The organism is Streptomyces bobili (genome assembly GCF_002154575.1).
In the GTDB taxonomy this organism is placed as follows: domain Bacteria; phylum Actinomycetota; class Actinomycetes; order Streptomycetales; family Streptomycetaceae; genus Streptomyces; species Streptomyces bobili.
In genome coordinates this window covers 1-57,671 of record NZ_MUBA01000067.1, presented here as the reverse complement: position 1 = coordinate 57,671, position 57,671 = coordinate 1, and the positions used below count along the sequence as shown (strand labels likewise).

Here is a 57,671-nt window from a genome sequence, read left to right as displayed (position 1 = left end):
CGGCGGCCCGTCGCCCGGCTGCCACCGCGTGCACAGGAACCGCCCACTTCGGCTACGGAAAAGCGCCGGACCCGTCCGGGACGGGGGCAAGGCGGGCCGATCCGTGGCATTGTCGACGACAAGTTCCCGTTGCCCCGTATTCACCTGCTCTTGTATCCGATCAAGACAACTCGGGACGTCCGGCACCCGTATGCCCGTCCGCGCATGCCCCGGAGGCCGTCGGCAGGCATGATCCGTAAAAGGGTGGAAAGTCGAAATACCGTACGCCACCGAGGAGGAGGAACCCGTGACCCGCATCGACAGCGTGCGCGCCGCGACCGGTTCGGCGAAGGACAGCGTGCTGCACGCCGCGGAAGTGGTGGCGCCCTACGCCGACACGGCCAAGGAGAGGGCCGCGCTCTACGCGCACGAGGCCCGCGTACGGCTAGCGCCCAAGGTGTCCCAAGCCGCCGAACAGGCCCGCGTCCAGTACGACGCCCGAGTGGCGCCCCGCCTTGAGCAGGCGATGGCGCATGTCCCGCCGAAGGTCGACCAGGCCGCCCATGAGGCTGCCTGCCGCACGCGCCTGGCCGCCCGGCAGGCCGCCGACTACTCCCGGCCGAAGCTCGAACAGGCGATGGCCGCGGCCGGGCCCGTGAAGGGGGAGGCCGCCGCCCGCAGCGTCGCCGCGATGGCCGCCCTGCGCGGCCAGGTGACCCCGAAGGACATCCAGAAGCTGGTGCGCAAGCACCGCCGCCGAGCCAAGGCCGGCAAGATCGCCAAGGTGCTGGCGATGGTCGGTCTGGTGGGCGGAAGCGCCTTCGCCGCCTGGAAGTGGTGGGACAAGCAGGCCAACCCGGACTGGCTGGTCGAGCCGCCCGCCGCCACCGAGGTACCCGCCGCGGGCGGTCTGACCTCCGTGGACGGCACCGGCGAGACCTCGGCGCTCGACCCCGAGGTGCAGGCGAAGGAGGACGAGGAGACCTCGAACCGCGAGGACCGCGGCTGAGCTTCTCCGCTTTCTCCGCCTTCTCCACACCTGCACGCCTGCACGGCTGTTTCACGTGAAACAGCCGTGCAGCCCGACAGCCGGCCAGCCCCCCAGCCCCACAGCTCGAGAAAAGAGCCCCTCCGTCCGGTGGTCACCGGACGGAGGGGCTCTTTCGATGTGGAGCCTAGGGGAGTCGAACCCCTGACATCTGCCATGCAAAGACAGCGCTCTACCAACTGAGCTAAGGCCCCTCGCGGGAAGCGGCCGACCGGAGGAAACGATCCCGGTGGGCGCCGAGGACCACAGTACCGGGTCACCCCCGGTATCTCGCAAAAAGATTGGGGTCCCCGCGGATGACCACTCTCCGTAAGATGCTCCGCGTGGTTCGCTACAGCGAACCGCGGTTTCTTGGGGAAGCGATGGGGAGACGCACATGGACGCCGCACAGCAGGAAGCCACCGCGAGAGCGCGGGAACTGCAGCGGAACTGGTACGGGGAGCCGCTGGGGGCGCTCTTCCGTAAGCTCATAGACGATCTTGGTCTCAACCAGGCTCGTCTCGCGGGGGTACTGGGACTGTCGGCACCGATGCTGTCCCAGCTGATGAGCGGGCAGCGGGCGAAGATCGGCAACCCCGCGGTCGTGCAGCGGGTGCAGCTGTTGCAGGAGCTGGCGGCCCAGGTCGCGGACGGCAGCGTCAGCGCCGCCGAGGCGACCGACCGTATGGACGAGATCAAGCGGTCGCAAGGGGGATCGGTGCTCAACACCACGCAGACGACCAGCGGGTCGGGTGCGCCCACGGTCAAGCGGGTCGTCCGTGAGATCCAGTCGCTGCTGCGCTCGGTGGCCGCCGCCGGCGACATCATCGACGCTGCCGACACCCTCGCCCCGACCCACCCGGAACTGGCAGAGTTCCTCAAGGTCTACGGCGCCGGCCGCACCTCGGACGCCGTGGCGCACTACCAGTCCCACCAGAACTGAGCCCCCGGCCCGGTGACCGAAGGGGGTTCGGCGACCGGGCCGACGGCACAGTGCGGTACCGCGAGGGGCGCCGGGGTGGCGCACTTCGCCGCGGGATGACGCGAGCCGGTTCGTGACGGGCCACGGGGGTCGTATCACTCATCACCGGGTAGCGAGGGGACAGCAGGGGGATTCGCGAGGGGGAGGAGCGACGCACCGCCATGGGTGAGGTCTTCGCCGCACGCTACGAACTGGCCGACCCGATCGGGCGCGGAGGGGTCGGCGCCGTCTGGCGTGCCTGGGACCATCGCCGTCGCCGCTATGTGGCCGCGAAGGTACTTCAGCAGAGCGACGCCCACGCGCTGCTCCGCTTCGTGCGCGAGCAGGCACTGCGGATCGACCATCCTCATGTCCTCGCCCCCGCCAGCTGGGCCGCCGACGACGACAAGGTCCTCTTCACCATGGACCTGGTCGCCGGGGGCTCCCTGGTCCACCTCGTGGGCGACTACGGGCCCCTCCCTCCCCTGTTCGTCTGCACCCTCGTCGACCAACTGCTGGCCGGGCTCTCCGCGGTCCACGCGGAAGGCGTCGTCCACCGTGACATCAAGCCGGCCAACATCCTGCTGGAGGCCACCGGCACGGCCAGGCCGCGGCTGCGGCTGTCCGACTTCGGCATCGCGATGCGGCTGGGTGAACCGCGCCTGACCGAGACCAACCTCGTGGTGGGAACGCCCGGTTACCTCGCCCCCGAGCAGATGATGGGCGCCGAGCCCGACTTCCCCGCCGACCTCTTCGCCGTGGGTCTGGTCGCCCTGTATCTCCTGGAGGGTGCCAAGCCGGACGCCAAAGCACTTCTCCAGTACTTCGCGGAGCATGGAACTCCGGGTGCTCCCAAGGGAGTTCCCGAGCCGCTGTGGCAGGTCGTGGCCATGCTCCTGCAGCCGGACCCACAGGCTCGCTTCCGCACGGCCACGGGTGCGCGCAAGGCCCTGGCCGCGGCCGTCGAGCTGCTCCCCGAACCGGGCCCGGACGACGAACAGATCGAGATATTCGACCAACTCGGGCCGCTGCCGGAGGGGTTCGGTCCGCAGGGACCCTCGAAGCCGGCGCCGGGAGTGGCCGGGACGCCGGCATCCTTCGGCCGGACGTCCCTGCGGCAGGACACCAGCGGGTCGACACCCGCCCGGCCGGACCGGGATCCCCTTCCGGCGTGGCCGGGCACGGCCTCCGTGACGTCCGGGACTCCGGCCCCGCCGCCGGGACCGCCCCAGGTGCAGCCTTCCGCGGCAGCTCCCGTGCAGCCTGTCGGGCCGGGGGCGGGTACGGGGGCCGTACCGAGCGGCACGGGCGTCGAAGCCGTACCGGCGTCCTCCGATCCGCGGCACGTCACGCATTCCTCGGCGCGCGGCCCACGTCAGCCCGTGGAGGCCTCGTCCGCCGGTCCCGGCCGTTCCATGTCGGACGCCGGCAGTTTCCCTCTGGCGCCCCCTCTGTACCCGGGTACGGCCCCGCGGCCGGCCCTCGTACCCCCGGGCGACGCCACCTTCGTGCTGCCGCCCCGGCCTGCGGCGGTCGAGCGGCACGGCGAGACCTCCACCGCTTCGTACACCGCTCAGGACGCGCAGGCTCCCCCTCTCTCGGCGGAGCCGGAACGCGTCCGGCGCGGGGGTCACCGCCGGGCCCGGTCGGCCCGGCGTCCCGGACCACCCGCCAAGGTCGCGCTGCCGCTCCTGCTGCTCGCTCTGGCCTGCTATGCCATCGGGTTCTGGGCGCTGGCCCGGATCTGAGCGGAGGCGCGGCGCCGGGCCGTCACCGTCCACACGCCGAGCACCAGCAGCAGGGCGCTGCCGGTGCCGAGGCCGCCCACGGCGATCGCCGTCATCGCGTCGTCGCCACCACCAGCGGCGTCGTCCGCATCGCCCGGCGAGGTGCTCCGCCCGCCCCGCGCGCCGGTGTCGAACATGCCGTCCGGCACCGATCCGCCCTGGTACGCCGGTCCGGCCTGCGCGGTCCCGTCGATCCGGACGCGCAGCTTCACGCCGTAGGGACCGTCGCCGAAGCGTTCCGCGACGTGCGCCGAGAGGTACACGGCGAGGTAGTGGAAGCCCGCGAACCGCAGGCTCTGCGTGGGGTTGGTGGGGGCGTACCGGTTGACGTGGCGGACGGGTGGCAGGGGCGGCAGGGAGGTCGACTTCTGGGTGCCGCCGTAGCCGATGCTCGTATCGGCGATCTCGGCACGCACCGGGTTGTACGCCGTCAGGTCCAGCGCGGGCACCACGAATCCGGAGTCGGTGCCCGCGCTGTCCAGGTCGACGGTGGCGTACAGCTGCTGTCCCCAGTCGACGGGCACCTTGTAGAACAGGGTCTGGCCGGGGACGATCTCGTCCCGCCAGACGCCCTGCCGTACGGCGGTCGCGTCGGAGAAGCCCGCGCCGCCCGGACGGTTCACGGGTTCCTCTACGAGGGGCGCGGGCGTGGCGGAGTTCCACACCTCGGGCACGCTCGTCGCACCGGTGCCGGTTGACGGTGGCTCGGACACGGGGGTGAGTTCCAGCTCCCAGGGTTGTCCGTCCTCGGTGCCGGTCTCGGTGCGCTCGACCACGAGGAAGTAGGTGCCGGCTTCCTGGCACAGCCCCTTGCCGGCCAGGATCTCCCGCGCCCCCCAGGCCGTGACCGGGTGCGCTTCCCTGGACGCGCCCACGGTCACGGTGTCGTAGGAGCAGCTGCCGCTGTCGGCGTTCTGCACGGACACCGTGATGCCGTCGCCGCTGGCGAGCGTGGTGCCCGCGCGCGGGACGGCGGTGACGGAGACGTACGAGGTCTCCGCGGCGTCGAGCTCCAGCCTGTAGTACGCCTTCTCGCGGCCCGTGAGAGCACTGCGGTACGTGGTGCCCGGCTCCAGGCGTACGGCGTCGGTCGTGCCCTTGGCGGCGGTGATGGCGCGGGCGTTCCGGTCGAAGGCGTAGGGCGGCGCCTCCGCAGTACCGGCGGCCTCGGCCACGGTGCCCGGCAGCCCGGCCGAGGCCACGCAGAACGCCGCCGCCACCGCGGTGATCCGCCCGGCCGCCGTCCGCACCACGGTTTCGCGAAGCGCGGTCGCCCACCCCCTGCGCCGGCCCATCACACGCCCCCTCGCCCTCGCGCACGGGCCCTGTCCGGACCCGGCCGTGGGCCATCCTGCCCTGCCGGCCCACAGGGCACCCGCGCATCCCGCACGAACGTCCGAAACGGATGCCTTCGATCCGTGGCGACTGCCTCTAGCCGGGTCGGGGATTCCCCGCAACACAAAACCCCGACCGCGCTGAGCGGCCGGGGTCTGATCAGTTTTCGGTATCGGTACTCAAGAACCCGTGGGCACGGAGTCGGTCGCCTCCGTCCACAGATCCTGCTCGGCGCGATCCGCCTGGATCTGGCGGTACACGAGGAGCCCGCCGATGGCGGCCAGTGCGACCAGGAGAAGCTTCTTCACCGCGCGACCTCGTCTTTCCTTGACGTAGGGGACTTCTGGCGCCCGACTATACACACCGGCCGATACCGATCGGTGACCTGCGTCGGCCCCTCAACTCCCGCCCTCGACAGCCCAGTAGACCGGCCGTCGGCAGAGGATCAGACCCTCGGATCGGAGGGTGATCACATCCGCACGGACGGTGACTTCGCCCGCCTTCGGGGGGCTATCGGCCCACTTGCGCCCATCCGGGTGGTGTTCATCGGAACAACGCCACGCCACGAGCGTTGGTCCACCACTTCGCGTCCCTCATACACATCATGAGGAAAGTACGCAAATCGCCCAACCCGAAAGTGAGGGGCCATGACCGACAACCGGGTCATGAAGCTGTGGACCGTCATCGTCACCGCCTTCCTCGCGCTGTGCACGGCGCTCGGACTCGTCACCACCACCGCCACGGCGGCGGTAGCGCAGAGCGAGCCGATGCGCAACAGCAGCGAGACCGGCAGCGCCGTACCGGCGAACGTGGCGGCCTCCTCACCCTGGGCCTGGATCCTCGCCCGATCCCTGCCCCCCACGATGAAGCAGCGCATCCATGCCGAGGCCCACGGCAAGTCCCCCAGCTGTCGCCACCGCCCGCTCCCCGAGACGGAAGCGGACGACCACCTCACGGCCTCCTGCGACGACCTCGAGACCGGCCCCGCCGCCGAGCCCGCCGTACCCCTGCAGCGCTGACACCCCGGCACACCGTGCCGCACCCCACCACGATCACGACGTAACGGCGAACTTGCGTACAGCCGCACGATGCAGGCCCGGCAGCTCCCCTGGAGCAACCGGGCCTTCGCCATGTCCGCCCCCGAACCGGCCCACCCGGCCACCGAACACACCGCCGCACGCCGGCCGGTCCGCCGGCCACCGAACACACCGCAAGCTGGCCGGTCCGCCGGCTCTCCGGCCCTCCGGCCGACGCGCCCAGCCATCCCCGGGTGCTCCCCGCAGCGCCCGGCCCGACCTCCCGGCCGCCACACCCTCACCGCGGCAGGCCCCACAGCCGCCGCACCCTCACCGCGGCAGGCCCCACAGCCGCCGCACCCAGAACATCGGGACTCTGGGGCCGCCCCGCTCCCGATCCCGCGCAACTCCCCGCGCTCACACGCCGAAGGCCCCCAACCTGATGGTTGGGGGCCTTCGTACTGGTGGGGCTAACAGGATTTGAACCTGTGGCCTCATCCTTATCAGGGATGCGCTCTAACCAACTGAGCTATAGCCCCGCCGCGCTCTGCGGTGTATGTCCCGCGCGCTGACCCCTGAAGATTAGCGCACGACGTGGGCAGTCCCAAAATCGGTTGTCGCCGGAGGTTCGGCGAAGGTTTGGAACGACGCCGACGGCTAAGTCACTCGTCTTCGGCGAGGGTCAGCTCGACGCCGCCCACGAAGCCCGCGGAGAGGTTGTAGATGAACGCGCCGAGCGTCGCGAGAGCCGTCGCGAGGACGACGTCGATGACCGCGATGACCGTCGTGAACAGCAGCACGTTGGGCAGGGAGAGGAAGGACTGGAGGTCGAAGCCGTTCGACTCGTTGGAACCGGTCGCTTCCGAGATCGTGCCGCCGACCGTCGAGAAGACGCCCATCGCGTCCATGACCATCCACAGGACGGCCGACGCGATGATCGTGCAGATCCCCAGCGCGATGGAGAGCAGGAAGCTGACCTTCATCACCGACCACGGGTCGGCCTTCGCCACCCGCAGCCGCGCCTTGCGCACCCGGGGTGTGGTCCGGGCGCCGGTGCGCGGTCGGCGGACCGCGCCGGCCGGGGCGGGAGTCGAGTAGGCCTGCGGCGGGTGGTAGGGCCCGGCGGGCTGCTGTCCCTGGCGTTCACCGGGCAGCGGGGAGGCCGGCTGGGCCTCGGGACCGGCCTTGCCCGTGCCGGCCGCGTACTGCTGGGTCTGCGGACCTCGGGTGTCCGTCACAGTTCCCCCCTGGGATCCATGCGTGTCGGGCGAGTGCGAGTCTTTCGCGGGTGACTTGATCGCCTGGAGGTTGGTCGTGTGCGGATCCGTCGCGCGCGCGTCGGCCGTCCGGGCGTCGGTTCCCCGCCCGTCGGTGGTCCGCGCCTCGGTCGTACGCGCGTCCTTGGTCACCGCGGCGGAGCCACGGCCGCCGTCCGTTTCCGTACCGGTGGAGGTACCGGCCGAAGGGTCGGCAGAGGTGCCGGCCGATGTTCCGACCGAACCGGCGCCCGTGGCTCCGCTCACGATGACTCACTCCTCGTGCTACTCGGTCGAGGGCGCCTCACCCTCGTCCGTGCCGCTGGTCGCGGCGTCCTCGACGGTCTCTTCGACGGCTACGTCGCCGTCGATCTCCACCGCCTCGCGCCCCGCCTCGGCGTTACGTGCGATGCCGACCACGGCATCGCGCTTGCCCAGGTTGATCAGTTGGACGCCCATGGTGTCACGGCCCGTCTCCCTGACCTCGTTGACTCGCGTACGAATCACACCGCCGGACAGCGAGATGGCGAGGATCTCGTCCGTCTCCTCGACGATCAGCGCGCCGACCAGCGAACCGCGGTCCTCCACGATCTTGGCAGCCTTGATTCCCAGGCCACCGCGACCCTGGACGCGGTACTCGTCGACGTTGGTCCGCTTCGCGTACCCACCGTCTGTGGCAGTGAACACGAACGTACCGGGTCGAACAACATTCATCGAGAGCAGCTCGTCGCTCGAACGGAAACTCATACCCTTGACGCCCGAGGTGGCACGGCCCATCGGGCGCAGAGTGTCGTCCGACGCGGTGAACCTGATCGATTGGGCCTTCTTGCTGATCAGCAGTAGATCATCATCGGCCGAGACGAGTTCGGCTCCGATCAGTTCATCGTCGGATCCGTCCTCCCGCTCCCGCAGGTTGATCGCGATGACACCGCCGGAACGCGGCGAATCGTAATCCTTCAGAGGCGTCTTCTTGACCAGACCGCCCTTGGTGGCCAGGACCAGGTACGGCGCCGCCTCGTAGTCGCGGATCGCGAGGATCTCGGCGATCGACTCGTCCGGCAGGAAGGCCAGCAGGTTCGCCACGTGCTGTCCACGCGCGTCGCGCCCCGCGTCGGGCAGCTCGTAGGCCTTCGCGCGGTAGACGCGGCCCTTGTTGGTGAAGAACAGCAGCCAGTGGTGCGTGGTGGAGACGAAGAAGTGGTCGACGATGTCGTCCTCCTTCAGCTTCGCGCCCCGTACGCCCTTGCCACCGCGCTTCTGCGCCCGGTAGTCGTCGGCCTTGGTCCGCTTGACGTAGCCACCGCGCGTGACGGTGACGACGATGTCCTCCTCGGCGATGAGGTCCTCGATGGACATGTCACCGTCGTAGGGGATCAGCTGGGTCTTGCGGTCGTCGCCGTACTTCTCGACGATCGCGGCCAGCTCGGCGCTGACGATGCCGCGCTGCCGGACCGGCGAGGCGAGGATCGCGTTGTACTCGGTGATCTTCGCCTGGAGCTCGTCGTGCTCCTGGACGATCTTCTGACGCTCCAGGGCGGCCAGCCGGCGCAGCTGCATCTCGAGGATGGCATTCGCCTGGATCTCGTCGATCTCCAGGAGCTCCATCAGGCCCGTGCGCGCGATGTCGACGGTGTCGCTGCGCCGGATCAGCGCGATGACGTCGTCGATGGCGTCCAGGGCCTTCAGCAGGCCGCGCAGGATGTGCGCCCGCTCCTCGGCCTTGCGCAGCCGGAACTTCGTACGGCGGACGATGACCTCGATCTGGTGCGTCACCCAGTGGCGGATGAACGCGTCCAGGGACAGCGTGCGCGGCACACCGTCGACCAGCGCCAGCATGTTGGCGCCGAAGTTCGTCTGGAGGTCGGTGTGCTTGTACAGGTTGTTCAGGACGACCTTGGCGACCGCGTCGCGCTTGAGGACGATCACCAGGCGCTGGCCCGTGCGCGACGAGGTCTCGTCACGGACGTCCGCGATGCCGCCGATCTTGCCGTCCTTCACCAGGTCGGCGATCTTCTGCGCGAGGTTGTCCGGGTTGACCTGGTAGGGCAGCTCCGTGACCACCAGGCACTGGCGGTTCTGGATCTCCTCGACCTCGACGACCGCGCGCATGGTGATGGAGCCACGGCCCGTGCGGTAAGCCTCCTCGATGCCCTTGCGGCCGACGACGAGGGCGCCGGTCGGGAAGTCGGGGCCCTTGATGCGCTCGATCAGCGCGTCCAGGAGCTCCTCGTGCGAGGCCTCCGGGTTCTCCAGGTACCACTGGGCACCGGACGCCACCTCGCGCAGGTTGTGCGCGGGGATGTTGGTCGCCATGCCGACCGCGATACCGGCCGAACCGTTGATCAGCAGGTTCGGGAAGCGGGCCGGCAGGACGGTCGGCTCCTGGGAGCGGCCGTCGTAGTTGTCCGTGAAGTCGACGGTCTCCTCGTCGATGTCGCGGACCATCTCCATCGACAGCGGCGCCATCTTGCACTCGGTGTAGCGCATGGCCGCCGCCGGGTCGTTGCCCGGCGAGCCGAAGTTGCCGTTGGAGTCCACGAGCGGCATGCGCATCGACCACGACTGCGCGAGGCGGACCAGCGCGTCGTAGATCGAGGAGTCGCCGTGCGGGTGGTAGTTGCCCATGACGTCGCCGACGACGCGGGCGCACTTGTAGAAGCCTCGCTCGGGGCGGTAGCCGCCGTCGTACATGGCGTACAGGACACGGCGGTGGACGGGCTTGAGGCCGTCGCGGACGTCCGGCAGCGCACGCGAGACGATGACGGACATCGCGTAGTCGAGGTACGAGCGCTGCATTTCCGTCTCGAGCCCGACGGGCTCGATGCGCATGGCGATTTCGCCGCCCTCTTCAGGGCTGACGGGAGTGTTCTCGTCGGTCATTGCTGGTGTTGATCCTTCCTGGTCCGGTCAGCTGAGACCGACTCAGATGTCGAGGAAGCGGACGTCCTTGGCGTTGCGCTGGATGAAGGCGCGGCGCGCCTCGACGTCCTCGCCCATGAGGACCGAGAACAGGTCGTCGGCCTGTGCGGCGTCATCGAGGGTGACCTGGCCGAGGACGCGGTGTTCCTGGTCCATCGTGGTGATGCGCAGCTCCTCGGCGTTCATCTCGCCGAGGCCCTTGAAGCGCTGGATCGAGTCCTCGCGGACCCGCTTGCCGCGCTGGCGGCCCATCTCGAGCAGCGCGTCGCGCTCGCGGTCGGAGTACGCGTACTCAATGTCGTCCCGGCCCCACTTGATCTTGTAGAGCGGGGGACGGGAGAGGTACACGTGCCCGGCTTCGACCAGCGGCCGCATGAAGCGGAACAGGAAGGTCAGCAGCAGAGTGCTGATGTGCTGGCCGTCGACGTCGGCGTCCGCCATCAGGATGATCTTGTGATAGCGGAGCTTCTCGATGTCGAAGTCCTCGTGAACGCCCGTGCCGAACGCGGAGATCAGGGCCTGGATCTCCTGGTTCTGCAGGATCTTGTCGATCCTGGCCTTCTCGACGTTGAGGATCTTGCCGCGGATCGGGAGGATCGCCTGGTACTGCGGGTTGCGGCCGGACTTGGCCGAGCCGCCGGCGGAGTCACCCTCGACGATGAAGATCTCGCACTTGGTGGGGTCGTTCGACTGGCAGTCGGAGAGCTTGCCCGGCAGGGACGCCGACTCCAGCAGGCCCTTGCGGCGCGTGAGGTCGCGGGCCTTGCGGGCCGCCACGCGCGCGGTGGCCGCCTGGATGCCCTTGCGGACGATGTCCGCCGCCTCGACCGGGTTGCGGTCCAGCCAGTCGTTGAGGTGCTCGTAGACCGCCTTCTGGACGAAGGTCTTGGCCTCCGTGTTGCCGAGCTTGGTCTTGGTCTGGCCCTCGAACTGGGGCTCGCTCAGCTTCACCGAGATGATCGCGGTCAGACCCTCGCGGATGTCGTCACCCGTGAGGTTGTCGTCCTTCTCGCGCAGCAGCCGCTTGTCGCGCGCGTACTTGTTGACCAGGTTGGTCAGCGCCGCGCGGAAGCCCTCCTCGTGCGTACCGCCCTCGTGCGTGTGGATGATGTTGGCGAACGAGTAGACACCCTCGCTGTAGCCGCTGTTCCACTGCATCGCGACCTCGAGGGACAGGCTCTTGTCCTTGTCCTCCGCCTCGAGGTCGATCACCGTCGGGTGCACCGCTTCGCCCTTGCGGGAGTTGAGGTACTTCACGAAGTCGACGATGCCGCCCTCGTAGTGGTACGTGACGGTCTTGACCTCGTCCTTGTCGTCCGCACCCGCCTCGTCCGCGCCGGCGGTGGCCTTCGCCGACTCGCGCTCGTCGGTGAGTTTGATCGTCAAACCCTTGTTGAGGAACGCCATCTCCTGGAAGCGCCGCGACAGCGTCTCGAAGGAGTACTCGAGGGTCTCGAAGATGTCGCCGTCGGCCCAGAAGGTGACCGACGTGCCGGTCTCCTCGATCGCCTCGTGCTTGGAGAGCGGCGCCGTGGGGACGCCCATCTTGTACTCCTGGGTCCACCGGTGACCGTCGGTGCGGACCTCCACGGAGACCTTGCTCGACAGGGCGTTCACCACGGAGACGCCCACGCCGTGCAGACCGCCGGAGACCGCGTAGCCGCCGCCGCCGAACTTGCCGCCCGCGTGCAGCACGGTCAGGACGACCTCCAGGGCCGGCTTGCCCTCCGAGGGAACGATGCCGACCGGGATGCCACGGCCGTTGTCGATCACTCGGACGCCGCCGTCGGCCAGGATCGTCACGTCGATCGTGTCCGCGTGGCCGGCCAGCGCCTCGTCGACGGAGTTGTCCACGACCTCGTACACGAGGTGGTGCAGGCCGCGCTCGCCGGTCGAACCGATGTACATACCGGGTCGCTTGCGGACCGCGTCCAAGCCCTCGAGGACGGTGATGGCACTGGCGTCGTAGGAGGCCGTGACCTCGCTGCCGAGGGTCATGGCCGCGCGGACGACGCCGGCGTCGGTGGACGGGATGTTCTCGTTGGGGTTGCCGGAATCGGCCACGAAGCGCCCTTTCTGGCACAGCACGAGCCGGGCTCGTCGGCGGGTTGCCGGAGCGGCTGCGGCATGTTGCGTTGGTAAGCCTTGATCAGCGTTGCTCAGCGTTTCCCGGGCGGTCCCCACGTTTGGGGCGGGATTCGCTTCCAGTCTACCGGTAGCGCCGACAGTGATGGGGGTTTGCCGGTACCTGAGTCCGCATGTGCCGCCCTCAACTGGTCTCCGCCGGGTCCCCATATACGGAACGGGCTTCCAAGAGGCTCACGGAGGCACTCAGCGCTTCCAGGTGTCAACCCTTGGCTACTGGCGAGTCAACTCCGCGCACACCACCCCGTCCGGACCCGCGCGGACTCTTCCGGACGGGCTCCGCACGCCTGCGGACGGCAAGCCCCGCACCGGGCCACACGGTCCCCGAAAGACGACGGCCGGGACGGTACGACAGCACCGTCCCGGCCGCAGCACGTGACGCATGTCACCCGTAGGTGTCTCCGGGCCCCTTGCTGCCCGGGGCCCGCAGAGGGCCGTAGCGACGGACCGGACCCGCCGGGCCCTGCACCCTGATGTGCTGCACCCTGCCGTGGCCGAGGTCCTCGTTGAGGCGGGCGACCAGCGTCGGGGCGAGCAGCCGCAGGTTCGTCGCCCAGGCCGTGGAGTCGCAGCGCACGAACAGCACCCGCTCGTCCTCGTCGTACCGCTCCGGTTCGCAGTGCTTGGCGATGTCCTCACCGACGATCTGCGGCCAGCGCCCCATCACCCCGCCCACCGCGGCCGGCGCCTCCCAGCCCCGCTCGGTGAGGAGCCGGTTGATCGCCGAGCCGAGCGCCATGGGGTCGCGGCCGTCCGCGCGCGCCCCGGAGCGCAGACCGCCCCCGCGCCGCGCCTGCTTCTTCTGCTGCGCCGCATCCCCCCGCGCGCGTGCCTGCTCGCGCGCCGCCCGCAGCGCCACGCGCGCGAGATCGACACCGGAGGGCTCGGGCATTCTCTTCGGCTCCGGAGCCGCCTTGGCATCGGGCGACGTCTTCGCATCGGGCGACTTCTTCGGCTCCTGCGCCGTCATACGCGCTCCACCGACCCCTCCGCCACGGAGTACCGCGCGCCCGCGAGCACATGCGGTACGTCGTCGTCGACGGCGGCCGTGACCAGCACCTGCTCACCGGGCGCGACCAGCTCGGCCAGCCGCTCACGCCGCCGGGTGTCCAGCTCGGCGAAGACGTCGTCGAGCACCAGGACCGGCTCGTTGCCCTCGGCCCGCAGCAGGTCGTAGGAGGCCAGCCGCAGCGCGAGCGCGTAGGACCAGGACTCGCCGTGGGAGGCGTATCCCTTGGCGGGCAGCTGACCGAGTTTGAGCAGCACATCGTCCCGGTGCGGACCCGCGAGCGTGACGCCCCGTTCGATCTCCTGCTTGCGGACGTCCACGAGCGCGCCCATCAACTGCTCGTAGAGGTCCTCGCGCGTGTGCGCCTCGCCCGGCGCCGACGCTTTGTACTCCAGCGCGACCGGGCCGCCACCCGGGGCCAGCTGTTCGTACGCCTTGTCGGCGAGCGGCTGGATCGCGGCGATCAGGTCGAGACGCTGGGCGAGCAGCTCGGCGCCCACGCGCGCGAGGTGCTGGTCCCACACGTCGAGCGTGGACAGGTCCATGGTCCGGCCACCGTGCCGGCGCGCCAGCGCGGCGGACTTCAGCAGGGTGTTGCGCTGCCTGAGCACCCGCTCGTAGTCGGAGCGCACGCCCGCCATCCGCGGGGAGCGCGCGGTGATCAGCTCGTCGAGGAACCGGCGGCGCTCACCGGGATCGCCCTTCACCAGGGCGAGGTCCTCGGGCGCGAACAGCACGGTCCGGACGATCCCCAGCACATCACGCGGCTTGACCTGCGAGGACCGGTTGATACGGGCCCGGTTGGCCTTGCCGGGGTTCAGCTCCAGCTCGACCAGCTGCTGCCGCTCGCCCTGGCGGACCTGCGCCCGGATGACGGCGCGCTCGGCGCCCATGCGCACCAGGGGAGCGTCGGAGGCGACCCGGTGACTGCCGAGGGTGGCGAGATAGCCGACGGCCTCGACGAGGTTCGTCTTGCCCTGCCCGTTGGGGCCCACGAACGCGGTGACGCCCGGGTCGAGCGGGACTTCGACCCGGGCGTACGAGCGGAAGTCGGCCAGCGACAGATGCGTGACGTGCATGGTCGTTTCGCCGACCTCCCCCGGCGTTGTGGACCGCCGAAACAAACGATCCTGTGAGGGGCCGCGGAAACGGCCCGCTGGACTACTTCTTCTCGACCGCGTGGCCGCCGAACTGGTTGCGCAGCGCGGCGATCATCTTCATCTGCGGTGAGTCCTCCTGACGGGAGGCGAACCGCGCGAACAGGGACGCCGTGATCGCCGGGAGCGGCACGGCGTTGTCGATGGCCGCCTCGACGGTCCAGCGGCCCTCGCCGGAGTCCTGCGCGTAGCCGCGCAGCTTGTCGAGGTGCTCGTCGTCGTCGAGAGCGTTGACCGCGAGGTCGAGGAGCCAGGACCGGATGACGGTCCCTTCCTGCCAGGAGCGGAACACCTCGCGGACGTCGGTGACCGAGTCCACCTTCTCCAGCAGCTCCCAGCCCTCGGCGTAGGCCTGCATCATGGCGTACTCGATGCCGTTGTGGACCATCTTCGCGAAGTGGCCGGCGCCGACCTTGCCCGCGTGCACCGCACCGAAGTCACCCTCGGGCTTGAGCGCGTCGAAGACCGGCTGCACCTTGGCGACGTTCTCCGCGTCACCGCCGTACATCAGCGCATAGCCGTTCTCCAGGCCCCAGACGCCGCCGGAGACGCCGCAGTCGACGAAGCCGATGCCCTTGGCCGCCAGCTCCTCGGCGTGCCTCTCGTCGTCCGTCCAGCGGGAGTTGCCGCCGTCCACGACGACATCGCCCGGCTCCAGCAGCTCGCCCAGCTCGTCGACGGTCGTCTGGGTGGCGGCACCGGCCGGGACCATCACCCAGACGACGCGCGGGCCCTTGAGCTTGCCCACAAGCTCGGAGAGGCTGTGCACATCGGCGAGGTCCGGGTTGCGGTCGTATCCGATGACGGTGTGGCCTGCGCGGCGGATCCGCTCACGCATGTTGCCGCCCATCTTGCCGAGGCCGACGAGACCGAGCTCCATCAGTTGTTCCTTAGGTCGCTGTGTGGCGTGTGGGGCACCTTCGTACCCATGTCCGAGCCTAAACCCGGACCGTCACGCACACCTGTGGGCATACGCGCTCAAACGTACGGCCCCATTCGCGCGCTCACCTGCGGCTTCTACGGCTTCACCCACAGGCCGGGAACCGTTCCTCCACGGCCTGTGGACAAGGCGGGCGGGTCAGCCGCTGAGGCGGACCGGCATGATCAGGTACTTGTAGGCCTCGTCCGCCTCGGCGTCCAGCGCCGGCCTGCCGCTGAGCAGCGCGGGCTTGGTGGACGTCGTGAAGGACAGCTGGGCCACCGGGGAGTCGATGGCGCTGAGGCCGTCCAGCAGGAAGGTCGGGTTGAAGGCGATCGAGACGTCGTCGCCCTCCAACTGGGCGTCGACCCTCTCCACAGCCTGTGCGTCGTCGCTGGAGCCGGCCTCCAGGATCAGCACGCCCTGCTCGAAGCTGAGCCGCACCGGGGTGTTGCGCTCGGCGACCAGCGCCACGCGCTTGACGGCCTCCACGAAGGGGGCCGTCTCGATCACCGCGATGGAGTTGAACTCCGTCGGGAACAGCGAGCGGTACTTCGGGAGGTCGCCCTCCAGGAGGCGCGTCGTCGTACGGCGGCCGGCGCCCTCGAAGCCGATGAGGCCCTCACCCGCGCCCGAGCCGGACAGCGCGATGGTGACGCTGTCGCCGCTCGTGAGCGCCTTGGCGGTGTCCAGGAGCGTCTTGGCGGGCACCAGGGCGACCGCGGAGGCCTCCGGGTTCTCCGGCTTCCACAGGAACTCGCGGACCGCGAAGCGGTAGCGGTCGGTGGAGGCCAAGGTGACGGTGTCGCCCTCGATCTCGATGCGCACACCGGTGAGGACGGGCAGGGTGTCGTCACGGCCGGCCGCGATGGCGACCTGGGCGGCGGCGGCGGCGAAGACCTCGCCGGGGACCGTGCCCGTCGCGTTCGGCATCTGGGGCAGCGACGGGTACTCCTCCACAGGCAGTGTGTGCAGGGTGAACCGCGAGGAGCCGCAGACCACCGTGGCCCGTACACCGTCTGTGGAAATCTCCACCGGCCGGTTCGGCAGGGCGCGGCAGATGTCTGCGAGCAGCCGGCCGGAGACGAGGACCGTGCCCTCCTCCTCGACCTCGGTCTCCACCGACACGCGTGCGGAGACCTCGTAGTCGAAGCTGGAGAGGCTGAGGGCTCCGTTCTCGGCCTTCAGCAGGAGGCCGGCGAGGACAGGCGCCGGCGGCCGGGCCGGGAGGCTGCGCGCCGCCCAGGCCACTGCCTCCGCGAGTACGTCGCGTTCCACCCGGATCTTCACTCTTGCCGCCTCCTGCTGTTGCCGGCGCTTCTCGCCCTGCCTGGCTTTCGTCGTCTGTCTCGGTGTCGTCGGTCCCGGTGAGGGGAAGGACCACCGGGGTCCAGTCTGACGCACAGCACTGACAGTAGGTGCCCCTCGGGTCAAGTCGTGACGAGGAGCAGCCGGGCCCCGGACAGCGAGTTGTGCACAGCCCCTCCTTCGAACCGGACTTCTCGCTCTCTCTAGTTGGGAGTAGTAGTAGGGGCTGTGGATACCGTGGATAACCCCGTTTCCGCAGGTCAGACCCGATATTTTATCCACTGGCCCTGGGGACGGAGGCGGTGGACAACTCGGGTCTTCTGTGGAGAACAGAAAGTTCTGCACACTCCATGCACAGGGAGGGGCGACTTCTCCCCAGGACCGTCCCCAGGTTTGGCGGTCTTTCCCACAGGCCCCCTCGGCACCTTCGTGTGACGCCTTTCACTCGACCCGGTGAGGAGGCGCCTCACGTTGCCGAACAGTGGACAGCCATGTGGAGAAGCCGGTGATCGCTGGGGACAACCGGCCGCAGCCTGTGGGTTACCGGTGGACAACTTCGTGCACAGCCTGTGGACGGTGAATTCATCCACAGGCTGTGGAAAACTTTTGTCCACGAATCCACAGCCAGGTGACCTGCCCCGATTCTCTTTCACCCACGCCGCCTGTGGACAGGATCTGGACAACTTCGCAGTCCCCAGGTTGTGGACGGAAGAAAGTCACCGAATCTGTGGAGAGTGGCCGTAACCCGGCGACTATTCGAACAGCGGATGACCGGGCGCCGACGCCTGGCACGACGAAGGGCGCCCCGGGAACAGCTCCCGGAACGCCCTCGACGGGTCCGTGCGGCCCTGTCAGCCCGCCTTGATGCGGTTCGTCAGCTCGGTCACCTGGTTGTAGATGGAGCGCCGCTCCGCCATCAGATTGCGGATCTTGCGGTCCGCGTGCATCACCGTGGTGTGGTCACGGCCGCCGAACAGGGCGCCGATCTTCGGCAGCGAGAGATCCGTCAGCTCACGGCACAGGTACATCGCGATCTGCCGGGCCGTCACCAGTGCGCGGCCACGGGAGGTGCCGCACAGATCCTCGACCGTGAGCCCGAAGTAGTCGGCCGTCGCGCCCATGATGGCCGTCGACGTGATCTCGGGCGCCGAGTCGTCGCCGCCGGGCATCAGGTCCTTCAGGACGATCTCGGTCAGCCCGAGGTCCACCGGCTGCCGGTTGAGCGACGCGAACGCCGTCACCCGGATCAGCGCGCCCTCCAGCTCGCGGATGTTGCGCGAGATCCGGGACGCGATGAACTCCAGCACCTCCGGCGGGGCGTTGAGCTGCTCCTGCACCGCCTTCTTGCGCAGGATCGCGATCCGGGTCTCCAGTTCGGGCGGCTGGACGTCCGTGATCAGGCCCCACTCGAAACGGTTCCGCAGCCGGTCCTCCAGCGTCACCAGCTGCTTGGGCGGCCGGTCGCTGGACAGCACGATCTGCTTGTTGGCGTTGTGGAGCGTGTTGAAGGTGTGGAAGAACTCCTCCTGCGTCGACTCCTTGTCCGCCAGGAACTGGATGTCGTCGACGAGCAGGATGTCCATCTCGCGGTACCGCTTGCGGAAGCTGTCGCCCTTGCCGTCGCGGATGGAGTTGATGAACTCGTTGGTGAACTCCTCCGAGCTGACGTACCGCACCCGCGTGCCCGGATAGAGGCTGCGCGCGTAGTGCCCGATGGCGTGCAGCAGGTGCGTCTTGCCGAGACCTGACTCCCCATAGATGAAGAGCGGGTTGTACGCCTTCGCGGGCGCCTCGGCGACGGCGACCGCGGCGGCGTGCGCGAAGCGGTTCGAGGCGCCGATGACGAACGTGTCGAAGAGGTACTTCGGGTTGAGCCGGGCCGTCGGTTCGCCGGGGCCGCTCGCCGGCGCGGACTTCGCGCCCAGCGGACCGGGCGCGCCGGTCTGACCGTGACCGCCCGGTCCGCGGTGCGGATGCCCGCCGCCCGAGGAATCGGGCATCTCACGCCGGGCGGGGTCGCGCTGGTCGTACTCGGGGCGCGACTGCTGGTACTCCGAGCGCTGCTGGTCGTAGGGCGAGCGGTCGTAGGGCGGCCGGTCCATGGCCTGCGGCCGGTAGTCCTGCGAGGGCGGGCCGTACGAGTCCTGGTCCTGGGACCCGTACGCGTCCTGGGACGGCGGGCCGTAGGAGTCCTGCCCGGACCCGCCGTACGCGTCCTGTGACGGCGACGCGTACGGGTCGCGTTCGGGGAAACCGAGGCGCTGCTGCTGCCAGCCGTAGTCGTCCTGCCCCTGCCGGGGCCACGCGCCGGGCTCGGGCCGCTGGTACTCCGACGGGTAGGTGGGCCGCGCGGTCGGCAGCTGGTCCTGGCGGGGGCCCTGGTCGCCGCCCCCCTGGGACTGATCGGCGCGGTGCCGGCCGTAGCCCTGGTACGGGTTGTCGCGCGGGCCGTCGTACTGGCCGGACGGACGTTCGGATTCGTCGTAGCGCGACGATCCCGACGACGCCGGAGGTTCGCCCACGGAGTCGTCGACGGTGATCGCGATGCGGATGGGCCGGCCGCACTCGCGGCTCAGTGTCTCGCTGACGATCGGGGCGAGGCGGCCTTCCAGCACACCCTTCGCGAACTCGTTGGGCACGGCGAGCAGGGCGGTGTCCGCGACCAGGGCGAGCGGCTGGCAGCGCCTGATCCAGTGCTCGTCCTTCACCTCGACACCCTGGCCGCGGCCCTCACCGAGGAGCTGCTCCAGTACTCGTGGCCACACTGCGGCAAGATCGGCAGGTACGTCAGCCACAGGGCACGCTCTCTCGTGGGTCCCACGTTCGTGTGACGGTGGGACGGTGGGGGATTCGCATCGGGTGCGGGCAGGGACAAAGGAACGAATCGGAGTTCAGCCACGGTAGTCAGGCCGACGGGTACGGTTCAAGTTGTTGTCCCCAGCCTGTGGACAGTGTCTCCCACGGCCGCCGGTTTGACCGGATGGCGTAGCCGCGCGTACCGTGACCAGGTCGAGTTGTCGATGGCTGCTGCCGCCTGCCTCCGATGGGCACAGATCGCGTCAGGTGATCGGGAAGCGGTGCACTCGGGCGTTGACCGCGAGCTACCTCGTGGGCGCACGGTGACAGCCAGGACGGCACCCCGCCACCACCGATTGATTTCTGGAGCCCCCGAGTGAGCAAGCGCACCTTCCAGCCGAACAACCGTCGTCGTGCCAAGACCCACGGCTTCCGCCTGCGGATGCGCACCCGTGCCGGTCGCGCGATTCTCGCGAACCGCCGCGGCAAGGGTCGCGCCAACCTGTCCGCCTGAGCCTGATCAGGTCATGACGTCGTGCTGCCTACCGAGCATCGGCTGAGGCGGCGCGAGGACTTTGCGACCGCGGTACGACGGGGTCGTCGGGCAGGCCGCCCGACTCTCGTCGTCCACCTTAAAAGCGGTGCCACGGACCCGCACGCGCCTGGGGAGAGCGCTCCCCCGACACGTGCGGGTTTCGTCGTCAGCAAGGCCGTGGGCGGAGCGGTCGTGCGCAACAAGGTGAAGCGCAGACTGCGTCATCTGATGCGCGACCGAGTCGCTCTCCTTCCCCCCGGTAGCCTGGTAGTCGTACGGGCGCTGCCCGGTGCGGGTGACGCCGACCACGCACAGCTGGCCCAAGACCTCGATGCCGCCCTTCAACGGCTACTAGGAGGGGGCGCGCGATGAAGTACCCGCTGCTGGCCTTGATCAAGCTCTACCAGTGGACGATCAGTCCACTGCTCGGGCCGGTGTGCAAGTACTACCCGTCGTGCTCCCACTACGGCTTCACCGCCATCGACCGGCACGGTGCGGTCAAGGGAACGGCACTCACCGCCTGGCGCATCCTGCGGTGCAATCCCTGGTCGCTCGGCGGCGTGGACCATGTCCCGCCGCGCAAGCGTCCGCGATGGCACGAGATGCTGCGCAACACATGGCGCGCACGCAAGGGCGGGCCCTCCGCCGCCGAAACGGCCACCGAAGAGAAGCCTTCTTCAAGCCCGGCCGCAGAGACACCGTCCCATGCCCAAGGAGCATGATTAGTGGACACGATTGCCAGCCTCTTCAGTTTCATCACCACACCCGTCTCCTGGGTCATCGTCCAGTTCCACAAGGTGTACGGCGCCATCTTCGGCGCCGACACCGGGTGGGCCTGGGGCTTGTCCATCGTGTCCCTGGTGATCCTGATCCGGATCTGCCTGATCCCGCTCTTCGTGAAGCAGATCAAGGCGACGCGGGCGATGCAGACACTGCAGCCCGAGATGAAGAAGATCCAGGAGCGCTACAAGAACGACAAGCAGCGCCAGTCCGAAGAGATGATGAAGATGTACAAGGAGGCGGGTACCAACCCGCTCTCCTCGTGCCTTCCCATCCTGGCGCAGTCCCCGTTCTTCTTCGCTCTGTACCACGTGCTCAACAGCATCGCCAACGGTGACACCATTGGGGTGATCAACGAGAGCCTGCTGCAGAGCGCGCAGAAGGCGCACATCTTCGGCGCCCCGCTGGCCGCGAAGTTCACCGACAGCGCCTCGGACGTCGCCGCGCTCGACGCCTCGCTGTCCAGCGTCCGCATCGTCACGGCGATCATGATCGTCCTGATGTCGGCCTCGCAGTTCTTCACGCAGCGCCAGCTGATGACGAAGAACGTCGACACCTCGGTGAAGACGCCGTTCATGCAGCAGCAGAAGATGCTGCTGTACGTCTTCCCGGTCATGTTCGCGGTCTTCGGTATCAACTTCCCGGTCGGTGTCCTCGTCTACTGGCTGACCACCAACGTGTGGACCATGGGCCAGCAGATGTACGTGATCCGCAACAACCCGACCCCGGGTTCGAAGGCCCAGGCGGCCTACCTGGAGCGCCTGCACAAGCACGTCACGAACCAGGGCAAGATCCGTGGCCGTGGCCAGAAGGCCATCGTCAAGGCGATCGTGGCCAAGGGCCGGGACCGCAACGACTATGAGCGCAAGTTCATCAACGGTCTGAGCAAGGCGGGTCTGGCGGCCCAGCCCGACGGCACCGTGGTGAAGGGCGAGACCCAGACCGTCACCCTGACCGAGGACGGCGAGGCCACGACGGTCACGGCCCGGCGGCAGCAGCCCAAGCGCCAGAGCAAGTCCCAGCGCCAGTCCGGGACGGCCAAGGCGACCGACGAGCCCACCTCGCTGATCAAGTCCGACGAGCCGCAGGATGCCAAGCCCGCCGGCGCCGCCAAGCCGAAGGCCGGCTCCGGCGGTGGCCGTAGCAAGGCTCAGTCCGGGCAGCGCAAGGGCGGCCCGCAGCGCCCCAAGTCCCCGTCCAAGAAGTAAGAAGGAGCCCATCCCGTGACGGAAGGCACCACCTCCGCCGCCGCCGAGGGTGCAGACACCCTGACCCGCCTGGAGCAGGAGGGCGAGATCGCGGCGGACTACCTCGAGGGTCTGCTGGACATCGCCGATCTCGACGGCGACATCGACATGGATGTCGAGGCCGACCGCGCTTCGGTGTCGATCATCAGCGACGTGGCAGGCCGTGACCTGTACAAGCTCGTCGGCCGGGACGGCGAGGTGCTGGAGGCGTTGCAGGAGCTGACGCGTCTTGCCGTGCACCGGGAAACCGGCGACCGTAGCCGACTGATGCTGGACATCGCGGGCTACCGGGCCAAGAAGCGCACCGAACTCTCCGAGCTGGGCGCCAAGGCCGCGGCCGACGCGAGGAACAGCGGCGAGCCGGTCAAGCTGGACCCGATGACGCCCTTCGAGCGCAAGGTCGTCCACGACGCGGTCAAGGCGGCCGGTCTGCGCAGCGAGTCCGAGGGTGAAGAGCCGCAGCGCTTCGTCGTCGTGCTGCCCAACTGATTCAGCGCGTACGTTTTCCCGGCCCCGTCTGTCGCGCAGGCGGGGCCGGTCTTGTCAGACCTGGTAGTTCTGGTGGCCGGCGCTGAAGGCGTCGATGCGGTACGGAAGGACGGTCCCCGTGACGGAGGCAGCGGAACTCCCCCCTGCGCCCGAGCAAGCACGCGAGGTATTCGGTGATCGCTTCGCGGATGCGGTCCGGTACGCCGAGCTGCTGGCTGAGGCGGGTGTGCAGCGTGGGCTCATCGGCCCAAGGGAAGTGCCCCGACTGTGGGAGAGGCACATCCTGAACTGCGCGGTGCTCTCCGAAGCCGTGCCCGAGGATGTGACGGTGTGCGACGTCGGTTCCGGCGCCGGCCTGCCGGGCATCCCCCTGGCCCTCGTGCGGGAGGATCTGAAGATCACCCTCCTGGAGCCCCTTCTGCGGCGCACGAATTTCCTGACCGAGGTCGTCGAGCTTCTCGGCCTCGACCATGTGACCGTCGTGCGCGGGCGGGCGGAAGAGGTCATGGGCAAGCTTCCGCCGGTCCATGTCGTGACCGCGCGGGCGGTGGCTCCACTGGACCGCCTGGCCGCCTGGGGAATCCCCCTGCTCCGCCCCTACGGGGAGATGCTTGCGCTGAAGGGCGACACTGCCGAGGAGGAGCTGAAGAGCGCGGCCACCGCGCTGAGCAAGCTCGGTGCGGTGAGCACGTCGATCCTCCACGTCGGCGAGGGACTGGTGGATCCGCTTTCCACGGTGGTGCGGGTCGAGGTCGGGGAGAGTCCGGGTGGTGTGAGGTTCGCTGCGAAGCGTGCCAAGGCGGCACGGACGGGGCGCACACGCCGTCGCCGCTGATCCGGCCCGAAAGAAAGCCGTACTCCACACAAGCTGCCCAATCTGCGCATGACGGAGTGTCGCGGCAGTTCGGCCGCAGGCGCTGTGCATCGTGTTTCACGTGAAACGTCGCTCATTGCTGCACGGCATCATCAGCCGCGGTCGCGCCGCGGCCGAACCCCGTGACCGGAAGCCTCTCGGCTCACTCGTCAAGGGGTCGGAGTTGTCCACAGAGGTGGATTTCTCCACAGAAGACCAGGCCTCCCTGGTTCGCGACCCCGGAGGCATGGGAGGCTCTGTTCATTGCGAGCCTGAAGTCGAGGAGAGTGAATCCTTGCGGTCCGACGCCAACATCGCGGGACCGATGACCGATCCGGTCCCCGGTCCCCGTACCGAGTCGATGGGGGACGATGTTTCACGTGAAACACCGCCTCCGATGGACGACACTCCGATCGGTCGTGCTGCCCAACTGGCGGTAGAGGCTCTCGGCCGCGCCGGCGAGGGCCTGCCACGGCCTGAGCAGACGCGCATCATGGTGGTCGCCAATCAGAAGGGCGGCGTCGGCAAGACGACGACGACCGTCAACCTTGCCGCATCGCTGGCCCTGCATGGTGCCCGCGTCCTGGTGATCGACCTCGACCCGCAGGGCAATGCGTCCACTGCCCTCGGGATCGACCATCATGCCGAGGTTCCGTCGATCTACGACGTGTTGGTCGAGAGCCGCCCGCTGGCGGAAGTGGTCCAGCCCGTCCCTGATGTCGAAGGCCTCTTCTGCGCTCCTGCCACCATCGATCTCGCCGGTGCGGAGATCGAGCTGGTGTCGCTGGTGGCTCGTGAGAGCCGACTCGAGCGAGCCATCCAGGCGTACGAGCAGCCGCTGGACTATGTCCTGATCGACTGCCCGCCCTCGCTCGGCCTGCTGACGGTCAACGCGATGGTGGCGGGCCAGGAGGTCCTCATCCCGATCCAGTGCGAGTACTACGCACTGGAGGGATTGGGCCAGCTGCTGCGTAACGTCGAGCTGGTGCGGGGTCACCTCAACCCCACCCTCCACGTCTCGACGATCTTGCTCACCATGTACGACGGCCGGACGCGTCTCGCGTCGCAGGTCGCCGATGAGGTGCGCACCCACTTCGGCGACGAGGTGCTGCGGACGAGCATTCCCCGCTCCGTCCGCATCTCCGAAGCGCCGAGCTACGGGCAGACGGTACTGACCTACGATCCCGGATCGAGCGGTGCACTGTCCTACCTTGAAGCAGCCCGAGAGATTGCGCTGAGGGGTGTCGGTGTCAGCTATGACGGCACCCATGCCCACATCGGCGCTCAGAACAACCCGACCATGGAGGGGATCCAGTGAGTGATCGACGGAGGGGGCTGGGCCGTGGTCTTGGCGCACTGATCCCTGCTGCCCCGACCGAGAGGACACCGGCGCAGACTGCCGTGGGCGGCGTGACCACGACGTCCTCTGCCGGTGTTCCGGTCCTGACGACCGACCGCGGGGTGGCCGCGGCGAAGGTGGCCACGCTGCCACCTGTTTCACGTGAAACAGACGAGCCCTTGGCGAACGGTGCCGCGGACGTTCCCGCACCGCCCATGGGTGTCCACTTCGCGGAACTTCCACTCGACTCGATCACGCCGAACCCGCGGCAGCCGCGTGAGGTGTTCGACGAGGACGCGCTCCAGGAGCTGATCACCTCCATCAAGGAGGTCGGCCTCCTCCAGCCGGTCGTCGTACGGCAGACCGGTCCAGGGCGCTACGAGCTGATCATGGGTGAACGGCGCTGGCGTGCCTGCCGTGAGGCGGGTCTGGAGGCCATCCCGGCGATCGTCCGGGCCACGGACGACGAGAAGCTCCTTCTGGACGCGCTGCTGGAGAACCTCCACCGGGCTCAGCTGAACCCGCTCGAGGAGGCTGCCGCCTACGACCAGTTGCTGAAGGACTTCAACTGCACCCACGACCAGTTGGCGGACCGGATCGGGCGCTCGCGTCCCCAGGTCTCCAACACGCTGCGGCTGCTGAGGCTCTCCCCGGCTGTCCAGCGTCGGGTGGCGGCCGGTGTCCTCTCGGCGGGTCATGCCCGGGCCCTGCTCTCCGTCGACGACTCGGAGGAGCAGGACCGGCTCGCCCACCGCATCGTGGCGGAGGGGCTGTCGGTGCGGGCGGTCGAGGAGATCGTGACCCTCATGGGGTCGCGCCCGCAGGCCCCTCAGCGTGCCAAGGGGCCTCGCGCCGGAGGTCGGGTGTCGCCGGCCCTGTCGGACCTCGCCAGCCGCCTCTCGGACCGTTTCGAGACGCGGGTGAAGGTCGACCTGGGGCAGAAGAAGGGCAAGATCACCGTCGAGTTCGCCTCGATGGAGGACCTTGAGCGGATCCTCGACAGCTTGGCACCCGGTGAAGGGCCCGTCCTCCAGAAGGGCTTGGTGGAGGGGGAGTCCGAGGAAACGGACGACTGAGCGTCCCATGGCCGGGTCATGTCGCCCCGCCAACTGCCAAGAGCGAGTCGCCTCCGGTCCGTCCGGAATCCGGCTCGCTCTTTGCTTTCGGGGCGGTGTCGAGGGAATCGCGTCGTGGATACGATGCGGTGAGCTATGGCGCGACCACCTGATGACACCTTTGAGTGGGAGGCGGGGGCCATGCGAACGATGAGCCGGACCGGACTGGTGGGCGCGGCCCTGGGGCTCGGCGCGGTCGGCGGATTCGTCGGCAGCCTCCTCAAGGAACGCAGCGCTCTGACTGCCGCTCGCGATGCCGCGGGCGAAGGAAGCGAGGATCAGCCTTCATGGGGCGTCGGCTCGTACCGCTCACGCTGGACAACCTTCAGGACCTTCCCCAGCGTTGCCGCTCGTGTGTCTTCTGGGAGCTGGACCCCGTCAGCGGTGAGGCAGCGGTAAGGGCCGGCACGGCGGCGGTGGAGAAAGAGGCCTGGATCTCCGCGGTCCTGCTCGACTGGGGGTCCTGCGGCCGGGTCGTCTACGTCGATGACGTCGCGGTGGGTTATGTGCTCTACGCTCCGCCGGCGTACGTTCCCCGTTCGACGGCGTTTCCGACGAGCCCTGTCTCTCCGGACGCGGTGCAGTTGATGACCGGGTTCATCATGCCGGGCTATCAGGGCCAGGGGCTCGGGCGGGTGATGGTCCAGACGGTCGCCAAGGATCTCCTGCGACGGGACTTCAAAGCGATCGAGGCGTTCGGTGACGCACGCTGGAAGGACCCAGCGTGCCTTCTGCCGGCCGACCATCTGCTGGCGGTGGGCTTCAAGACGGTAAGGCCGCACCCTTCTCATCCGCGGCTGCGGCTGGAGCTTCGCACCACCCTCTCCTGGAAGGAAGACGTGGAGATGGCGCTCGACCGACTGTTGGGAGCTGTACAGAAGGAGCCGGCGTTGCGGCCCCTGTGATCGGCTCCGTGAAACACGAATGGCCGACCCGTCCGGGTCAGCCATTCATGTTTCACGTGAAACACGCGCCGCTCGCGCGACGCTCAGAACGTCACTCGCCGATGAAGTCCTCAAGGTCGCGCACGAGCGCGGCCTTCGCCTTGGCGCCGACGATGGTCTTGGCGACCTCGCCGTTCTGGTAGACGTTCAGGGTCGGGATGGACATCACGCCGTACTTGGCGGCGGTACCCGGGTTCTCGTCGATGTTGAGCTTGACGATCTCGATCTTGTCGCCGTACTCGGCCGCGATCGCCTCGAGGGACGGAGCGATCTGGCGGCACGGGCCGCACCATGCAGCCCAGAAGTCCACCAGGACGGGCTTGTCGCTCTTGAGGACGTCCTGCTCGAAGGAGTCGTCGGTTACGTGCTTGAGGTCGGCCACGGCGGGCTCCTTTAACTGATGTGTGCGGTGGGGCGGGAGGGGGTCAGACGGCGGTCTTCTCGGGCTCTGCCTGCTCCTCGTCCGCGAGGGCGGCGAGGTAGCGCTCTGCGTCGAGGGCGGCGGAACAGCCGGTGCCGGCCGCGGTGATCGCCTGACGGTAGGTGTGGTCGACGACATCGCCGGCGGCAAAGACACCGGTCACGTTCGTCCGGGTGGACGGGGCGACGACCTTCAGGTAGCCCTCCTCGTCCAGGTCGAGCTGTCCCTTGAAGAGTTCGGTGCGCGGGTCGTGGCCGATCGCGATGAACAGACCTGTCACCGCCAGGTCGGAGAGCTCGCCGGTCTTGAGGTTGCGCAGCTTCAGGCCGGCCAGCTTCGGGTCACCCTGGATCTCGGCGACCTCGCTGTCCCAGACGAACGAGATCTTCGGGTCGGCGAAGGCACGCTCCTGCATCGCCTTGGAGGCACGCAGGGTGTCCCGGCGGTGGACGATCGTCACGGACTTGGCGAAGCGCGACAGGAAGGTGGCCTCCTCCATCGCGGTGTCGCCGCCACCGATCACGGCGATGTCCTGGTCCTTGAAGAAGAAGCCGTCACACGTGGCACACCACGAGACGCCGCGGCCGGAAAGGGCGTCCTCGTTGGGCAGGCCGAGCTTGCGGTGCTGAGAGCCGGTGGTGACGATCACGGCCTTGGCCCGGTGGACCGTGCCCGCCGTGTCGGTCACCGTCTTGATCTCACCGGTGAGGTCGACGGAGACGACGTCGTCGGGGATCAGTTCGGCGCCGAAGCGCTCGGCCTGGGCGCGCATGTTGTCCATGAGCTCGGGGCCCATGATGCCGTCCTGAAAGCCGGGGAAGTTCTCGACCTCGGTGGTGTTCATCAGGGCGCCGCCCGCGGTGACGGCCCCTTCGAACACCAGCGGCTTCAGTGATGCACGCGCGGTGTAGAGCGCCGCCGTGTAGCCGGCGGGCCCGGAGCCGATGATGATCACGTTTCGGACGTCGCTCACGGCTTCATTCCTCGTCTCTGGTCTATGTCGATCGACCGGGGGAGCCTCTGGAAACTCTCACCCCACCCAACGGATCCTAAGGGGCGTGCATTCCCGCTGTGTCCGGGCACACCAAGGGGCCGACGCCGTACGGGATACGACGCATGACGGGGACACAGGCCTAAGGGTCAGGGGCGGGTGTAGGAGTCCTTCAGAAGGATCTTCGCAGTGCCGGAGGACGGCTTGCTGACACAGGTCGCGTCCATCAGGTACGCCGTGACCAGGGTGCTGTCCGAGCTGTCAGGGAGGACGACCAGGAGAGCGTCCCTCCCCTGGTATGTGCCCTTCTCGACGGCGAGGGCAGCGTCCTTGCGATCCATGCCCTTCTGGACGCAACCGGGCACCGTGGGCTGCTGGAAGACCCTGGGAGTCTTGGTCTCGGGCTCTCCCTGCATTCCCAGAGTGTGGGGGGTGGAGTGGGGGGAGGCGGCGAGGAGATCGGTGACCTGTTGTTCCAGACGGTTCTCGGAGAAGCTGTCCGCGACGGTAGCCCGCTGACCGGGAGCCGCAGTGCCTGGTCCCTCGTCGCCGTTCAGCGACGACACCAGGACCGATCCGAGTCCCAGCGCGGCGGCGAAGACGGTCCCCAGTACGACGATCTTGCGGCGCCCGCTCCGTCGGCGATCCTTGCGGCCCGGTCCGGTGCTGGTGGTTCGGGCGCGTCCTGCGGGCGGAGGTGGTGAGGCCGGTGTTTCACGTGAAACATACGTACCGTTGTCCGGCCCGAGTGTGGAGGGCTCCCGAGCCGTGGCGTCGATCAAGGCTTCCACGGCGAGTGCGGCATCGATGCGGTGGGCGACATCGTCAGGCATGCGCGTCGGTCCAGGCAGCCTCCCCAGGAGGCCACGGATCTCCTCCAGCGATGCGTGGACGTCCGCACAGAGCAGGCAGTCGTCCAGATGCCGATGGACTTCCGCACTGTGGTCGGGCGGGAGCAGGCCCTCGATGAGGTCGGAGATCTCCGTGACGTCCGGGTGCCCGGCCGTGTCCGTCGTCGATGTCACGTTCGCCCACCTCCGCCCTTCACAGCAGCTGAATCGCCGGTCCCGGCGCCGTCCGGGCCTCCGTCCCGAGGACCCGTTGCCGGTGGGACGGATGTCCCCTCCGCCCGGTTCCGTCCTCGCCCCGTTTCCCTCACCTTGCCGGAGTCGGCCGGCCGCAGATGGGTGAGGAGTGGCAGGAGTCTCGCTCTGCCCCGGGCGCAGCGACTCTTCACCGTCCCTATCGGGACGTCGAGTACACGGGCGGCCTCGGCGACGGGATAGCCCTGCATGTCCACCAGGATGAGCGCCGCACGCTGGTCGGGCGGCAGCGTGCCGAGGGCTTCGAGGAGCTGGCGGTGCAGGTCGTTGCGCTCGGCGGGTGCCGAGGCCGATTCGTGCGGCTCCAGCAACTGCTCCAGGCGTTCGGTGTCATCGACCGGGGAGGTCTTGCGGGACGCCGCTTTGCGGGCCCGGTCCAGACAGGCGTTGACCGTGATCCGGTGCAGCCAGGTGGTGACGGCGGACTGGCCGCGGAAGGTGTGGGCAGCCCGGTAGGCGGACACCAGGGCATCCTGAACCGCGTCAGCGGCCTCCTCGCGGTCCCCCAGGGTCCTGAGGGCCACCGCCCAGAGCCGGTCGCGGTGACGCCGTACAAGCTCACCGAAGGCGTCAGGATCGCCCTCCACGTGGCGGGTGAGGAGGTCATGATCGCTGATTCCGTCGTATCCGGCGCCTGCTGCCATCGGACCCCCTCCCCCTCGGGTGAGACCTCAGCCCGTGAACTTCACGTCGGTGATGGCCTGCCTGTAGCCGGCGTCACTGTAACCATCGGTGGGCGCATACGGGACGGCGGTGATCCAGAGGAGCACGTACTGGGTCTTCACGGCCTTCGATGCCTTCACCGTGAGCGAGGTGCCGCTGGCGTCGGCGGTACCGATCTCCTTCATTCCGCTGATGCCCGTGGACGGGGAGAGCGAGTCCGTGGCGTAGAGCTTCGCGGTCGTGTGGTCGCCGGAGTACCGGAGCCCTATCGACGCTGCGGAGATGTCCTGCGCCGACCCGAGGTCGTAGACGATGCCCACTCCGGGCTTGTACGGGGCGAGCGGCGGCCCTTCGGTGTAGTTCTTGGTCCGCCAGAAGGTGGAGCTGTCACCGTCATAGGTGTTGCCGACGTCCTCCGGCGCCTGGGCGGAACCGCTGGCGACGTACTCCTGCGAGCCCGTGATCTTGAGCTGCTGGACAGGCTTGGGCGCGGCGCTGTTGTTGTCGTCGCCGTCCGTCGTCTGCGTCTGGTTCGTGTCGTCGGAGTTGTTCTGGTCCATCAACGCATCCGCGAGCTGCCAGCTGCCGAGACCGAGGGCGGCGATGAGCAGCGCGGAGACCGCCCACTTCAGGGCCTTGCCGGTGCGGCTCTGCAACGGGGGCGGCGGGGTCCGAACCGTCTGGGTGGCGCCCGGGTGCACCGAGGGACGGCCGTAGCTGCCCTGTTGGTACGTCGTGCGCTGGTACTCGGGGGGCGCGGTGAACGCGGGTTCCGGCGGGCGGATGCGGGGCATCTCGCCGATGGCCTTGACCAGGTCCTCCGGTGTGGCGCACGCGGACTCGTGCCGGGAGGCGGTCGCTCCGTCGTTGACGAGAGCGCGCATGGCCAGCTCCGACAGGCCCCGGTGGATTCCGGCACGCACCTGGTCGGGGGCGATCAGTCCGACGGCCTTGGGCAGCCCGGACAGACCGTAGGCATCGTTCTCGTACGGCCAGCGCTGGGTGAGTGCCGCGTACAGCAGGGCACCGATCGCCTCGGTATCGGTGCGCTGCGGGGTGTCGGAACTGACGCCGCGCAGCGCCGCGTTCACGGCGAGGCCACGGATGCGCCACTGGCCGGTGGAGGTGCGCAGCACGGCGTTGGGGTTCAGCCGCAGGTGTGCGAGCCCTTCGCGGTGGGCGGCAGCCATGGCGGAGGCGATCTGACTCACCATCTGGTAAGCGTCGTGCGGTTCCAGTGGCCCGGAAGCCAGGAGCGTAGTCAGCTCGGTGGCGTCGGGAAGCCACTCGTGCACAACGTAGACGAGGTCGTTCTCCTCGACCGCGTCCAGGACTTGGACGAAGCGAGGGTCACCGAGGAGGGCCGAGGACCGGGCCGCCGCCAGGACGGAACGGGCCCGCGTGTGATCCGCCGGCAGGACGTGGACACCGACGGCGCGGCGGAGTTTCTCGTCGACCGCACGCCAGCTGCTGAAACCGTCCAGACGGGTGACGCAGTCCTCGAGCCGGTAGCGTCTGGCGAGTTTGTGGCCGCTGTGCAGTTCTGGCGCCGAGGTCTTCCCGGGACGCTCGGCCCCGCCACTCCCCTGTGCCTCGTCGCTGTCCGTGTCCCGCTCCCGGTTCTTGGCCACACCGTCGGCCGTGGACTGGTCCGCCTGTGCGGTCAGCGGCTCATCGCCGCTGTTGTCTGCCACGTCGACGGCAGCCGTACTCCGTTCCGCCACCGTCGTCCCTGCCTCCCCATCCATGCGCGCCGTCCGACCTCGTGCGCGCCGTCCGACGCCGAACCCAATTGTGCCCACAGTCCGCCGCTATGCACGACACGCGGCGGCGGACGATGGTTGTGCGCTTACCCCTGCCTCAGCGACCCAGGCGTCCGCGCACCATACCGACCAGCGAGTTGAGCTCCTCGATGCGCATACGGCGGGCGGCGACGAAGAACACGCCGAGCAGGACGCCTCCGCCGGCCAGCAGCGCGGCGAAGGAACCGACGACACCCTGGCCGAGAGTCTGTGCGATGCCGTAGCAGGCGGCGCCGCTGAGCAGGGCGGCCGGTACGGCGGCGATGCACAGCCGTGCGTACGTCCGCAGCACGCGGGAGCCGTCCAGGTCCCCGCCGAGCCGCTTGCGCAGCCGGTTCCAGGCGACGCCGACACCGATGACGTAGGCCAGACCGTACGAGGCGGCCATGCCGACCACGGCCCAGCGGGCCGGGAGTACGAAGTAGCACGTGGCGGAGGCGACGGCGTTGACGGCCGCCACGATCACCGTGTTGTAGAAGGGGGTTCGCGTGTCCTCGTAGGCGTAGAAGGCGCGCAGGACGACGTACTGCACCGAGTAGGGGATCAGGCCGAGCCCGAAGGCCATCAGCATGAAGCCCATGTTCGTGGCCTCGCTGATGCCCGAGGAGCCGAAGATCAGGGTGCACATCGGGATGCCGAGAGCGATGAAGCCGAAGGCGATGGGCACGATCGCGACGGCTGTGGTGCGTAGACCCTGGGAGATGTCGTCGCGGACGGCACCCGCGTCCTGTTCGGCAGCCGAGCGCGAGATGCGGGGCAGCAGCGCGGCCATGAGGGACACGGTGATGATGGCCTGCGGCAGGCCCCAGATCAGCTGTGCGTTGGCGTAGGCGGCGAAACCGGTGCCCTTGACGCCCGAGTCGATGCCGGCGGCGGTGGACAACTGGGTGACGACCAGTGCGCCCGCCTGGTTGGCCAGGACGAACAGGATCGTCCACTTGGCGAGCATGGCTGCCTTGCCGAGCCCGTGGCCCTTCCAGTCGAAGCGCAGCCGCATCCGGAAGCCGGTCTCGCGCAGGTACGGGATCATCGCGAGGGCCTGGACGACCAGGCCGAGCAGGATGCCGATGCCGAGCAGCCGTTGGCCCTGCGGCGGGATGTTCGTGACGCTCATGTCAGAGTCCGCCGCGGTGCCGTACACCCAGAGGAACATGCCGAGGGTCACGATGATGACGACGTTGTTCAGGACGGGGGTCCACATCATCGCGCCGAACTTCCCGCGCGCGTTGAGGATCTGGCCCATCACCACGTGGACGCCCATGAAGAAGATCGAGGGCAGGAAGTAGCGCGTGAAGGTGACGGCGACCTCGTTGGCCGCGGGGTTGTTGGCGACCGGGTTCGCCAGCATGCGGACCAGGAGCGGCGCGGCGAACATCGCGAGCCCGGTGAGTGCGGCCAGGGCCACCATCACGAGCGTCAGCAGGCGGTTGGCGTACGCCTCGCCGCCGTCGTCGTCCTCCTTCATGGCGCGGACGAGCTGCGGTACGAAGACGGAGTTGAGGCCACCACCGACGGTCAGGATGTAGATCATGGTCGGCAGCTGGTAGGCGACCTGGAAGGAGTCGCCGAGGAAGCCGAGCCCCAGGGCGGACACGATCATCGCCGACCGGATGAACCCTGTCAGCCGCGAGACCATCGTGCCCGCCGCCATCACGGCGCTCGACTTCAGCAGTCCCGAGGCCCGCCCGCTCTTCTTCGAGGAGGGTGCCGGGGCCGCCGGGGTGGCGGTGAGGTTCATCGTCTGGTCGACGCCGGAGGCCGGATCGGCGGGCACCGACGCATGGGCGGCCGCGGAAGCCTGGTACTGCGCCCCCGGAGCCTGTCCGCTCGGGACGTATCCGCCCGGAGCGTGTGCCGGCTCCGGTACCGCGGGCGCACCCATCGGCGGGCGCGCGCCGCCCTGCTGCTGGTCGCGGAAGAGATGGGCGAAGGCGTCCGGCTCGTGGCGCTCCTCGCCGGAGTGCGTGACGAGGTCGTCGACGCCCACGAACTGGGTGGTCCGGGGGTCGTCGCCGTACGGCAGATACTGCGTCGGGCCCTCCGGCTCGGGCGCGGGCGTCTGGGCCCAGACGTGTGGGTCGGGCGCATAGGGGGACTGCTGCGGCGGGCCGTAGAGCGGCTGCTGGGGAGAGTGGGCCCCGGGCGGCGGCGGGGGGTGCGCGGCACGGTCGTAGAGCGCCTCGGCGACCGGATCCTGAGCGGTGAGGTCCTGGGACCTGTAAGGGTCCTGGTCGTAGGCGTCCTGGAGGTACATGTCCGCGGGGTGCTGCGGCGGCACCTGGCCGTGCTCGGGCGGCGGGCCCTCGGGATACCCCGAGCTGCCCGCGGCCTGGCCGCGGTCACCGTCGTACGGCGCGTTCATGGTTACCCCACCTCATCGTTCCGGGCCGACCGGCCACGACATCCTCAACGGTCCACTCTCTCACCCGTCCCGGACGGGCCGGTGCTTTCCGCTGCGGTGTCCGGTGTCCCGTCACTCGGCTGCACCGGGTCGTCTGCCCCGGACCGGGCGTCCGACTCTGCGTCGGGTCCGTTCGCGGAGTCCTGTGTGCTCTCGGACGTTTCGGAGGCCGGGGCCGTCTCGGCGGTGGTGTTGTCCTCGGCCTCCCGGGCCGCGGCGCGCTTGCGCTGGGTGTACATCCGGAAGCCGGCCAGCACGAGCAGCAGGAAACCGCCGCCGATGACGAGCATCACGGTGGCCGTGAACTCGGTGACCTTCACGTCGAAGGTCACCGGCGCGCCGTATGCCCTGCCGTCCTCCGTGTACAGCTGGGCGATGACCGCCGCCTGGCCGTTGGCCTTGGCAGAGGTGGTGAACTTCACCGTCGTGCTGTGCCCACCGGAGACTTCGATGCCCTGCTCGGCATAGGCCTTGCCGTCGATCTCGAGACGGGTCGGATTCGTCGAGGTGAGCCGGAGCACCAGGTGGTCGACACCCTGCACGAGGTTGTTCTGCACGGTCACCGGGATGGTGGCGCTGCGTCCGGAGAGCTTGAGCTCCGACTTCTGGATCAGTTTGACCTGTTCGGTCAGCGTGGTGAGGTAGGTCTGGACGCCCTGGCGGAAGCTGCTCGCCGCGGCCGTCCGACCCCGCCAGGAGGTGGACATCTCGCGGTTGATGGCACGGCCGAAGGGGGTCACCACCCGGGAGGCGTCGGTCAGGACCACCTTGAAGTTGTCGAGCCGGTCCTGCGTGGTCGCGATGTCCACGAAGGCCGACCGCGGCAGCTCCCGCTTGGCGAGCGAGGAGGGGTACGCCGACCGCGACGGCACCTTCGTCGTGGCGCCGGGGTCGGGCTTGGCCGCGGCGGTCGCCGTGAGCTGCTGGGCCTGCGACCAGGTTCCGCCCTGCAGGGCGCTGACCGCTTCCGCCATCGCCTGCGCCTGACCCGCGGTCGGCATGCGCTGGGGGGCGACGACGATGCTGCGCTGCTTGGCCGTCTGGAGATTCAGCGACAGGCTCTGCGCGAGGAACTCCTGCACGGCGCGCGTGGAGGCGGAGGCCGTCGTGAGGTCGCCCTGGAACGCCTCCGACAGCCGGGAGTCCGCGACCACCGCCGTGGTGCCGCCGCCGATGGGGCGGGCCGCGGAGGGGGTGTACGACAGGCCGCCCTTCTCCGTGAGGCTGTCGCTGCGCGCGATCACCTTGTCGGCGCCCGCAGAGGTGGCGACCTTCACGATCGACGGGTCGACAGCACCCTCCACCGGCCAGGCGAAGTCGGTGCTGGGTGTCACATGGAGCACGGTCTCCACCGTGCTGGCGGCGACATCGGTGGCGGCCTTGAGCTGGTTCAGGGAGCCGGTGACGCTGGTGCCGCTGTGCGCGAGGGAGGCCAGGTCGGGGTCGGCGTAGGGCAGGGCGACTACCTGTTTGCCCTGCACGGCCTGCTGAAGTTCGGCGAGCCACTGGCCGGCGACGGCCTGGTGCTCGCCTGCCGTGGTGGTGTCACCGTCGACGATGTCGTACCGCTCGGTCATCGCGTCCACGGAGGCCAGCAGGGCCGGGTCGATCACCCACGTCACGTCAAGGCTCTTGCCGAGGCTCAGGAGCTGGTCGAGGCGGCCGCCGGGAGAGATCTCCGCAGCGAGGTCGTCATTGAGGAACACCGGGGTCTGCTGTTCGTTCGACGCGGTCTCGGCCGTCATATGGACATCCGAGATCAGTGGCCACAGCACGGTCGTACGCGTTCTGGCGGCGGCCTCGTCGGGCTGCCACGGCAGGAACGTCCGCTGGACGCCCAGCACCCGCTCCCACGGCTTCGCGGACGTCTCGCCCGACAGGGCGACGCCCAGCGGGTACACGCCGCCGTCCCCGAGGTCGAGCTCCTCGACCGGTACGGAGATGCTGAACTGCTCGGAGACCCCGGGAGTGAGCTTGGGGAACTCGGCGACGTACTTGTCGCCCACGACGGATCCGGTGGGACTGGAGATGTCGTCCGACCGCGTGGCCGTGCTGTCGATCGCCGAGCGGGTGGTCAGAGCGGATCCCAGACGCAGGTCCACATGAGCGTCCGTGACGGTTTGCTTCCCCTTGTTGGTCACCGTGCCGGAGACGGTCAGCGTGTCACCCTCGGTGGGGACGCTGGGGCTGAGCGAATCCACGGCGACGGTCACCGCGCCCGCGTCGGAGGCTTCTTTGGCGACGGTTGGTTCCGCGGCGTGCGCCGAGGACACGGGCAGCTGGAGCAGCCCGGCCAGCAGAGGCGCCCCCGCGAGCAGTGCTCCGGTGCGCCGCAGCCACCGGCGGGCAGGTGAGGGAGTCATCCCCGGGAAGTCTGCCGCCTCGGCCACGCGCTCGTCCGTCCCTCGTCGTCGTCAGTGGTCGTCGGAATGTGCGTCCACGCATGGTAACGATGCCCGCTGAGAGGAAGTGCCGCGGTCTGCTCCACAAGATCAGCTGCGAGCTCGGCGGTATCCCCTATGTGCGCGCATAAAGAGGCACAGTCGTGTATGTCGCAAATGCAGCCTTATGAGGCTGTCGTGGAGGGGGGCGGTCCGTCCTAATGGGGGCGCCCGCGCCGTGCCGGGCCACGTACCCTCTTCTGTTGTGCCGAACGCCAACGAAGACAGCCTCAGTGCCCTGAGCCAGGTGCAGCACCGCGCGGTGAGTGAACTCCTGCGGGTGGCTCCTGTCGCCGACGACCTAGCCCGCCGATTCCAGGAGGCCGGGTTCTCACTCGCCCTGGTCGGAGGCTCGGTCCGGGACGCGTTGCTCGGCAGGCTCGGCAACGACCTGGACTTCACGACCGACGCCCGCCCAGAGGACGTACTGAAGATCATCCGGCCCTGGGCGGATGCCGTGTGGGAGGTCGGGATTGCCTTCGGCACGGTGGCCGCGCAGAAGGAAGCCCGGGTCGGAGACACTGACCGAAGCTTCCAGATCGAGGTGACCACCTACCGCTCGGAGGCCTACGACCGCACGTCCCGCAAGCCCGAGGTGTCGTACGGCGACTCCATCGAGCAGGACCTGGTCCGGCGGGACTTCACGGTGAACGCGATGGCCGTGGCGCTCCCGGAAAAGGAGTTCATCGACCCCCACGGTGGCCTCGACGACCTCGCCGCACAGGTGCTGCGCACGCCGGGGACGCCCGAGGAGTCCTTCTCGGACGATCCTCTGCGAATGATGCGTGCCGCCCGTTTCGCTGCCCAGCTCGACTTCGAGGTGGCCCCGGAGGTCATCGCGGCGATGACCGGGATGGCCGGACGGCTCGAGATCGTCTCGGCCGAGCGGGTCCGGGACGAGCTCAACAAGCTGATCCTCTCCACGCACCCGCGCAAGGGCCTGACGCTGCTCGTCGACACCGGGCTCGCCGATCACGTGCTGCCGGAGCTGCCCGCCCTGCGGCTGGAGAGCGACGAGCACCACCGGCACAAGGATGTCTACGAGCACACGCTGATCGTGCTGGAGCAGGCGATCGAGCTTGAGGAGGACGGGCCTGACCTCACCCTGCGTCTGGCCGCGCTGCTGCACGACATCGGCAAGCCGCGCACCCGTCGGTTCGAGGAGGACGGCCGGGTCTCCTTCCACCACCACGAGGTGGTCGGCGCGAAGATGACCAAGAAGCGCATGACCGCGCTGAAGTACTCCAACGAACTGGTGAAGGACGTCTCGCGACTGGTCGAACTTCACCTGCGCTTCCACGGCTACGGCACCGGTGAATGGACGGACTCCGCTGTCCGCCGGTACGTCAGGGATGCCGGACCGCTCCTCGAGCGTCTGCACAAGTTGACTCGCTCGGACTGCACGACGCGCAACAAGCGCAGGGCGACCGCGCTCTCGCGTGCGTACGACGGGCTCCAGGAGCGCATCGACGAGCTGAAGGAGCAGGAGGAGCTGGACTCGATCCGCCCGGACCTCGACGGCAACCAGATCATGGAGATCCTGGGTATCGGTCCCGGTCCCGCGGTCGGCAAGGCGTACAAGCACCTGCTGGAGCTGCGGCTGGAGAACGGGCCGATGGGGTACGACGCGGCGGTGGCGGCGCTCCGGGAGTGGTGGGTCAAGCAGGGCTGAGAGTGCGAAGCGGGTCATGTTTCACGTGAAACATGACCCGCTTCGATATGCCAAGGGGCGGTGTTTCACGTGAAACACCGCCCCTTGGCTGCGACTGTCTTACTTCGCGTAGTCCTTCAGGCAGAGCAGGAAGTTACTGCCGTCACCGGTCTCGGTGTACGTGTACTGGAAGTCCTTGGCCTCTGCCGAGCACTTGGTCTCTGCGGAGACCGCGGAGTAGTCGCCCTTGACCTTCGCCAGCACCACGTACTGGGCCTTCGAGGAACTGCACTCGACGATCTCGAGGTCGGGGTCATTGTCATTCGTGCTGCCACGGTGCATGCAGTCGCCGACCGCTGCGGCGCTGGCGTTGTCCTGGCTCGTTATGAAGTAAGCGACACCCACACCGATGACGGCCAGGACGATCACGATGTTCTTGATCAGCTTGAAGCTGATCTTGCGACTGGGCGGCGCCGGGGGGACCGCTCCGTAGGGCGAGGTGGCCTGCTGCGGGAAGCCGGGCTGCGGCGGGTACGGAGCCTGGCCCTGGGGCTGGCCGTAGGGCTGCTGGCCCTGCTGCGCAAACGGATTCTCGCCCTGAGGCGGCGGAGTCGTCACTTGGGGGTCCCCCTAGAGAGCATTAGGTGTGTGACGCGTGAGACGCGAGATAAGACGCACGTAAACTACCGGCCGCCACTGACAACCCTGTAGCCCAGGGGGAGTCTGTGGCATTGATGTGACACTTACTGACGCGTAAATCGGGCCATTGCTACGGAAACCGCCCCGTAGGTAACGGCGACCGTGACCACCAGGGCCGTAGAGCGCCCGTCCGGCGGCAGCATCACGGCGGCCACTCCGGCAGCGCCGACGAAGGCGACGTTGAACAGCACGTCGTAGAGGGAGAAGGTGCGGCCGCGGAACCCGTCTTCCACGGAGGACTGGACGATGGTGTCGGTGGCGATCTTCGCGCCCTGGGTGACGAGCCCCAGGACGAAGGCCGCAGTGAACGCGGCGGCTTCGGTGAACGGGAGCATCAGCGTGAGCTCCAGGACGGCTGCCGAGGCCGAGCAGACCACGATCCAGCGGCCGGGACCCAGTCGCCCGGCCGCCGACGGGGTCACCACGGCCGCCACGAAGAAGCCCAGGCCTGCGATGCCCACCGCCAGCCCGAGCAGGGCCAGCCCCTCCTCGGAGTCGGAGGACCAGGCGTACCGGCAGAGCATCAGCATCATGACCGTGAGGGCGCCGTAGCAGAACCGCATCAGCGTGATCGCGCCGAGCGCCCAGGCGGTCTGCCGGCGACCTGGCTCGGCGAGGTGTCGCAGGCCGGCCGCCAGACCACGGGCCGTGCCCCGGAGAGCCGCTGTGAGGCGGGGCGGGACCCGTTCCCGCTCGGGGCCGAGCAGGTCCACCGCCAGACGCAGGGACACCAGAGCGGCGCACAGGTACAGCGCTGAGCCCAGCAGGACGACGGCGGCGTCGGAGTCCGCGACCAGCAGCCGGACTCCGAAGGCGAGGCCTCCCCCCGCGGTCGCGGCAAGCGTCCCGGCGGTCGGCGAGAGGGAGTTGGCGATGACCAGGCGCTCGGCGTCGACCACTCGTGGCAGAGCAGCCGAGAGGCCGGCGAGGACGAAGCGGTTGACCGCGGTGACGCAGAGGGCGGAGGCGTAGAAGAGCCAGTCCGGAACGCCGCCGATGATCAGGACGGCGGTGACGGACGCCAGCAGGGCGCGCAGGAGGTTTCCGTAGAGGAACACCTGGCGGCGGCGCCAGCGGTCGAGGAGGACGCCGGCGAAGGGGCCCACCAGGGAGTACGGGAGCAGCAGGACCGCCATGGCGGAGGCGATCGCGGTGGCCGAGGTCTGTTTCTCCGGGGAGAAGACGACGTATGCCGCGAGGGCGACCTGGTAGACGCCGTCGGCGCACTGGGAGAGGAGCCGTACGGCGAGCAGGCGCCGGAAATTGCCGAAGCGCAGTAGGACGCGTAGATCGCGGACGACGGCCATGAGGGACAGCCTCACACACGGCGAGGTCCCCGGATCACATGACCCGGGGACCCTCGTCTGCCCTGGCAGGAGCGAATTTTCAGCGCTGCCGGCAACAGCGCGGTGTGCTGTGCCGAGCCGGCACGCGACCCGCTGCGGGGTCCGCGCGCCGTGCTCGGCCGAATCAGCGCTCGACTTCGCCGCGGATGAACTTCTCGACGTTCTCGTAGGCCTCGTCGTCGAAGTACTGGACCGGCGGCGACTTCATGAAGTAGCTCGACGCCGACAGGATCGGGCCGCCGATGCCGCGGTCCTTGGCGATCTTCGCGGCGCGCAGGGCGTCGATGATGACACCCGCCGAGTTCGGGGAGTCCCAGACCTCGAGCTTGTACTCCAGGTTCAGCGGGACGTCACCGAAGGCGCGGCCCTCGAGACGGACGTACGCCCACTTGCGGTCGTCCAGCCAGGCCACGTAGTCGGAAGGACCGATGTGGACGTTCTTCTCGCCCATGTCGCGGTCGGGGATCTGCGAGGTGACGGCCTGCGTCTTCGAGATTTTCTTGGACTCGAGGCGGTCACGCTCCAACATGTTCTTGAAGTCCATGTTGCCGCCGACGTTGAGCTGCATGGTGCGCTCGAGACGGACACCGCGGTCCTCGAACAGCTTCGCCATCACACGGTGGGTGATGGTGGCGCCGACCTGCGACTTGATGTCGTCGCCGATGATCGGAACGCCGGCCTCGGTGAACTTGTCCGCCCAGGACTTGGTGCCGGCGATGAAGACCGGAAGGGCGTTGACGAAGGCGACCTTGGCGTCGATGGCGCACTGGGCGTAGAACTTCGCCGCGTCCTCGGAACCGACGGGCAGGTAGCAGACGAGAACGTCGACCTGCTTGTCCTTGAGGATCTGGACGATGTCGACCGGCTCCTCGGCGGACTCCTCGATGGTCTGGCGGTAGTACTTGCCGAGACCGTCGAGGGTGTGGCCGCGCTGAACCGTGACGCCCTTGTTCGGGACGTCGCAGATCTTGATCGTGTTGTTCTCGCTGGCACCGATGGCGTCGGAGAGGTCGAGGCCGACCTTCTTCGCGTCGACGTCGAAGGCGGCGACGAACTCGACGTCACCGACGTGGTATTCCCCGAACTGCACGTGCATCAGGCCCGGGACCTTGGACGCCGGGTCGGCGTCCTTGTAGTACTCGACGCCCTGCACCAGCGACGCCGCGCAGTTGCCCACGCCGACGATGGCTACGCGAACCGAACCCATTCCGGTTGCTCCCTGTGTGTACGAGTGAGGCCCTGAATGGGCTCTCACGTGGCGGTTTCGCCGGGCGTATCCGTCCCGGGGTTGTCCCCGGGACGGGGCAGGCCGCCCGTCGATCCAGATGTGTTGTTCTGCTGAGCGGACCCCCCGGAGCCGGAACCCTTCAGGTCCCGTCCGGCCCGCTCGCTCTCGATGAGCTCGTTCAGCCAGCGCACTTCGCGCTCCACGGACTCCATTCCATGGCGCTGGAGCTCGAGCGTGTAGTCGTCGAGGCGCTCCCTGGTGCGCGCCAGCGAGGCGCGCATCTTCTCGAGACGCTCCTCCAGGCGGCTGCGGCGGCCCTCCAGGACGCGCATGCGCACATCACGGGAGGTCTGCCCGAAGAAGGCGAAGCGAGCGGCGAAGGTCTCGTCCTCGTACGCGTCCGGGCCCGTCTGGGAGAGCAGCTCCTCGAAGTGCTCCTTACCTTCTGCCGTCAGCCGGTAGACGATCTTGGCGCGGCGTCCGGTGAGAGGGGCGGCGAGGGCGTCCTCTCCGGTGTTCCCCGGTTCCTCGATCAACCAGCCGTTGGCGACGAGCGTCTTGAGGCAGGGATAGAGGGTTCCGTAGCTGAACGCACGGAACACGCCCAGTGACGTATTGAGTCGTTTGCGCAGCTTGTAGCCGTGCATCGGGGACTCGCGGAGCAGGCCGAGGACGGCGAATTCGAGGATCCCGGAACGCCGGCTCATCGTCGCCTCCCCTCTCTTCCGCGCCCCGTGGTGGCGGGCCCGCTGACGGTCTTATGCCGTGCTGATGTATCGACTCGATACATCAGCACGATAGAACGACCTTCGGGCTGGGACAAGGGGGTCGATGGTGAACGGGATCACATCACCGATTCGTTGCAGGCAAGTTGCCTGTTTTGGGGTGAACTTCGGGACTAGGCAGGTTTTGACAGTGCGTAGTCTGTGCGCCATGCAAACCACCGGGACTCGCGTGACGCCGGGGGGCGTCGAGTTCCCCGGTGCGGTACGGGTGAATGCGCCAGCAACCTCATCCGTACTTCGGGGGGACAGGAAACCAGCCGCCGTTTCCAGGCGCGCACGGATGCGCCTGCCCGAGGAGTAGTCGTTCGATGAGCGAGCACCGTCGCAAACCGCCGCAGTCGCAGGAAGGCGGACGTGCCGCGGCCCGACGCGGCCAGTCCGGCTCGTCCTCCGGCCGCCGTGCGGCACCGCGAGGCGCCACCGGGTCTCCTTCCGACTCGTACGGGTCGGGTTTTTACGGGCCTGGAGGCGAGGAGCCGTCGTCCGGTGGCCGTGCCGACGTCCGGCGCGCGGCACAGAGAAGCACGGGTGGCCGACGCAGAGCCGCCGAGCCTGCGGGAGGCCGCCGAGGCGGTCCGTCCGGGCCTCCGGGCCGGGGCGGAGGGCGCCCGGCGCCCGGCAAGAAGCGCCTGATCGACTATCCGCGCGCGGGCAAGTACGGCTGGCAGCGCTGGGTACCGTCCTGGAAGCTCGTCACCGGCCTGTTCGTCGCGTTCATGGGCAGCCTGGTCGCGGTGGCGGGTGTCGGGTACGCCGTCGTCGACATCCCCAAGGTCGACGAGACGGCCGAGGCGCAGAACAACGTCTACTACTGGGCCGACGGCAGCCAGATGGTTGCCACCGGTGGTGAGACGAACCGCCAGATCATCGGTCTCTCACAGATCCCCGAGGCGATGCGCTGGGCGGTGATCTCGCAGGAGAACAAGACGTTCTACGACGACAGCGGCATCGACCCCAAGGGCATCGCGCGCGCGGTGTTCAACATGGCGCGGGGCGGACAGACGCAGGGTGGCTCGACCATCACGCAGCAGTACGTCAAGAACGCCATGCTGAACGACCAGTCCCAGACGATCTCCCGGAAGTTCAAGGAGATCTTCGTCTCGATCAAGGTCGGGGCTGAGCAGGACAAGGACGACATCATCGAGGGCTATCTGAACTCGGCGTACTACGGGCGCAACGCCTACGGCATTCAGGCGGCCGCCCGCGCGTACTTCGACAAGGACGCCATCGACCTCAACGAGGGTGAGTGTGCCTTCCTGGCCGCCACGCTGAAGGGCGCCACCTACTACGACCCGGCAGGGGCCCGCTCCATCGACCCGACCGGGGCGACGCCGGAGGCCAACAGCAAGCGCGCTCTGAACCAGATGCAGGACACCCTCGACAAGATGGTCGAGTACGAGCACCTGGACGCCGCGACTCGCGCCAAGTACACCCAGCTGCCCGCGTGGAAGAACCCGCGCTCGAACACCCAGCTGAGCGGCCAGGTCGGCTACCTCGTCGACCTCGCCAACAGCTATGTGATCACCAACGGCAAGGAAACCGGGATCACCCAGGACAAGCTTCAGCAGGGTGGCTACTCGATCTACACGACCTTCGACAAGAACAAGGTCAAGCAGCTCACGACGGCGGTCTCGAAGGTCCAGAAGGCCAACATCAAGCCGGAGGAACGTCCCGAGGACACGCACGTCCAGTTCGGCGGGGCATCCGTGAACCCGGCGACCGGTGCCATCGAGGCGATCTACGGCGGTGAGGACGCGACCAAGCACTTCACCAACAACGCCGACCAGACCGGTGCCCAGGTGGGTTCGACGTTCAAGCCGTTCGTCCTCGCGGCGGCGATGACCTGGGGCGTCCGTGACAAGGACCTGGGGTCGTCGCAGGCCCAGGACGAACGCACCATCGTCTCCCCCAAGAGCCTGTTCAGCGGCAAGAACAAGCTCAAGATCAAGGAGTACGACGGAAGGATCTGGAAGAACGAGAAGGGCGAGGAGTGGCTGCAGACCAATGACGGCCAGGCCGACTACGGCAGCCCGCCCAACTACAAGATCGACCTGCGTGAGGCGATGCGCGAGTCGGTGAACTCAGCCTTTGTCCAGCTGGGCATGGATGTCGGCCTGGACAAGGTGAAGGAGGCCGCCACCAGCGCCGGCGTCAAGGAGAGCAGCCTCACCGGCGCCGGCTTCCCGTCGTTCTCGATCGGCATCTCCGACCCGAGCGCGATCCGGATGGCGGGCTCCTACGCCACCTTCGCGGCGAGCGGCAAGCAGCGTGACCCCTACTCGGTCCAGAAGGTCACGAGCCAGGAGGGCGTGATCTACACGCACAAGACCGAGACCGAGCAGGGATTCACTTCGGCGGTCGCCGACAACGTCACAGACGTTCTGAAGACCGTGGTCGAGAAGGGAACGGGTACCGCCGCGCAGCTGCCCGGTCGTGAGGTGGCCGGCAAGACCGGTACCACCGACGGCAACAAGTCGGCCTGGTTCGTCGGCTACACGCCGCAGCTGTCGACCGCGATCACCATGTTCCGGTACGACGACGACGAGACCAAGAAGAACCGCACCTTCCTGGAGATGTTCGGAACGGGTGGCCAGAAGAAGATCCACGGTGCCTCGTTCCCGGCGGAGATCTGGCACGACTACATGGCCGAGGCCATGAAGAACCTGCCGAAGAAGAGCTTCCCGGAGCCTGTGCCCATCGGTGAGGTCGTCAACGAGGACCCGCTCCCGTCGCCCAGCCCGTCGGTCTCGGAGAGCGAAGAGGAGACAAGCCCCTCGCCGTCCCCGAGCCCCAGCAAGACGGAGACCGAGCCGTCCCCCTCCCCGTCCGATACCTGCAACAGCTTCTTCGGCTGCCAGGACGACGCCGGCGGTGTGAACGGCGGAGGCGACAACGGCGGCACCGGTGAGGCGAGTCCCTCGCCATCTCCCAGCGACACCGAGGGTGACAGCAAGGGCAACGGCAACGGCGGGAACTTCTTCGGAGGATCAAGCGGTTAGTCGTGCAATTGCCCCGCACGGGCGTTTCACGTGAAACATGCGGATGTTTCAGGTGAAACGAGGGCCGCCGCACCGGACCAGGTGGGGCGGCCCTCGGCGTTTTCCTAGGTCCTTACGGCAGGATGTGAGCCATGCCCAGTGCAGAATCGACGCCAGCGCGCGTGCATGAGCCGGAGCCGGTGCGGCCGACCAGGAATGACGAGGTGGCCGCGGCCGGCAGTGAGCTGATCGGCGGCCCTCTGGGGCGACGAGCCCTGACTGGGACGTCCTGGTTGTCTCCCGTCCGCGTCGTCGCCCTCGTGGCGATCGGCATGTTCGCCCTCGGCCTGATCCAGAAGGCGCCCTGCTACAACGGCGGCTGGTTCTTCGGCGCGGTCTCCCAGTACACACATGCCTGCTACTCGGACATCCCGCACCTGTACCAGGGGCGCGGATTCGCCGACGGACTCGTGCCGTACTTCGACCGGCTCCCCGGTGACATGCAGTACCTCGAATACCCGGTCCTCACCGGAGTGTTCATGGAGGTCGCCGCGTGGTTGACGCCGGGCAGCGGCAGCGCTCAACACCAGGGCCAGTGGTACTGGATGGTCAACGCCGGGATGCTGATGGCGTGCGCGGCCGTCATGGCCGTCTGCGTGGCCAGGACGCACGCCCGGCGGCCCTGGGACGGTCTGCTGGTGGCCCTGGCGCCCGCGTTCGCCCTCACTGCCACCATCAACTGGGATCTGCTGGCGGTCGCTCTGACGGCCGCGGCGATGCTGATGTGGTCACGCAGTCGACCCCTCGCGTTCGGCGTGCTGCTGGGGCTGGCCACCGCCGCGAAGCTCTACCCCGTCTTCCTCCTGGGCCCGCTGTTCGTCCTGTGCTGGCGGGCGGGGAAGTGGCGGGACTTCGGCGTGGCCCTGGGCGGTGCGCTCGTCGCCTGGCTGATGGTGAACCTGCCGGTGATGCTCTTCGCCTTCGAAGGCTGGTCGAAGTTCTACACGTTCAGCCAGGAGCGGGGCGTCGACTTCGGGTCGTTCTGGCTGATCCTGGCCCAGAACTCCAGCGATCCGCTCACCACCGACAGCGTCAACACCCTCGCCACGCTCCTGGTCGTGGTGTGCGGACTGGGTATCGGGGCGCTGACGCTGATCGCTCCGCGGCGCCCCCGGTTCGCCCAACTGGCCTTCCTGATCGTGGCGGCCTTCATCCTCACCAACAAGGTCTACTCGCCGCAGTACGTCCTGTGGCTCGTGCCGCTGGCCGTACTGGCCCGGCCGAAGTGGCGGGACTTCCTGATCTGGCAGGCCTGCGAGGTGGCGTACTTCCTCGGCATCTGGCTGTACCTCGCGTACACCACCAGCGGAGACGCCCACAAGGGGCTGCCGACCGACGGCTATCACTGGGCCATCGGCGTGCACCTGCTCGGGACGCTCTACCTGTGCGTCATGGTGGTGCGGGACATCCTGATGCCCGAGCGGGACGTCGTCCGCCAGGCGGGGGACGACGATCCCTCGGGGGGCGTGCTCGATGGCGCCGAGGACGTGTTCGTCCTGGGAACCGCGGTCCGTCCCGCCCGGCATGCGGCCCACTTCGACGGACCGCAGGTGGAGTGGGGCAAGCAGGATCCGGCCGACAGTTCGCCCTGAGCGAACACGGCGTGGTCCGTCCACGTAAAAGGCCGTACACGGAGGGCTCCGTGTACGGCCTTACGCGTTTCCGTGCTGCTCAGCGGTCCATGATGCGGTCGAACTGCGTGGTGGTGTGCCGCAGATGGGCCACCAGCTCGTCGCCGACCGTCGGCTCCGGAGCGTCCGAGGGGACGAACAGGATGGACACCTGCATGTGCGGCGGTTCGGCGAACCAGCGCTGCTTGCCGCCCCAGACGAACGGCGACAGGTTCCTGTTCACCGTGGCCAGGCCGGCGCGCGCGACGCCCTTGGCACGCGGCATGACGCCGTGCAGGGCCTTGGGGGCCTCCAGCCCCACCCCGTGCGACGTACCGCCCGCCACGACCACCAGGTAGCCGTCGGAGGCCGCCTTCTGCTGCCGGTAGCCGAAGCGGTCACCCTTGGCGACACGCGTGACGTCCAGGACGGCGCCGCGGTACTCGGTGGCCTCGTGGTCCCCCAGCCACAGCCGCGTTCCGATGCGGGCCCGGAAGCGGGTCTGCGGGAACTGCTGCTGCAGGCGGGCGAGTTCATCGGACTTGAGGTGGCTCACGAACATCGTGTGCAGCGGCAGCCGGGCCGCGCGCAGCCGGTCCATCCAGCCGATGACCTCCTCGACGGCGTCCGAGCCGTCGGTACGGTCCAGCGGCAGATGGATGGCGAAGCCCTCCAGGCGGACGTTCTCTATGGCGGCGTGCAACTGCGGCAGGTCCTGCTCGCTGATGCCGTGCCGCTTCATCGAGGACATCACCTCGATCACCACCCGCGCACCCACGAGGCCGTAGACGCCGTCGATGGACGACACCGACCGCACGACCCGGTCGGGCAGCGGGACGGGCTCCTCACCGCGCCGGTACGGCGTCAGCACCAGCAGATCGCCGCCGAAAAAGTCCTTGATGCGCGCGGCCTCATAGGTCGTGCCGACCGCGAGGATGTCCGAGCCCAGCCGGGTGGCCTCCTCGGCCAGCCGCTCGTGCCCGAATCCGTAGCCGTTGCCCTTGCAGACCGGGACGAGCCCCGGGAACTGCTCCTGCACGTGCTTGTGGTGCGCCCGCCAGCGCGCGGTGTCGACGTAGAGCGTGAGCGCCATGGCCGGACCTGGAACCTTTCTCGTGGCTGCGGTGATTCAGAGGTGGAGAAGCTGTCGAGACGTATGACGCCATCGAAGCAGCTGACGGGTGCTCAGCGGCGGGACATGTAGATGTCGAGCGCCTTGTGGAGCAGCTTGTTCAGGGGGAAGTCCCACTCGCCCAGGTACTCGGCGGCCTGTCCGCCCGTGCCGACCTTGAACTGGATCAGGCCGAACAGATGGTCCGACTCGTCCAGGGAGTCGGAGATGCCGCGCAGGTCGTAGACGGAGGCGCCGAGCGCGTAGGCGTCGCGCAGCATCCGCCACTGCATGGCGTTCGAGGGGCGGAACTCGCGGCCGATGTTGTCGGAAGCGCCGTAGGAGTACCAGACGTGTCCGCCGACGATGAGCATCGTCGCCGCCGAAAGGTTCACGCCATTGTGGCGGGCGAAGTACAGGCGCATCCGGTTGGGGTCCTCGGTGTTGAGGGCCGTCCACATGCGCTGGAAGTACGACAGCGGACGGGGCCGGAAGTGGTCGCGCACCGCCGTGATCTCGTAGAGCCGCTGCCATTCCTCGAGGTCGTGGTAGCCGCCCTGGACTACCTCGACACCGGCCTTCTCGGCCTTCTTGATGTTGCGGCGCCAGAGCTGGTTGAAGTTCCGGTGGACCTCTTCGAGGGAACGGTTCGCCAGCGGCACCTGGTACACGTAGCGCGGCTGGACGTCGCCGAAGCCGGCACCGCCGTCCTCGCCCTGCTGCCAGCCCATCCGGCGCAGCTTGTCGGCTACCTCGAAGGCCCGCGGTTCGATGAAGTCGGCTTCGATGTCCCGCAGTCGCTTCACATCCGGGTTCTGGATGCCCGCCTTGATGGAGACGGCCTCCCAGCGCCGGATGATCACCGGCGGTCCCATCTTCACCGAGAAGGCGCCCTGCTGCTTGAGGTGCGCGAGCATCGGTTCCAGCCACTCGGTCAGATTCGGCGCGTACCAGTTGATGACCGGGCCCTCGGGCAGATACGCGAGGTAGCGCTTGATCTTGGGAAGCTGGCGGTAGAGGACGAGGCCCGCACCGACGAGCTCTCCGGTCCTGCCGTCGAACCAGCCGAGGCTCTCCGACCGCCACTCGGCCTTGACATCGGCCCAGGCCGGAACCTGCATGTGGCTCGCCGACGGCAGGCTCTGGATGTATGCCAGATGCTGCTCGCGGCTGATCGTCCTCAGGGTCAGGCTCATTCGGGGCGCTCCTCGGGCTGGTGTGTCCCCATGGGTACAGGGGCTCCGGCTCTCGCGCCGAAGCCTACTGCGCCTGGCGAGCGCCCTGACTGGGCGTACGGCACCTTCGCCCCGGCCTTGAGGGCGGCCGGGGCGTTCCGAGGGGGCGGAGCCGGTCCGGTGCGGCTTCTTCCACCGACGATGCCGACGACGCCGGACCGGCTTCGTCAGGTCACCAGAGGCCGCCGAAGAGGCCGCCGTGCGCCATGCCGAGGAAGAAGCCGATGCCGGAGGCACCGAGGCCCAGGATCAGGCCGAAGCGTTCACGGGTGGTCTCGGAGATCCACTGTCCGTAAGCGCCGGTGAAGATCCCTACCAGACCGGCCCACGAGCTGAGCAGGTGGAGGCTGTGGAACATCGCCGTGATGAAGGCCACCGCCCCCAGGACCAGGGTGACGGCCATGAGCGTGTCCTGGAGCGGGTGGGGTCTGTCGTCGGTGGCGAAGAGAGAGCCGGCGGTGGTGGGTCGCAATGCCTGTGCCATGAGGCACCTCCTGCGGAGAGCGGCGCATCGTAGCGCCATACACACCCGATGGGTACAGATTGACGGCCTCCCCGGCCGGATTTCAACCGGAAGCCGGTGTGCAGGTAGTCTGTACCCTCTGCACCGGTGTCTGCCCAGGCAACTGCCAGGGAATCCGCCCACCTGAGAGCGGGAACGTCGCGACGCGACCCCCGATTGTCAGTGGCGGCCGATACCGTTGCGTACGCATCACAACCCTCCTGCCACGGAACGACCGTGGCCGCTGAGTCCAAAGGAGGTGGGTTCCACATGCGTCACTACGAAGTGATGGTCATCCTCGACCCCGATCTCGAGGAGCGCGCTGTCTCCCCGCTGATCGAGAACTTCCTCTCCGTTGTCCGTGAGGGCAACGGAAAGGTGGAGAAGGTCGACACCTGGGGCCGTCGTCGTCTCTCGTACGAGATCAAGAAGAAGCCCGAGGGCATCTACTCGGTCATCGACCTTCAGGCTGAGCCTGCGGTCGTCAAGGAGCTCGACCGCCAGATGAACCTGAACGAGTCGGTCCTCCGGACCAAGGTCCTCCGCCCCGAGACCCACTGAGCTTTCCCGCTCAGCTGGTCTCGGGATTCGAGTAGCAGCACTAGCAGCCAGCAGCAGCAAACCCGCCGAGAGGTTCCCCCATGGCAGGCGAGACCGTCATCACGGTCATCGGCAATCTTGTCGACGACCCCGAGCTGCGCTTCACCCCCTCAGGTGCGGCGGTCGCGAAGTTCCGTGTCGCGTCCACCCCCCGCACCTTCGACCGCCAGACGAACGAGTGGAAGGACGGCGAAAGCCTGTTCCTGACCTGCTCGGTCTGGCGTCAGGCGGCGGAGAACGTCGCTGAGTCGCTCCAGCGAGGCATGCGCGTCCTCGTACAGGGCCGGCTGAAGCAGCGGTCCTACGAGGACCGCGAGGGCGTCAAGCGCACGGTCTACGAGCTGGACGTCGAAGAAGTCGGTCCCAGCCTGCGTAACGCCACGGCCAAGGTCACCAAGACTGCGGGCCGCGGTGGTCAGGGTGGTGGCGGTGGCTTCGGTGGAGCCGGTGGTGGCGGCGCCCAGGGTGGCGGCAGCTGGGGTGGAAACTCCGGCGGCGGTCAGCAGGGCGGCGGCGCTCCCGCCGACGACCCGTGGGCGACCGGCGCTCCCGCCGGTGGCAACCAGGGCGGCGGCAGCGGTGGCGGCGGCTGGGGTGGAAACTCCGGCGGCGGCGGCAGCGGCGGCGCTGGTGGCGGCTACTCGGACGAGCCCCCCTTCTAGGCCTCGGGCCCGGTTCTCCGGGCCTGCTGGGTCGAGGGCGGGTCGTATCCCAACTTCTTGATCACACAGGAGAATCACCATGGCGAAGCCGCCTGTGCGCAAGCCGAAGAAGAAGGTCTGCGCATTCTGCAAGGACAAGGTCACGTACGTGGACTACAAGGACACGAACATGCTGCGGAAGTTCATTTCCGACCGCGGCAAGATCCGTGCCCGCCGCGTGACCGGCAACTGCACGCAGCACCAGCGTGACGTCGCCACGGCCGTGAAGAACAGCCGTGAGATGGCGCTGCTGCCCTACACCGCCCAGGCGCGATAAGGGAAGGGTGACCGAAAAATGAAGATCATCCTCACCCACGAGGTCTCTGGCCTCGGTGCCGCCGGCGAAGTCGTCGACGTCAAGGACGGCTACGCTCGCAACTACCTGATCCCGCGGAACTTCGCGATCCGCTGGACCAAGGGCGGCGAGAAGGACGTCGAGCAGATCCGTCGTGCTCGCAAGATCCACGAGATCCAGACCATCGAGCAGGCCAACGCTGTGAAGGCCCAGCTCGAGGGCGTCAAGGTCCGCTTGGCGGTCCGCTCCGGCGACGCCGGTCGTCTCTTCGGTTCCGTCACCCCGGCCGACATCGCTTCGGCGATCAAGGCTTCCGGTGGCCCCGAGGTCGACAAGCGCCGCATCGAGCTCGGTTCGCCGATCAAGACCCTGGGCGCGCACGATGCGTCTGTGCGTCTGCACCCCGAGGTGGCCGCCAAGGTCAACCTCGAGGTCGTCGCGGCCTGATCGCTGCGTTCGGCTTGTAGAGCTGAGAAGGGGCCGCATCCTCACGGGTGCGGCCCCTTCCGCATGGCCGGCTCGATCGTGAGGGCATCGGCTCGGCGCCGCGATGTTTCACGTGAAACACCGGTTTCACGTGAAACGGTCAGCGGCTCGCGCCGGTGACCAGCCAGCGTCCCGAACGGGTACGCAGCCAGAGGGTCAGCATGCGGACCACCATCATCAGCGTCATGGCTCCCCACAGCGCGGTGAGGCCTCCCCCGAGAGAGGGGAGCAGCAGGGCTACCGGAGCGAAGACGGCCAGCGTGAGCACCATCGCCCAGGCGAGGTAGGGGCCGTCTCCCGCGCCCATCAACACGCCGTCCAGCACGAAGACGATGGCGCAGACCGGCTGCGACAGGGCCACCACCAACAGGGCGGGCAGGGCGGCGTCCGTGACCCCCGGGTCCCCGGTGAAAAGCGGCAGGAACAGAGGCCGGGCCAGCGTAACGAGCAGGGCCAGAACGACACCCACGGCAATGCCCCACTCGACCATGCGGCGGCAGACGACCCGGGCGCCTTGGGGGTCGTTGGCTCCGAGGTAACGCCCGATGATCGCCTGCCCGGCGATGGCGATGGCATCGAGAGCGAAAGCCAGCAGGCTCCACAGAGACAGGACGATCTGATGTGCCGCGATGTCCTCGTCGCCGAGGCGGGCGGCAACGGCGGTGGCGATCATCAGTACGGCCCGCAGGGACAGGGTGCGCACCAGCAGGGGCACTCCGGCCCGGGCCGAGGCCCGGATGCCAGCGGCGTCGGGGCGCAATGAGGCGCCATGCCGGCGGGCACCGCGGATGACCACGACGAGGTAGACGGCGGCCATGCCGCACTGGGCGATGACCGTGCCCCAGGCGGAGCCGGCGATGCCCAGATCTGCGCCGTAGACGAGACCGACATTCAGCAGGGCGTTGGCGACGAAGCCCCCGATGGCGACGTAGAGCGGGGTCCTGGTGTCCTGGAGTCCCCGGAGAACGCCGGTTGCGGCGAGGACGACCAGCATGGCCGGGATGCCCAGTGCCGAGATGCGCAGATAGGTGATCGCAAACGGGGCGGCTGTCTCGGAGGCGCCGAAGAGTTCCACGAGGGAGGGGGCGGTGGGCAGAACGAGGGCGATCACGGCAGCGCCGAGCAGCAGTGCCAGCCAGATGCCGTCCATGCCCTGGCGGATGGCTGCCGGGAGATCGCCGGCGCCCACGCGGCGTGCGACGGCGGCCGTGGTGGCGTAGGCGAGGAAGACGAAGATGCTGACGGCTGTGGTGAGGAGGGCGGAAGCCACACCGAGTCCGGCGAGTTGAGCGGTGCCGAGATGGCCCACGATGGCGCTGTCGGCCAGGACGAAGAGGGGCTCGGCGACGAGCGCGCCGAAGGCCGGGACGGCCAGTGCGACGATCTCTCGGTCGTGCTGTCGCCGGGTGGCCTTGGGGATCGCGAGAGCCGGTGTCATGGCCACCAATCTAATCGTCCACAGGTAAGAGATGCAATCGCCATGTGACCCTTACTTGGTGACTCCCTGTGTGTGCTCCCCTGCACCCTTCGAGGCGATCTTGGTCCGACTGGGAAAGTTTTTCTTCTGCACAGCCGGTGGACGAGAAACCTGCTGGTCAGCGCGTTCGGATGGTGAATGGGGAGTGCTTGTTCACAGGGCTGTCCACCGGGTCGTGCACAGGTTTCGCGCAGTTCTCCACAGCAACAGGCCCGTCGTCCACATGGCCTGTGGATAACCAGATTGGCTGACGTCCCTTGCGGGCCTACCGTGGTCCGGCGCCCGCTCCGTTCGTCGACCGTGAAAGTCTCACAAAACCGACGTGGCCGAACCGGAGTTGGGCCTCTTAGTTGTCAGTGCCGTGCCGTAGAAATATGGGTGCGGCTAGGTCCGCTCCGCGGACGGGAGGAGGTGGCTCGGTTGAGCATTTCCGAGCCCTTGGACGATCCGTGGGCCGACAGCGGTCCCAGTGATCGTCTGCCCCCCTCACGTCGGCGAGACGGGGGCCGCGGGAGGGACGAGCAGCACGATCGAGGCCGGGAAAGCGGTGAGTGGGACGGCGGCGGGACACCCTTCGAGCGAGTGCCGCCTCAGGACCTCGACGCCGAGCAGTCGGTACTCGGCGGCATGCTCCTGTCCAAGGACGCCATCGCCGACGTCGTCGAGATCCTCAAGGGCCACGACTTCTACAAACCGGCGCACGAGACGATCTACCAGGCAGTCCTCGACATCTATGCCAAGGGCGAACCGGCAGACCCCATCACGATCGCCGCCGAACTCACCAAGCGCGGCGAGATCAACAAGGTCGGCGGCGCGTCGTATCTGCACACGCTCGTCCAGACCGTGCCGACGGCGGCGAACGCGGAGTACTACGCGGAGATCGTGCACGAGCGCGCGGTCCTGCGCCGACTGGTCGAGGCCGGCACCCGCATCACCCAGATGGGATACGCGGGCGACGACGATGTAGACGAGATCGTCAACCGTGCCCAGGCCGAGATCTACGCCGTCACCGAGCAGCGCACCAGCGAGGACTACCTCCCGCTCGGCGACATCATGGAGGGCGCCCTCGACGAGATCGAGGCGATCGGCTCGCGCAGCGGCGAGATGACCGGCGTGCCCACCGGCTTCACGGACCTGGACTCGCTCACCAACGGGCTGCACCCCGGCCAGATGATCGTCATCGCGGCCCGGCCCGCCATGGGTAAGTCCACGCTCGCCCTGGACTTCGCCCGTGCGGCCTCCATCAAGCACAACCTGCCCAGCGTCATCTTCTCCCTGGAAATGGGGCGTAACGAGATCGCGATGCGCCTGCTGTCCGCCGAAGCGCGCGTCGCCCTGCACCACATGCGCTCCGGCACGATGACGGACGAGGACTGGACCCGACTGGCCCGCCGGATGCCCGAGGTGTCCTCCGCGCCGCTCTACATCGACGACTCGCCGAACCTGTCGATGATGGAGATCCGCGCGAAGTGCCGACGGCTGAAGCAGCGCAACGACATCAAGCTCGTGATCATCGACTACCTGCAGCTGATGCAGGCCGGTGGCTCCAAGCGCTCCGAGAGCCGTCAGCAGGAGGTCTCGGACATGTCCCGTAATCTCAAGCTGCTGGCCAAGGAGCTGGAGGTCCCGGTGATCGCGCTCTCCCAGCTGAACCGTGGTCCCGAGCAGCGCACGGACAAGAAGCCGATGGTGTCCGACCTGCGTGAGTCCGGCTCCATCGAGCAGGACGCCGACATGGTGATCCTGCTGCACCGCGAGGACGCGTACGAGAAGGAGTCGCCGCGCGCGGGCGAGGCGGACATCATCGTGGGCAAGCACCGTAACGGTCCTACGGCCACGATCACGGTGGCCTTCCAGGGCCACTACTCCCGCTTCGTGGACATGGCGCAGACCTGATCGGGCGCCCTCCGCGGTGGGCTCGTGGCGAGGACGGCGACGATGCGGTGGGAGCACGGTCCCCGGCTAGCGCATGGGTGCCGCTGCTCAGTGCCTCGTCTCGTACCTGGTCAGGACCACGCCGCCGGGAAACGTCCGCGTCTCCACCAGGCTCAGGTTCACCCAGTTGTCCAGCGCGGTGAAGAACGGTGTGCCGCCGCCCACCAGGACCGGCGCGGTGGCCAGCACGTACTCGTCGATCAGCCCGGCCCGCATGGCAGCCCCGGCGAGCGTCGCACCGCCGATGTCCATCGGGCCGCCGTCCTCGGCCTTCAGCCGGGTGATCTCGGTGACTGCGTCACCGGTGACCAGGCGGGTGTTCCAGTCGACCTTGTCGATCGTCGAGGAGAACACCACCTTCGACATGTCCCGCCAGCGGCGCGCGAACTCGATCTCCGCCGGGGTGGCGTTGGGCTGCTGGTCTCCGGTCGGCCAGTAGGAACTCATCGTCTGCCACAGCTTGCGCCCGTACAGCGTCAGGTCGGTCGCCTGCAACTGGTCGGACCAGAACTGGAACAACTCGTCGCTCGGCCCGCCCCAGCCGATGTCGTCGCCGGGCGCGGCGATGTAGCCGTCCAAGGTCAGGTTCATGCCGTAGATCAGTTTTCGCATGGCGTCAGCCTTCCCTGAGTCGGTCTCACGCGTACAGACCGACGCGGCGCGGGAAAGTCATCGGTGCGCGACCTGAGCTCGCACGTAGTCCCCCCGTGCTCGCTCACAGAAGACCGACATGTCATCGGTGGCGAGACCCCACAGCGCCCTCGGCGAAATGGGCTCGACTCCGGCCGTGGTGACGGGTGGACTGGGTTCATGACGACACCTCTGGAAGATCTGCTTCCCGGCACCCGGCGGGCGCTGCTGCACCGGATCGCTGTTGCCCAGTCCGCGGGACGGGCGCCCTCGCTCGTCGGCGCGGTGGTGCGCGACGGACGGACCGTGTGGCACGGGGCGCGGAGCTGCGTCGACGGGCACGCGCCGGATGAGAACGTGCAGTACCGGATCGGCTCGATCACCAAGACCTTCACCGCCGTTCTCGTGCTGCGGCTACGCGACGAAGGCGCGCTCGACCTCGAGGACCCGCTGGAGAAGCATCTGCCGGGCACGGGCGCCGGGGAGGCGACCATCGCCCAACTTCTCGCGCACACGGGTGGATTGGCGGCCGAGTCACCCGGTCCGTGGTGGGAGCGGACTCCGGGCTCGCTGCGTCCCGACCTCTCCGATGTCCTCGGTGACCAAGCCGCCCTGCATCCCGCGGGGCGTCGTTTCCACTACTCCAACCCCGGCTACAGCGTCCTCGGCGCCCTTGTGGAAGAACTCCGCGGGGCGTCGTGGGAGGAAGTACTACGGCGGGAAGTGCTCGAACCTCTGAGCCTGGACCGCACGAGTGCGCGACCGTTGGCTCCTCAGGCAGGGGGCTGGGCGGTACACCCCTGGGCCGATGTGATGCTGCCCGAACCCACCGAGGACTTCGGCAGGATGGCCGCAGCTGGCCAACTCTGGTCGACGAGCGGGGATCTCGCACGGTTCGCCGCCTTCCTGGTCCGAGGGGACGACCGGGTGCTGAGCGCGGAGACCCTCAGGGAGATGCGGACCCCCGGAGCGCCCGCCGAACTCACCGACCTGGCGGACGGCGGCACCTACGGGCTCGGGATGCGGATCGAGAACCTGGGTGGCCGGGTACTCGTGGGGCACTCCGGATCGGTGCCGGGGTTCCTGGCCGCGCTCACGATCAGTGAGGCCGACGATGTCGCCGCGGTGGTCCTCGCCAACTGCACGTCCGGTCCGATGGTGACTCAGGTGGCCGCCGACCTCGTACGCGTCGTGGCCGAGACCGAGCCGCGGATTCCTGAGCCGTGGCGGCCGCTGCGGGACGTCGATCAGTCTGTCCTGCTGCTGGCGGGTCAGTGGTATTGGGGAACCAGTCCATTCGCCCTGCGGATCACGGCCGACGGCCACCTTTCCCTCGGACCGCTCTCCGGCGGCGGGCGACGCTCGCGGTTCCGGGCGAACGGGGAGGGAACCTGGACAGGGCTGGAGGGCTACTTCGCGGGCGAGACCCTGCGGGTCGTGCAGAGGCCGGACGGCACCGTGGACCACCTCGACCTCGGGTCATTCGTGTTCACACGTCAGCCGTACGACGAACGGGCCGATGTGCCCGGTGGTGTGGACGCGGAAGGGTGGCGGGGGATCGGCTAGAGCCAGGGCGGGCAAGGGGGCGCCGTGTTTCACGTGAA

48 protein-coding genes and 2 tRNA genes are annotated in these 57,671 nt (G+C 68.4%); 22 read left to right on the top strand and 28 right to left on the bottom strand.

The window, feature by feature from the left end; genetic code table 11:
* Positions 1–286: 286 nt before the first annotated feature.
* Positions 287–988 (top strand): DUF5324 family protein, encoded by a 702-nt coding sequence (locus tag BZL64_RS06645; RefSeq protein WP_086767087.1) that lies wholly within the window; start codon positions 287–289, stop codon positions 986–988.
* 160 nt (positions 989–1,148) lie between these two features.
* On the opposite strand, the gene BZL64_RS06640 is transcribed toward BZL64_RS06645, so the two are convergent.
* Positions 1,149–1,221 (bottom strand) — tRNA-Ala (locus tag BZL64_RS06640).
* 182 nt (positions 1,222–1,403) lie between these two features.
* On the opposite strand from BZL64_RS06640, the gene BZL64_RS06635 reads away from it, so the two are divergent.
* Both BZL64_RS06635 and BZL64_RS06630 read left to right on the top strand, forming a co-directional pair.
* On the top strand, positions 1,404–1,949 hold the full coding sequence (locus BZL64_RS06635) for a helix-turn-helix domain-containing protein (RefSeq protein WP_086767086.1): 546 nt from the start codon (positions 1,404–1,406) through the stop codon (positions 1,947–1,949).
* 200 nt (positions 1,950–2,149) lie between these two features.
* Positions 2,150–3,715, top strand: a complete 1,566-nt coding sequence (locus tag BZL64_RS06630; RefSeq protein WP_086767084.1) for a serine/threonine-protein kinase — start codon at positions 2,150–2,152, stop codon at positions 3,713–3,715.
* Here BZL64_RS06630 and BZL64_RS06625 read toward each other — a convergent pair.
* Both BZL64_RS06625 and BZL64_RS06620 read right to left on the bottom strand, forming a co-directional pair.
* The gene (locus BZL64_RS06625) at positions 3,679–5,049 is read right to left on the bottom strand and encodes a hypothetical protein (RefSeq protein WP_244205235.1); all 1,371 of its coding nucleotides are present in this window, start codon (positions 5,047–5,049) and stop codon (positions 3,679–3,681) included. The two genes, BZL64_RS06630 and BZL64_RS06625, sit on opposite strands and share 37 nt — an antisense overlap.
* Before the next feature lie 219 nt (positions 5,050–5,268).
* On the bottom strand, positions 5,269–5,397 hold the full coding sequence (locus tag BZL64_RS06620; RefSeq protein WP_003999697.1) for a DLW-39 family protein: 129 nt from the start codon (positions 5,395–5,397) through the stop codon (positions 5,269–5,271).
* 339 nt (positions 5,398–5,736) lie between these two features.
* Between BZL64_RS06620 and BZL64_RS06615 the strand changes: the two genes are divergently transcribed.
* Positions 5,737–6,108 (top strand): DUF6344 domain-containing protein, encoded by a 372-nt coding sequence (locus BZL64_RS06615; protein WP_086767080.1) that lies wholly within the window; start codon positions 5,737–5,739, stop codon positions 6,106–6,108.
* 459 nt (positions 6,109–6,567) lie between these two features.
* On the opposite strand, the gene BZL64_RS06610 is transcribed toward BZL64_RS06615, so the two are convergent.
* The 9 genes from BZL64_RS06610 to dnaA form a co-directional block, all read right to left on the bottom strand.
* Positions 6,568–6,644, bottom strand: a tRNA-Ile gene (locus tag BZL64_RS06610).
* A 123-nt stretch (positions 6,645–6,767) separates the two neighbouring features.
* Positions 6,768–7,628 carry a DUF3566 domain-containing protein gene (locus tag BZL64_RS06605; RefSeq protein WP_086767078.1) on the bottom strand — a complete coding sequence of 287 codons (861 nt, stop codon included), beginning with the start codon at positions 7,626–7,628 and terminating at the stop codon, positions 6,768–6,770.
* A gap of 18 nt (positions 7,629–7,646) precedes the next feature.
* A complete protein-coding gene (gene gyrA / locus BZL64_RS06600) occupies positions 7,647–10,241 on the bottom strand; it encodes a DNA gyrase subunit A (RefSeq protein WP_086767076.1) in 2,595 nt (864 codons plus the stop codon).
* A gap of 42 nt (positions 10,242–10,283) precedes the next feature.
* Positions 10,284–12,344, bottom strand: a complete 2,061-nt coding sequence (gene gyrB, locus BZL64_RS06595) for a DNA topoisomerase (ATP-hydrolyzing) subunit B (protein ID WP_208639380.1) — start codon at positions 12,342–12,344, stop codon at positions 10,284–10,286.
* A 466-nt stretch (positions 12,345–12,810) separates the two neighbouring features.
* Positions 12,811–13,395: a DciA family protein gene (locus BZL64_RS06590; protein ID WP_425276019.1), complete on the bottom strand. Its 585-nt coding sequence runs from the start codon at positions 13,393–13,395 to the stop codon at positions 12,811–12,813.
* Positions 13,392–14,513 (bottom strand): DNA replication/repair protein RecF, encoded by a 1,122-nt coding sequence (gene recF, locus BZL64_RS06585; protein ID WP_086767072.1) that lies wholly within the window; start codon positions 14,511–14,513, stop codon positions 13,392–13,394. The genes BZL64_RS06590 and recF overlap by 4 nt, the downstream gene beginning before the upstream one ends.
* Positions 14,514–14,595: 82 nt before the next feature.
* On the bottom strand, positions 14,596–15,471 hold the full coding sequence (gene gnd / locus BZL64_RS06580) for a phosphogluconate dehydrogenase (NAD(+)-dependent, decarboxylating) (protein ID WP_086767070.1): 876 nt from the start codon (positions 15,469–15,471) through the stop codon (positions 14,596–14,598).
* 198 nt (positions 15,472–15,669) lie between these two features.
* The gene (gene dnaN / locus BZL64_RS06575; protein WP_086767068.1) at positions 15,670–16,800 is read right to left on the bottom strand and encodes a DNA polymerase III subunit beta; all 1,131 of its coding nucleotides are present in this window, start codon (positions 16,798–16,800) and stop codon (positions 15,670–15,672) included.
* A gap of 869 nt (positions 16,801–17,669) precedes the next feature.
* Entirely contained in the window at positions 17,670–19,613 is a 1,944-nt protein-coding gene (dnaA, locus tag BZL64_RS06565) for a chromosomal replication initiator protein DnaA (protein ID WP_086767064.1), read from the bottom strand.
* Positions 19,614–19,990: 377 nt separating this feature from the next.
* Here dnaA and rpmH point away from each other — a divergent pair, with 377 nt between their 5' ends.
* The 9 genes from rpmH (at position 19,991) to BZL64_RS06520 (ending at position 26,877) form a co-directional block, all read left to right on the top strand.
* Positions 19,991–20,128 (top strand): 50S ribosomal protein L34, encoded by a 138-nt coding sequence (gene rpmH / locus BZL64_RS06560; protein WP_014047156.1) that lies wholly within the window; start codon positions 19,991–19,993, stop codon positions 20,126–20,128.
* A gap of 21 nt (positions 20,129–20,149) precedes the next feature.
* Positions 20,150–20,521: a ribonuclease P protein component gene (gene rnpA, locus BZL64_RS06555; RefSeq protein ID WP_086767062.1), complete on the top strand. Its 372-nt coding sequence runs from the start codon at positions 20,150–20,152 to the stop codon at positions 20,519–20,521.
* Positions 20,518–20,871 carry a membrane protein insertion efficiency factor YidD gene (yidD, locus tag BZL64_RS06550; protein ID WP_086767060.1) on the top strand — a complete coding sequence of 118 codons (354 nt, stop codon included), beginning with the start codon at positions 20,518–20,520 and terminating at the stop codon, positions 20,869–20,871. Before rnpA ends, yidD begins: the two co-directional genes overlap by 4 nt.
* A 3-nt stretch (positions 20,872–20,874) precedes the next feature.
* Positions 20,875–22,137 (top strand): membrane protein insertase YidC, encoded by a 1,263-nt coding sequence (gene yidC, locus BZL64_RS06545; protein WP_086767057.1) that lies wholly within the window; start codon positions 20,875–20,877, stop codon positions 22,135–22,137.
* Between the two features lie 15 nt (positions 22,138–22,152).
* Complete coding sequence (locus tag BZL64_RS06540; RefSeq protein ID WP_086767055.1) at positions 22,153–22,665, top strand: Jag family protein; 513 nt, start codon at positions 22,153–22,155, stop codon at positions 22,663–22,665.
* A 118-nt stretch (positions 22,666–22,783) separates the two neighbouring features.
* Entirely contained in the window at positions 22,784–23,500 is a 717-nt protein-coding gene (gene rsmG, locus BZL64_RS06535; RefSeq protein ID WP_073491260.1) for a 16S rRNA (guanine(527)-N(7))-methyltransferase RsmG, read from the top strand.
* Positions 23,501–23,765: 265 nt separating this feature from the next.
* Entirely contained in the window at positions 23,766–24,836 is a 1,071-nt protein-coding gene (locus BZL64_RS06530) for a ParA family protein (RefSeq protein WP_086767116.1), read from the top strand.
* Positions 24,833–25,933 carry a ParB/RepB/Spo0J family partition protein gene (locus BZL64_RS06525; RefSeq protein WP_086767053.1) on the top strand — a complete coding sequence of 367 codons (1,101 nt, stop codon included), beginning with the start codon at positions 24,833–24,835 and terminating at the stop codon, positions 25,931–25,933. Before BZL64_RS06530 ends, BZL64_RS06525 begins: the two co-directional genes overlap by 4 nt.
* A 326-nt stretch (positions 25,934–26,259) precedes the next feature.
* Entirely contained in the window at positions 26,260–26,877 is a 618-nt protein-coding gene (locus tag BZL64_RS06520) for a GNAT family N-acetyltransferase (protein WP_086767050.1), read from the top strand.
* A gap of 91 nt (positions 26,878–26,968) precedes the next feature.
* On the opposite strand, the gene trxA is transcribed toward BZL64_RS06520, so the two are convergent.
* The 7 genes from trxA to BZL64_RS06485 all read right to left on the bottom strand — a co-directional run bounded on the left by trxA (position 26,969) and on the right by BZL64_RS06485 (position 36,687).
* On the bottom strand, positions 26,969–27,298 hold the full coding sequence (gene trxA, locus BZL64_RS06515) for a thioredoxin (protein ID WP_086767048.1): 330 nt from the start codon (positions 27,296–27,298) through the stop codon (positions 26,969–26,971).
* Between the two features lie 43 nt (positions 27,299–27,341).
* A complete protein-coding gene (gene trxB, locus BZL64_RS06510) occupies positions 27,342–28,310 on the bottom strand; it encodes a thioredoxin-disulfide reductase (RefSeq protein WP_073491214.1) in 969 nt (322 codons plus the stop codon).
* Between the two features lie 167 nt (positions 28,311–28,477).
* Positions 28,478–29,353, bottom strand: a complete 876-nt coding sequence (locus BZL64_RS06505) for an anti-sigma factor family protein (RefSeq protein ID WP_086767046.1) — start codon at positions 29,351–29,353, stop codon at positions 28,478–28,480.
* A complete protein-coding gene (gene sigM / locus BZL64_RS06500; RefSeq protein ID WP_086767044.1) occupies positions 29,350–30,075 on the bottom strand; it encodes an RNA polymerase sigma factor SigM in 726 nt (241 codons plus the stop codon). Before sigM ends, BZL64_RS06505 begins: the two co-directional genes overlap by 4 nt.
* 27 nt (positions 30,076–30,102) lie before the next feature.
* Positions 30,103–31,818: a protein kinase family protein gene (locus BZL64_RS06495; RefSeq protein WP_086767042.1), complete on the bottom strand. Its 1,716-nt coding sequence runs from the start codon at positions 31,816–31,818 to the stop codon at positions 30,103–30,105.
* 136 nt (positions 31,819–31,954) lie between these two features.
* The gene (murJ, locus tag BZL64_RS06490; protein WP_086767040.1) at positions 31,955–34,258 is read right to left on the bottom strand and encodes a murein biosynthesis integral membrane protein MurJ; all 2,304 of its coding nucleotides are present in this window, start codon (positions 34,256–34,258) and stop codon (positions 31,955–31,957) included.
* Positions 34,259–34,302: 44 nt separating this feature from the next.
* The gene (locus BZL64_RS06485) at positions 34,303–36,687 is read right to left on the bottom strand and encodes a DUF6049 family protein (RefSeq protein ID WP_086767038.1); all 2,385 of its coding nucleotides are present in this window, start codon (positions 36,685–36,687) and stop codon (positions 34,303–34,305) included.
* A 256-nt stretch (positions 36,688–36,943) separates the two neighbouring features.
* Between BZL64_RS06485 and BZL64_RS06480 the strand changes: the two genes are divergently transcribed.
* Entirely contained in the window at positions 36,944–38,410 is a 1,467-nt protein-coding gene (locus tag BZL64_RS06480) for a CCA tRNA nucleotidyltransferase (RefSeq protein ID WP_086767036.1), read from the top strand.
* 99 nt (positions 38,411–38,509) lie between these two features.
* On the opposite strand, the gene BZL64_RS06475 is transcribed toward BZL64_RS06480, so the two are convergent.
* From BZL64_RS06475 to BZL64_RS06460, 4 genes are all read right to left on the bottom strand, one after another.
* On the bottom strand, positions 38,510–39,007 hold the full coding sequence (locus BZL64_RS06475; protein ID WP_086767034.1) for an LppU/SCO3897 family protein: 498 nt from the start codon (positions 39,005–39,007) through the stop codon (positions 38,510–38,512).
* Between the two features lie 125 nt (positions 39,008–39,132).
* Positions 39,133–40,395: an MFS transporter gene (locus tag BZL64_RS06470; protein ID WP_086767031.1), complete on the bottom strand. Its 1,263-nt coding sequence runs from the start codon at positions 40,393–40,395 to the stop codon at positions 39,133–39,135.
* A gap of 163 nt (positions 40,396–40,558) precedes the next feature.
* Complete coding sequence (locus BZL64_RS06465) at positions 40,559–41,641, bottom strand: inositol-3-phosphate synthase (protein WP_086767029.1); 1,083 nt, start codon at positions 41,639–41,641, stop codon at positions 40,559–40,561.
* Between the two features lie 44 nt (positions 41,642–41,685).
* Positions 41,686–42,369, bottom strand: coding sequence for a PadR family transcriptional regulator (locus tag BZL64_RS06460; RefSeq protein ID WP_086767027.1), 684 nt, complete (start codon positions 42,367–42,369; stop codon positions 41,686–41,688).
* Between the two features lie 386 nt (positions 42,370–42,755).
* On the opposite strand from BZL64_RS06460, the gene BZL64_RS06455 reads away from it, so the two are divergent.
* Positions 42,756–45,446, top strand: coding sequence for a transglycosylase domain-containing protein (locus BZL64_RS06455; RefSeq protein WP_208639379.1), 2,691 nt, complete (start codon positions 42,756–42,758; stop codon positions 45,444–45,446).
* Positions 45,447–45,577: 131 nt separating this feature from the next.
* Complete coding sequence (locus BZL64_RS06450) at positions 45,578–47,077, top strand: glycosyltransferase family 87 protein (protein ID WP_086767025.1); 1,500 nt, start codon at positions 45,578–45,580, stop codon at positions 47,075–47,077.
* A gap of 79 nt (positions 47,078–47,156) precedes the next feature.
* Here the strand turns inward: BZL64_RS06450 and BZL64_RS06445 are convergent, their stop codons facing one another.
* The 3 genes from BZL64_RS06445 to BZL64_RS06435 all read right to left on the bottom strand — a co-directional run bounded on the left by BZL64_RS06445 (position 47,157) and on the right by BZL64_RS06435 (position 49,925).
* A complete protein-coding gene (locus BZL64_RS06445) occupies positions 47,157–48,188 on the bottom strand; it encodes an alanine racemase (protein WP_086767023.1) in 1,032 nt (343 codons plus the stop codon).
* A 92-nt stretch (positions 48,189–48,280) separates the two neighbouring features.
* Positions 48,281–49,402, bottom strand: a complete 1,122-nt coding sequence (gene femX, locus BZL64_RS06440; protein WP_073491227.1) for a peptidoglycan bridge formation glycyltransferase FemX — start codon at positions 49,400–49,402, stop codon at positions 48,281–48,283.
* A gap of 211 nt (positions 49,403–49,613) precedes the next feature.
* A complete protein-coding gene (locus BZL64_RS06435) occupies positions 49,614–49,925 on the bottom strand; it encodes a hypothetical protein (RefSeq protein ID WP_086767021.1) in 312 nt (103 codons plus the stop codon).
* A 288-nt stretch (positions 49,926–50,213) separates the two neighbouring features.
* On the opposite strand from BZL64_RS06435, the gene rpsF reads away from it, so the two are divergent.
* From rpsF to rplI, 4 genes are all read left to right on the top strand, one after another.
* Positions 50,214–50,504: a 30S ribosomal protein S6 gene (gene rpsF / locus BZL64_RS06430; RefSeq protein WP_006604399.1), complete on the top strand. Its 291-nt coding sequence runs from the start codon at positions 50,214–50,216 to the stop codon at positions 50,502–50,504.
* Positions 50,505–50,584: 80 nt separating this feature from the next.
* Positions 50,585–51,205, top strand: coding sequence for a single-stranded DNA-binding protein (locus BZL64_RS06425; protein ID WP_086767019.1), 621 nt, complete (start codon positions 50,585–50,587; stop codon positions 51,203–51,205).
* A gap of 79 nt (positions 51,206–51,284) precedes the next feature.
* Positions 51,285–51,521 (top strand): 30S ribosomal protein S18, encoded by a 237-nt coding sequence (gene rpsR, locus BZL64_RS06420; protein ID WP_020130672.1) that lies wholly within the window; start codon positions 51,285–51,287, stop codon positions 51,519–51,521.
* 18 nt (positions 51,522–51,539) lie between these two features.
* Positions 51,540–51,986 carry a 50S ribosomal protein L9 gene (gene rplI / locus BZL64_RS06415; protein ID WP_086767017.1) on the top strand — a complete coding sequence of 149 codons (447 nt, stop codon included), beginning with the start codon at positions 51,540–51,542 and terminating at the stop codon, positions 51,984–51,986.
* Positions 51,987–52,125: 139 nt separating this feature from the next.
* Here the strand turns inward: rplI and BZL64_RS06410 are convergent, their stop codons facing one another.
* A complete protein-coding gene (locus tag BZL64_RS06410) occupies positions 52,126–53,463 on the bottom strand; it encodes an MATE family efflux transporter (RefSeq protein ID WP_086767015.1) in 1,338 nt (445 codons plus the stop codon).
* A 459-nt stretch (positions 53,464–53,922) separates the two neighbouring features.
* Between BZL64_RS06410 and dnaB the strand changes: the two genes are divergently transcribed.
* Positions 53,923–55,398 (top strand): replicative DNA helicase, encoded by a 1,476-nt coding sequence (gene dnaB, locus BZL64_RS06405; RefSeq protein WP_086767013.1) that lies wholly within the window; start codon positions 53,923–53,925, stop codon positions 55,396–55,398.
* 87 nt (positions 55,399–55,485) lie between these two features.
* On the opposite strand, the gene BZL64_RS06400 is transcribed toward dnaB, so the two are convergent.
* On the bottom strand, positions 55,486–56,049 hold the full coding sequence (locus BZL64_RS06400) for a dihydrofolate reductase family protein (RefSeq protein WP_086767011.1): 564 nt from the start codon (positions 56,047–56,049) through the stop codon (positions 55,486–55,488).
* A gap of 198 nt (positions 56,050–56,247) precedes the next feature.
* Here BZL64_RS06400 and BZL64_RS06395 point away from each other — a divergent pair, with 198 nt between their 5' ends.
* Positions 56,248–57,633, top strand: coding sequence for a serine hydrolase domain-containing protein (locus BZL64_RS06395; protein ID WP_086767009.1), 1,386 nt, complete (start codon positions 56,248–56,250; stop codon positions 57,631–57,633).
* Positions 57,634–57,671 lie beyond the last annotated feature (38 nt).

Coding starts and splice junctions, on each gene's coding strand:
- BZL64_RS06470 (WP_086767031.1), bottom strand. CDS start 40,395: ATGGCCGTCGTCCGCGATCTACGCGTCCTACTGCGCTTCGGCAATTTC.
- sigM (WP_086767044.1), bottom strand. CDS start 30,075: ATGGCAGCAGGCGCCGGATACGACGGAATCAGCGATCATGACCTCCTC.
- BZL64_RS06590 (WP_425276019.1), bottom strand. CDS start 13,395: ATGACGGCGCAGGAGCCGAAGAAGTCGCCCGATGCGAAGACGTCGCCC.
- BZL64_RS06615 (WP_086767080.1), top strand. CDS start 5,737: ATGACCGACAACCGGGTCATGAAGCTGTGGACCGTCATCGTCACCGCC.
- BZL64_RS06465 (WP_086767029.1), bottom strand. CDS start 41,641: ATGGGTTCGGTTCGCGTAGCCATCGTCGGCGTGGGCAACTGCGCGGCG.
- rpsF (WP_006604399.1), top strand. CDS start 50,214: ATGCGTCACTACGAAGTGATGGTCATCCTCGACCCCGATCTCGAGGAG.
- BZL64_RS06625 (WP_244205235.1), bottom strand. CDS start 5,049: ATGGGCCGGCGCAGGGGGTGGGCGACCGCGCTTCGCGAAACCGTGGTG.
- BZL64_RS06635 (WP_086767086.1), top strand. CDS start 1,404: ATGGACGCCGCACAGCAGGAAGCCACCGCGAGAGCGCGGGAACTGCAG.
- BZL64_RS06395 (WP_086767009.1), top strand. CDS start 56,248: ATGACGACACCTCTGGAAGATCTGCTTCCCGGCACCCGGCGGGCGCTG.
- BZL64_RS06460 (WP_086767027.1), bottom strand. CDS start 42,369: ATGAGCCGGCGTTCCGGGATCCTCGAATTCGCCGTCCTCGGCCTGCTC.
- rpsR (WP_020130672.1), top strand. CDS start 51,285: ATGGCGAAGCCGCCTGTGCGCAAGCCGAAGAAGAAGGTCTGCGCATTC.
- BZL64_RS06520 (WP_086767050.1), top strand. CDS start 26,260: ATGGGGCGTCGGCTCGTACCGCTCACGCTGGACAACCTTCAGGACCTT.
- BZL64_RS06410 (WP_086767015.1), bottom strand. CDS start 53,463: ATGACACCGGCTCTCGCGATCCCCAAGGCCACCCGGCGACAGCACGAC.
- rplI (WP_086767017.1), top strand. CDS start 51,540: ATGAAGATCATCCTCACCCACGAGGTCTCTGGCCTCGGTGCCGCCGGC.
- BZL64_RS06450 (WP_086767025.1), top strand. CDS start 45,578: ATGCCCAGTGCAGAATCGACGCCAGCGCGCGTGCATGAGCCGGAGCCG.
- gyrA (WP_086767076.1), bottom strand. CDS start 10,241: ATGACCGACGAGAACACTCCCGTCAGCCCTGAAGAGGGCGGCGAAATC.
- yidD (WP_086767060.1), top strand. CDS start 20,518: ATGAAGTACCCGCTGCTGGCCTTGATCAAGCTCTACCAGTGGACGATC.
- gnd (WP_086767070.1), bottom strand. CDS start 15,471: ATGGAGCTCGGTCTCGTCGGCCTCGGCAAGATGGGCGGCAACATGCGT.
- BZL64_RS06530 (WP_086767116.1), top strand. CDS start 23,766: ATGGGAGGCTCTGTTCATTGCGAGCCTGAAGTCGAGGAGAGTGAATCC.
- recF (WP_086767072.1), bottom strand. CDS start 14,513: ATGCACGTCACGCATCTGTCGCTGGCCGACTTCCGCTCGTACGCCCGG.
- BZL64_RS06425 (WP_086767019.1), top strand. CDS start 50,585: ATGGCAGGCGAGACCGTCATCACGGTCATCGGCAATCTTGTCGACGAC.
- BZL64_RS06400 (WP_086767011.1), bottom strand. CDS start 56,049: ATGCGAAAACTGATCTACGGCATGAACCTGACCTTGGACGGCTACATC.
- BZL64_RS06445 (WP_086767023.1), bottom strand. CDS start 48,188: ATGGCGCTCACGCTCTACGTCGACACCGCGCGCTGGCGGGCGCACCAC.
- femX (WP_073491227.1), bottom strand. CDS start 49,402: ATGAGCCTGACCCTGAGGACGATCAGCCGCGAGCAGCATCTGGCATAC.
- BZL64_RS06435 (WP_086767021.1), bottom strand. CDS start 49,925: ATGGCACAGGCATTGCGACCCACCACCGCCGGCTCTCTCTTCGCCACC.
- BZL64_RS06455 (WP_208639379.1), top strand. CDS start 42,756: ATGAGCGAGCACCGTCGCAAACCGCCGCAGTCGCAGGAAGGCGGACGT.
- BZL64_RS06630 (WP_086767084.1), top strand. CDS start 2,150: ATGGGTGAGGTCTTCGCCGCACGCTACGAACTGGCCGACCCGATCGGG.
- murJ (WP_086767040.1), bottom strand. CDS start 34,258: ATGAACGCGCCGTACGACGGTGACCGCGGCCAGGCCGCGGGCAGCTCG.